At 70.1% G+C, this 53,968-nt stretch carries 51 protein-coding genes; 22 read left to right on the forward strand and 29 right to left on the reverse strand.

From position 1 onward, the window contains the following. The 5 genes from AAHM41_RS10770 to AAHM41_RS10790 form a co-directional block, all read right to left on the reverse strand. Positions 1-1,786 (reverse strand): adenylate/guanylate cyclase domain-containing protein (locus AAHM41_RS10770; protein ID WP_342236535.1); only part of this gene is annotated, 1,786 nt, incomplete at its 3' end. A 263-nt stretch (positions 1,787-2,049) separates the two neighbouring features. Further along, entirely contained in the window at positions 2,050-5,733 is a 3,684-nt protein-coding gene (locus AAHM41_RS10775; protein WP_342236536.1) for a TonB-dependent receptor domain-containing protein, read from the reverse strand. 251 nt (positions 5,734-5,984) lie between these two features. Next, positions 5,985-7,025, reverse strand: a complete 1,041-nt coding sequence (locus tag AAHM41_RS10780) for a C-terminal binding protein (RefSeq protein WP_342236537.1) — start codon at positions 7,023-7,025, stop codon at positions 5,985-5,987. Positions 7,026-7,039: 14 nt separating this feature from the next. After that, positions 7,040-7,381, reverse strand: coding sequence for a hypothetical protein (locus AAHM41_RS10785; protein ID WP_342236538.1), 342 nt, complete (start codon positions 7,379-7,381; stop codon positions 7,040-7,042). Between the two features lie 87 nt (positions 7,382-7,468). Then, on the reverse strand, positions 7,469-8,647 hold the full coding sequence (locus AAHM41_RS10790) for a UbiH/UbiF family hydroxylase (RefSeq protein WP_342236539.1): 1,179 nt from the start codon (positions 8,645-8,647) through the stop codon (positions 7,469-7,471). A gap of 120 nt (positions 8,648-8,767) precedes the next feature. On the opposite strand from AAHM41_RS10790, the gene ettA reads away from it, so the two are divergent. Together ettA and AAHM41_RS10805 are read left to right on the forward strand one after the other, a co-directional pair. After that, entirely contained in the window at positions 8,768-10,441 is a 1,674-nt protein-coding gene (gene ettA, locus AAHM41_RS10795) for an energy-dependent translational throttle protein EttA (RefSeq protein ID WP_342236540.1), read from the forward strand. A 439-nt stretch (positions 10,442-10,880) separates the two neighbouring features. Then, positions 10,881-12,872: a calcium-binding protein gene (locus AAHM41_RS10805; RefSeq protein WP_446719441.1), complete on the forward strand. Its 1,992-nt coding sequence runs from the start codon at positions 10,881-10,883 to the stop codon at positions 12,870-12,872. 362 nt (positions 12,873-13,234) lie between these two features. Here AAHM41_RS10805 and AAHM41_RS10810 read toward each other — a convergent pair whose 3' ends face one another. Continuing rightward, positions 13,235-16,411, reverse strand: a complete 3,177-nt coding sequence (locus AAHM41_RS10810; protein ID WP_342236541.1) for a beta strand repeat-containing protein — start codon at positions 16,409-16,411, stop codon at positions 13,235-13,237. A 586-nt stretch (positions 16,412-16,997) separates the two neighbouring features. Between AAHM41_RS10810 and AAHM41_RS10815 the strand changes: the two genes are divergently transcribed. Further along, positions 16,998-17,693 (forward strand): DNA-3-methyladenine glycosylase I, encoded by a 696-nt coding sequence (locus AAHM41_RS10815; protein ID WP_342236542.1) that lies wholly within the window; start codon positions 16,998-17,000, stop codon positions 17,691-17,693. Between the two features lie 18 nt (positions 17,694-17,711). On the opposite strand, the gene AAHM41_RS10820 is transcribed toward AAHM41_RS10815, so the two are convergent. From AAHM41_RS10820 to efp, 7 genes are all read right to left on the reverse strand, one after another. Continuing rightward, a complete protein-coding gene (locus AAHM41_RS10820) occupies positions 17,712-18,221 on the reverse strand; it encodes a cytochrome P460 family protein (RefSeq protein WP_342236543.1) in 510 nt (169 codons plus the stop codon). 96 nt (positions 18,222-18,317) lie between these two features. Next, on the reverse strand, positions 18,318-18,947 hold the full coding sequence (locus tag AAHM41_RS10825) for an acyloxyacyl hydrolase (protein WP_342236544.1): 630 nt from the start codon (positions 18,945-18,947) through the stop codon (positions 18,318-18,320). Between the two features lie 90 nt (positions 18,948-19,037). Further along, a complete protein-coding gene (locus AAHM41_RS10830; RefSeq protein ID WP_342236545.1) occupies positions 19,038-20,543 on the reverse strand; it encodes a peptidoglycan -binding protein in 1,506 nt (501 codons plus the stop codon). A gap of 12 nt (positions 20,544-20,555) precedes the next feature. Further along, entirely contained in the window at positions 20,556-21,770 is a 1,215-nt protein-coding gene (locus tag AAHM41_RS10835; protein ID WP_342236546.1) for a flagellar motor protein MotA, read from the reverse strand. A gap of 11 nt (positions 21,771-21,781) precedes the next feature. Continuing rightward, complete coding sequence (locus AAHM41_RS10840; RefSeq protein WP_342236547.1) at positions 21,782-22,477, reverse strand: OmpA family protein; 696 nt, start codon at positions 22,475-22,477, stop codon at positions 21,782-21,784. 130 nt (positions 22,478-22,607) lie between these two features. After that, the gene (locus AAHM41_RS10845; protein WP_342236548.1) at positions 22,608-23,435 is read right to left on the reverse strand and encodes an inositol monophosphatase family protein; all 828 of its coding nucleotides are present in this window, start codon (positions 23,433-23,435) and stop codon (positions 22,608-22,610) included. Between the two features lie 9 nt (positions 23,436-23,444). Next, entirely contained in the window at positions 23,445-24,011 is a 567-nt protein-coding gene (gene efp, locus AAHM41_RS10850) for an elongation factor P (protein WP_342236549.1), read from the reverse strand. A gap of 193 nt (positions 24,012-24,204) precedes the next feature. Here efp and epmA point away from each other — a divergent pair, with 193 nt between their 5' ends. Together epmA and AAHM41_RS10860 are read left to right on the forward strand one after the other, a co-directional pair. Continuing rightward, positions 24,205-25,302 (forward strand): EF-P lysine aminoacylase EpmA, encoded by a 1,098-nt coding sequence (gene epmA, locus AAHM41_RS10855; RefSeq protein ID WP_342236550.1) that lies wholly within the window; start codon positions 24,205-24,207, stop codon positions 25,300-25,302. A 51-nt stretch (positions 25,303-25,353) separates the two neighbouring features. Further along, complete coding sequence (locus tag AAHM41_RS10860) at positions 25,354-26,298, forward strand: alpha/beta hydrolase (protein WP_342236551.1); 945 nt, start codon at positions 25,354-25,356, stop codon at positions 26,296-26,298. 163 nt (positions 26,299-26,461) lie between these two features. Here AAHM41_RS10860 and AAHM41_RS10865 read toward each other — a convergent pair whose 3' ends face one another. From AAHM41_RS10865 to AAHM41_RS10875, 3 genes are all read right to left on the reverse strand, one after another. After that, the gene (locus AAHM41_RS10865) at positions 26,462-26,908 is read right to left on the reverse strand and encodes an NfeD family protein (protein ID WP_342236552.1); all 447 of its coding nucleotides are present in this window, start codon (positions 26,906-26,908) and stop codon (positions 26,462-26,464) included. Continuing rightward, positions 26,905-27,912, reverse strand: a complete 1,008-nt coding sequence (locus tag AAHM41_RS10870) for an SPFH domain-containing protein (RefSeq protein WP_342236553.1) — start codon at positions 27,910-27,912, stop codon at positions 26,905-26,907. The genes AAHM41_RS10865 and AAHM41_RS10870 overlap by 4 nt, the downstream gene beginning before the upstream one ends. A 145-nt stretch (positions 27,913-28,057) precedes the next feature. After that, positions 28,058-28,846, reverse strand: a complete 789-nt coding sequence (locus AAHM41_RS10875; RefSeq protein WP_342236554.1) for an NAD kinase — start codon at positions 28,844-28,846, stop codon at positions 28,058-28,060. A 143-nt stretch (positions 28,847-28,989) separates the two neighbouring features. On the opposite strand from AAHM41_RS10875, the gene AAHM41_RS10880 reads away from it, so the two are divergent. Further along, the gene (locus AAHM41_RS10880) at positions 28,990-29,118 is read left to right on the forward strand and encodes a hypothetical protein (protein WP_342236555.1); all 129 of its coding nucleotides are present in this window, start codon (positions 28,990-28,992) and stop codon (positions 29,116-29,118) included. 9 nt (positions 29,119-29,127) lie between these two features. On the opposite strand, the gene moaA is transcribed toward AAHM41_RS10880, so the two are convergent. Next, positions 29,128-30,177: a GTP 3',8-cyclase MoaA gene (gene moaA / locus AAHM41_RS10885; RefSeq protein WP_342236556.1), complete on the reverse strand. Its 1,050-nt coding sequence runs from the start codon at positions 30,175-30,177 to the stop codon at positions 29,128-29,130. A gap of 96 nt (positions 30,178-30,273) precedes the next feature. Here moaA and AAHM41_RS10890 point away from each other — a divergent pair, with 96 nt between their 5' ends. The 3 genes from AAHM41_RS10890 to AAHM41_RS10900 are packed head-to-tail and all read left to right on the forward strand — an operon-like array spanning position 30,274 to position 31,864. Continuing rightward, positions 30,274-30,990, forward strand: coding sequence for a DUF3592 domain-containing protein (locus tag AAHM41_RS10890; protein ID WP_342236557.1), 717 nt, complete (start codon positions 30,274-30,276; stop codon positions 30,988-30,990). Next, entirely contained in the window at positions 30,987-31,607 is a 621-nt protein-coding gene (mobA, locus tag AAHM41_RS10895) for a molybdenum cofactor guanylyltransferase MobA (protein WP_342236558.1), read from the forward strand. Before AAHM41_RS10890 ends, mobA begins: the two co-directional genes overlap by 4 nt. Next, complete coding sequence (locus tag AAHM41_RS10900; protein WP_342236559.1) at positions 31,604-31,864, forward strand: CDGSH iron-sulfur domain-containing protein; 261 nt, start codon at positions 31,604-31,606, stop codon at positions 31,862-31,864. Before mobA ends, AAHM41_RS10900 begins: the two co-directional genes overlap by 4 nt. Positions 31,865-31,867: 3 nt before the next feature. Here AAHM41_RS10900 and AAHM41_RS10905 read toward each other — a convergent pair whose 3' ends face one another. The 9 genes from AAHM41_RS10905 to AAHM41_RS10945 form a co-directional block, all read right to left on the reverse strand. Continuing rightward, the gene (locus AAHM41_RS10905; protein ID WP_342236560.1) at positions 31,868-32,791 is read right to left on the reverse strand and encodes an energy transducer TonB; all 924 of its coding nucleotides are present in this window, start codon (positions 32,789-32,791) and stop codon (positions 31,868-31,870) included. Further along, positions 32,788-33,279 (reverse strand): protein TolR, encoded by a 492-nt coding sequence (gene tolR / locus AAHM41_RS10910; RefSeq protein WP_342236561.1) that lies wholly within the window; start codon positions 33,277-33,279, stop codon positions 32,788-32,790. Before tolR ends, AAHM41_RS10905 begins: the two co-directional genes overlap by 4 nt. After that, positions 33,279-33,944: a MotA/TolQ/ExbB proton channel family protein gene (locus AAHM41_RS10915; RefSeq protein WP_342236562.1), complete on the reverse strand. Its 666-nt coding sequence runs from the start codon at positions 33,942-33,944 to the stop codon at positions 33,279-33,281. Before AAHM41_RS10915 ends, tolR begins: the two co-directional genes overlap by 1 nt. Positions 33,945-33,955: 11 nt before the next feature. After that, positions 33,956-34,402 (reverse strand): Tat pathway signal sequence domain protein, encoded by a 447-nt coding sequence (locus tag AAHM41_RS10920; RefSeq protein WP_342236563.1) that lies wholly within the window; start codon positions 34,400-34,402, stop codon positions 33,956-33,958. Between the two features lie 7 nt (positions 34,403-34,409). Continuing rightward, a complete protein-coding gene (locus tag AAHM41_RS10925) occupies positions 34,410-35,189 on the reverse strand; it encodes a heme ABC transporter ATP-binding protein (RefSeq protein ID WP_342236564.1) in 780 nt (259 codons plus the stop codon). Beyond that, positions 35,186-36,271 carry a FecCD family ABC transporter permease gene (locus tag AAHM41_RS10930; protein WP_342236585.1) on the reverse strand — a complete coding sequence of 362 codons (1,086 nt, stop codon included), beginning with the start codon at positions 36,269-36,271 and terminating at the stop codon, positions 35,186-35,188. Before AAHM41_RS10930 ends, AAHM41_RS10925 begins: the two co-directional genes overlap by 4 nt. Before the next feature lie 5 nt (positions 36,272-36,276). Beyond that, positions 36,277-37,155 (reverse strand): heme/hemin ABC transporter substrate-binding protein, encoded by an 879-nt coding sequence (locus AAHM41_RS10935; protein WP_342236565.1) that lies wholly within the window; start codon positions 37,153-37,155, stop codon positions 36,277-36,279. Beyond that, the gene (locus AAHM41_RS10940; protein ID WP_342236566.1) at positions 37,155-38,216 is read right to left on the reverse strand and encodes a hemin-degrading factor; all 1,062 of its coding nucleotides are present in this window, start codon (positions 38,214-38,216) and stop codon (positions 37,155-37,157) included. Before AAHM41_RS10940 ends, AAHM41_RS10935 begins: the two co-directional genes overlap by 1 nt. A gap of 191 nt (positions 38,217-38,407) precedes the next feature. Further along, positions 38,408-38,578 carry a hemin uptake protein HemP gene (locus AAHM41_RS10945; protein ID WP_342236567.1) on the reverse strand — a complete coding sequence of 57 codons (171 nt, stop codon included), beginning with the start codon at positions 38,576-38,578 and terminating at the stop codon, positions 38,408-38,410. A 246-nt stretch (positions 38,579-38,824) separates the two neighbouring features. On the opposite strand from AAHM41_RS10945, the gene AAHM41_RS10950 reads away from it, so the two are divergent. Then, positions 38,825-39,142, forward strand: a complete 318-nt coding sequence (locus tag AAHM41_RS10950) for a hypothetical protein (RefSeq protein ID WP_342236568.1) — start codon at positions 38,825-38,827, stop codon at positions 39,140-39,142. Between the two features lie 23 nt (positions 39,143-39,165). Here AAHM41_RS10950 and AAHM41_RS10955 read toward each other — a convergent pair whose 3' ends face one another. Beyond that, positions 39,166-39,681 (reverse strand): adenine phosphoribosyltransferase, encoded by a 516-nt coding sequence (locus AAHM41_RS10955; RefSeq protein WP_342236569.1) that lies wholly within the window; start codon positions 39,679-39,681, stop codon positions 39,166-39,168. A gap of 93 nt (positions 39,682-39,774) precedes the next feature. Between AAHM41_RS10955 and AAHM41_RS10960 the strand changes: the two genes are divergently transcribed. The 6 genes from AAHM41_RS10960 to AAHM41_RS10985 all read left to right on the forward strand — a co-directional run bounded on the left by AAHM41_RS10960 (position 39,775) and on the right by AAHM41_RS10985 (position 44,500). Beyond that, positions 39,775-40,929, forward strand: coding sequence for an ABC transporter permease (locus AAHM41_RS10960; protein WP_342236570.1), 1,155 nt, complete (start codon positions 39,775-39,777; stop codon positions 40,927-40,929). Between the two features lie 2 nt (positions 40,930-40,931). Next, positions 40,932-41,765, forward strand: a complete 834-nt coding sequence (locus AAHM41_RS10965; RefSeq protein ID WP_342236571.1) for an ABC transporter ATP-binding protein — start codon at positions 40,932-40,934, stop codon at positions 41,763-41,765. Between the two features lies 1 nt (position 41,766). Then, entirely contained in the window at positions 41,767-42,744 is a 978-nt protein-coding gene (locus tag AAHM41_RS10970) for an MlaD family protein (RefSeq protein WP_342236572.1), read from the forward strand. Positions 42,745-42,746: 2 nt separating this feature from the next. Next, positions 42,747-43,418, forward strand: a complete 672-nt coding sequence (locus AAHM41_RS10975; protein WP_342236573.1) for an ABC-type transport auxiliary lipoprotein family protein — start codon at positions 42,747-42,749, stop codon at positions 43,416-43,418. A 113-nt stretch (positions 43,419-43,531) separates the two neighbouring features. Continuing rightward, entirely contained in the window at positions 43,532-43,669 is a 138-nt protein-coding gene (locus AAHM41_RS10980; RefSeq protein WP_342236574.1) for a hypothetical protein, read from the forward strand. Between the two features lie 69 nt (positions 43,670-43,738). Continuing rightward, complete coding sequence (locus tag AAHM41_RS10985) at positions 43,739-44,500, forward strand: DeoR/GlpR family DNA-binding transcription regulator (protein WP_342236575.1); 762 nt, start codon at positions 43,739-43,741, stop codon at positions 44,498-44,500. A gap of 30 nt (positions 44,501-44,530) precedes the next feature. On the opposite strand, the gene AAHM41_RS10990 is transcribed toward AAHM41_RS10985, so the two are convergent. Next, a complete protein-coding gene (locus tag AAHM41_RS10990) occupies positions 44,531-45,142 on the reverse strand; it encodes a hypothetical protein (RefSeq protein WP_342236576.1) in 612 nt (203 codons plus the stop codon). Between the two features lie 199 nt (positions 45,143-45,341). On the opposite strand from AAHM41_RS10990, the gene AAHM41_RS10995 reads away from it, so the two are divergent. Next, the gene (locus tag AAHM41_RS10995; RefSeq protein ID WP_342236577.1) at positions 45,342-46,880 is read left to right on the forward strand and encodes a capsule assembly Wzi family protein; all 1,539 of its coding nucleotides are present in this window, start codon (positions 45,342-45,344) and stop codon (positions 46,878-46,880) included. A 19-nt stretch (positions 46,881-46,899) separates the two neighbouring features. On the opposite strand, the gene AAHM41_RS11000 is transcribed toward AAHM41_RS10995, so the two are convergent. Next, the gene (locus AAHM41_RS11000; RefSeq protein WP_342236578.1) at positions 46,900-48,360 is read right to left on the reverse strand and encodes a mannose-1-phosphate guanylyltransferase/mannose-6-phosphate isomerase; all 1,461 of its coding nucleotides are present in this window, start codon (positions 48,358-48,360) and stop codon (positions 46,900-46,902) included. 209 nt (positions 48,361-48,569) lie between these two features. Between AAHM41_RS11000 and AAHM41_RS11005 the strand changes: the two genes are divergently transcribed. The 5 genes from AAHM41_RS11005 (at position 48,570) to AAHM41_RS11025 (ending at position 53,859) form a co-directional block, all read left to right on the forward strand. Then, positions 48,570-49,520 (forward strand): substrate-binding domain-containing protein, encoded by a 951-nt coding sequence (locus AAHM41_RS11005; RefSeq protein ID WP_342236579.1) that lies wholly within the window; start codon positions 48,570-48,572, stop codon positions 49,518-49,520. A gap of 100 nt (positions 49,521-49,620) precedes the next feature. Then, positions 49,621-51,147, forward strand: coding sequence for a sugar ABC transporter ATP-binding protein (locus AAHM41_RS11010; RefSeq protein ID WP_342236580.1), 1,527 nt, complete (start codon positions 49,621-49,623; stop codon positions 51,145-51,147). An 11-nt stretch (positions 51,148-51,158) separates the two neighbouring features. Then, on the forward strand, positions 51,159-52,178 hold the full coding sequence (locus AAHM41_RS11015; RefSeq protein ID WP_342236581.1) for an ABC transporter permease: 1,020 nt from the start codon (positions 51,159-51,161) through the stop codon (positions 52,176-52,178). 98 nt (positions 52,179-52,276) lie between these two features. Further along, positions 52,277-52,639, forward strand: coding sequence for a YciI family protein (locus AAHM41_RS11020; protein WP_342236582.1), 363 nt, complete (start codon positions 52,277-52,279; stop codon positions 52,637-52,639). Continuing rightward, positions 52,636-53,859 (forward strand): RNA polymerase sigma factor, encoded by a 1,224-nt coding sequence (locus tag AAHM41_RS11025; protein WP_342236583.1) that lies wholly within the window; start codon positions 52,636-52,638, stop codon positions 53,857-53,859. Before AAHM41_RS11020 ends, AAHM41_RS11025 begins: the two co-directional genes overlap by 4 nt. Positions 53,860-53,968 lie beyond the last annotated feature (109 nt).

The following is a 53,968-nucleotide window of genomic DNA, read 5'->3' on the forward strand; positions in this document are numbered from 1 at the left end:
AGACGCCGTCCTCGACGCCGCGATGGGCCAGCAGGGTGAAGACCGCCACCGGCTCGGTCCGGCCCTTGACCACCAGCCGGTCGAGCTCGATCAGCGCCGCCAGTCCCTCCAGCATCCGGGCGGTGTCCGGCCCGATCACCGTGCCGACCCCGTAGCGCTTGCAGGCGCCTTCCAGCCGCGAGGCGAGGTTGACGCTGTCGCCCAGCGCCGAATAGTCGAAGCGGCGATCCGAGCCCATGTTGCCGACCACGCAGGTGCCGGTGTTGATGCCGATGCCGATCGCGATCGGGCCGGCCACGCCTTCCCGTTGCAGCGTCTCGTTCAGCGCTGCGATCTCCGTCTGCATCCGGCGGGCGGCCTCGACTGCATGGGCAGCGTGGTCAGGGTCGTCCAGCGGCGCGTTCCAAAACGCCATGACGCAGTCGCCGATGAACTTGTCGATGGTGCCGCCGGTCGCCAGCACGGCCTCGGACAAGGGCGTCAGGATCCGGTTCAAGAGCCGCGTCAGGCCCTGCGGGTCCTGCTGCATCCGCTCCGAGAGGGTGGTGAAGCCGCGGACGTCGCAGAACAGCACGGTCAGCACCCGGGTCTCGCCACCCAGCTGCAGCTGGGCCGGGTCCTGCGCCAGGCGCGACACCATGGACGGCGCCAGATAGTGCTCGAAGGCGCGGGTGATGCGGCGGCGCTGCGCCTGCTCGCGGGCGAAGCCGTAGCTGCCCTGGACGATGATGGCGGCGGTCGTCCCCAGCATCGGAAGCACCGGCGGCAGCCACATGCGGCCGAAGCGCAGCAGGGCGTAGCTGCCGGCGGCGGTGGCGATCGCCAGCAGCGCCAGGGCGGCCAGGGACGGCACCGGCCCCAGCCGGCGGGTGCCGAACAGCGCGACCAGCAGCAGCACGGCCAGGGTGACCGGCGGCAGCCAGGGCGGCGCCGGCGTGATCCACAGCCCGTGCATGAGGTTGTCGAGGATGGTGGCCTGCACCTCGGCCCCGGCGGTCAGGCGCCCGGTCTTCACCGTGTAGGGGGTGGCGAAGGCGTCGGCGCCGCCGCTGGTGACGGTCGGCACCGCCTGCAGGCTGAAGCCGATGATGGCCGCCTTTCCGGATAGCAGGCCCGGCGGCAGCATCGTCGTCGGCTCCAGCGCCTGGTAGTAGGACACGGTCGGATAGCTGCGCGGCGGCCCGAAATACTGCAGCAGCGCGCCGGGTGGCGGCGCGGCCTCATGCCCGGCCAGGCGCGCCAGGACTCCAGCGAAGGGGTCGGGCACGTTCGGCAGGCGGCGCAGCACGCCGTCGGAGTCGAGATCGACCGAGGCGACGCCGGAGCGGGCGCCACCGGCCTTCAGCTGCGCCAGCGGCTCGGTCCGGATTCGCTGCTCGAACCTCTGGTCGGCGATGGCGGTGATATCGGCCGCCAGCACCGTGTCGCTGGCCAGGGCCGCGGCCAGGGCGGCGTCTTCCGCCGGCTGCGACGGCTCGGCGAAGACGATGTCGAAGCCGATCGGCCTGGCGCCGGCGCGGCGCAGCGCCTCGGCCAGCCCGGCATGGACGCTGCGCGGCCAGGGCCATTGCCGGCCGATCTCGGCGAAGGACGGTTCGTCGATCGCCACCACCACGGCGCTGTGCCCGGCTGGCCGCGGCGGGTCATAGGTCGAGAACAGGTCGAAGGCCCGGTTCTCCACCACCTGCCAGCTGGTCGATGCACCCAGAGGCACGAGGCCGGCGAACAGCAGCGCCGCCAGCAGCAGTGGCAGCCACAGGCTCCCGTGGACCCGGCCCGGCGCCATCTAGGACAGGCGTCCGAGGACGGTTGATCCACCCATCCTCGGGCGGAACCGATTGCTTCTCCCGCTTGCGGGAGAGGTCGGAGACGCGAAGCGGCTCCAAGTGAGGGGATTTCGTCGAGGCCGGGACCAGCCCTCACCCGGCCGTCCTTCGGACGTCCGGCCTCTCCCGCGTCCGGCGGGAGAGGCAACGCAAACCCGGCCGTATCGGTCGCAAGTCATCCGATGTCCCCGAACCTCCCGGCCATAGTCGTATCCGTCACTTGCTAGAACCGGATCGACGCGGTGGCGGCAATCAGCCGGCCCGGCGCCTCGACCCCGAAGGCGGTGTCGTACTCCTCGTCGAACAGGTTGCGGATCACGAAGCCCAGCGCGATGCGCTTCTCCACCGGCTCCCAGCTGATCGCGATGTTGGTGCTGCCGAAGCCGTCGATCTCGGGCAGCCCCGGCCCGCTGGCCTGCGGCCCGGCCCAGACCCGCTCGATCTGCGCCCTGATCTGCAGCGGGTGCACCCAGACCGCGCCGATCCGCGTCGTCCAGTCCGGCACGAAGGGGATCCGCTTGCCATCGTCGATGCCCTCGGTGATCTCCGACCGGATCAGCGAGGCCGAGCCGTAGACGCCGATGCCGCCATCGAACCAGATGTTGCCGGCGGCGGTGACCCGGTCGGTGCGGCCGCGCTCGACCTCGACCGTGGCCAGCTGGGCCGAGGGATAGGCGAAGGACAGGTTCTCCAGCTCCTGATGCTGGCCCTCCAGGCTGGTGAAGATATGCGGCGTCCACTCCGCCTCCCAGCGGGCGGTATAGCTGGTGGCGACGCCTCCGGCGTCGAGCGGCAGCGTGTCGGCCAGAATGCCGACGGTGTCGACCGGGGCCAGGGTCAGGTTACCCGGCGTCTTGGCGCCGCGCTGGACGGCGGCGCGCAGCCAGTGCCCCTCGGCCGGCGACCAGGCGACGCCCAGCCGCGGCTCCAGCACCACCTCGGGCACCGGCCCGCCCTCGTCGGCGCGGACGATGCCGGTGCCGAAATCGATCCGCAGGTCGGGGGAGGGGGTCCAGCGGCCAAAGGCGAAGATCCTGCCCAGCGTCTGCTCGATCTCGGTCCGGGTCGCGTCATGCTCCCGGTCGGTCTGCAGCTCCCGGCCGAACAGCTTGATCGTGGTCCAGGCGGTCTGGTCGAAGGACAGGGTCGACCGCGTCGACAGCACCTCGAAGCCGTACTGCACCGTGATGTCGCCGGTTCCCCACATATGGGCCAGGCCACCCATGGTGGTGTCGCTGCGCTGCTTGATGATGTCGTCGGCGCGGATGTCGTAGCTGATGAACTCCGGGAAATCCGGATCCGGGATGTCGCTCAGCAGCGTGCGGTTGACGTCCCGGCGCTCGACATGGCTGCGCTGGACCATGGCGGTCAGGCGGCTGCGCTCGCCCAGACGATAGCCGAAGGCCAGGCCGCCGGACACGGCCCGGGTCCGCTCGCTGGCGAAGGGGGTGGGCGCGAACAGCGTCCCGGCGATCTCGTTGCCGGCCTCGCCGCCGTCGATCCAGGCGGCGAAGCTGCCGCCCAGCCCCAGCCGCCCGGCGAGGCGGGCGGAGCCGGTCCAGCTGTCGCTGTCGTCGCCATGGTCGTCGCCGTCATTGTCGACCCGGGCGAAGCTGGCCCGGAAGGCCAGCGGGATCGGGGCGATGGTGTAGGCGTCGATATCCACCCCCTCGGTATGGCCGAGCGTGTCGCCGACGGTGACGATGCCGCCGGTCAGCTGCGCATCCAGGAACGGCCGGGGCAGCAGGTCGGTGCGGCGCTGCCGCGACGAGGCCAGGGTCGGGTCCAGCAGCAGGGCCTGGATCTCCGACGACAGCGCCGCCGCGTCCGGCACGGCGAGGTCGCTGCCGAACACGGTCGGTTGGGCGATCACCGAGCGGCCGAGATAGCTGGCGGCGCTGAACGGGTCGTCGGTGCGGTCGTTGTAGTAACGGCCCCAGTCGATCAGCCCGAGATTGGCATAGGCGGCCAGCAACGGCGGCCCCAGCCGGTTGCCGAGATTGGCGGTGCTCAGCGCCAGGCTGCCCTGGTTGGCGCGGGCCGCGATCTCGCGGGCATTGCGGATCGCCTCGTCGGCCTCGGCCTCGTCGATGGCGATGATGGTCCGCATGCTGGGGACCATCGGATCGTTCGGGTCCAGCCGGTCGGCGTTCTCCAGCGTCTGCTTCGCCTGCTCGGTCTCGCCGAGCGCATATTGCGACGCGGCCAGCCCCTGCAGGTTCTCCGAGGAGGCCGGGTTGGCGGCCGAGGCGGCCAGGAACTTCTCCAGCGCGCCGTCGATGTCGCCGGTCTCGAAGGCCAGGATGCCCTCGCCGACCAGGGTTATGCCGGACTCGGGGTCGATCGCCCGGGCCTGGCCCAGCAGCGCCCGGGCCCGGTCGACCATGCCGGCCTCGATATAGAGGATCGCCTGGTTGACCCGGACATTGGCGGCATCGGGGTCGAGCGCGGCCGCCTTCTCCAGAGCAGCGTCGGCTTCGACCAGCCCGCCGCGGATGTCGTGCAGCATGCCGAGGTCGTTCCAGGCGTCGGCATCGCCCGGCGCCTCGCCGGTGGCGCGGCGCAGCAGCGCCAGCGCCCCGTCCGGATCATTGGCGAAGGCGACCTTGTAGTTGGCGGCCATGCGCAGGGCCTCGGGGTCGTCCGGGTCGATCGCCAGGGCGCGGTCGACCGCTTGCTTCATGCCGTCCCGGTCGCCCAGCACCTGCGCCGCCGTGGCCTCGCTGACGGCGATGTCGAGGTCGCCGGGGAAGCGCCGGCCGCCGGCCTGCAGCGTGGCATAGGCGGCGGGCAGGTCGCCGCGGATCGCCTGCAGCCAGGCCAGCCCGTCGACCGCGATCGGATCGTCGCCGGCCGCCAGCTCGCGCTCCATCGCCGCCGGGTCGCCGGCCTGGCCGGAGGCGCTGCCGGCGAAGAAGCGGCCCAGCCGGGCCAGCAGGCGCTGCCGCCCGCTGCTGCCGGCCTCGGCGGCGGCGAAGGCCCGTGCCGCCTCCTCATCGCGACCGGCCCGGCCGGCCAGGATGCCGTCGAGCAGGTCCGCCCGCGCCGCCTGCGCCGGCGTCAGCCCGGCCGCGCGGGCCTTGGCCAGATCGGCGGCCGCGGCCGCGGGGCCGGCGATGTCGAGATCCGCCTCGGCCAGGGCCAACCAGTCCCCGGCCGAGCGCTGCGCCTCCGGCACGGCGATGACGCGGCGATGCGCCTCGCGCCGGCTGCGCGAGGTGGTGTCCGAGGCGGGAAAAGCGTCGAACACGCTGCCCGGCGCAAGCCAGAACAGCATCTGCTCGCGGTCCTTCGGCGTGGTGACGATGATCTTGGCCGGGGCGCTGCCGACCGCCGCCACCGCCGCCTCGCCGCGGCCGACGCTGACCCGGCCGAACTCGTTGCTCAGCTCGACCACGCCGGACAGCACGACCAGCGTGGTCTTGCCGTCCGGCCCGACCGCCAGCGACCAGTCGGTGCCGCGGATCGCCGCGGTCGCGGCCGGCGTGGTGATCTCGACGCCGCTGCCGCCGGTCACGGTCCGGGCCCACACCGCGCCGGAATCGAGGTCCATCCGCGCCGGCCCGCCGTCGCCGCCGACCTCGCGCACCAGCAGCTGGGAGTTGTTGTGGACGCGGATCTGGGTCTGGTCGGCGAACAGGATCGCCAGCCCGCCCAGCGGCCCGGTGCGCAGCGCGTCGCCGCCCAGCAGCACCTGCTGCACTTCCGCATCCTGCCACAGCTGCGCGGCGGTGAAGCGGATTTCCGACTCCCCGTTGGTCTGGACGATCGAGCCCGCGGCCGTGCCGTCGCGCGGCACCACCGCGGCCTGGGCCGCATCGAAGCTGAAGAGTGGAAGAGCGAGGCTCAGCGAGCCCAACAGGATCCGCCGGAGAACACGGCGGTGCGTCGAACAATCTGCGTCCATCAAATATCCTGAGACAACGGCGACGGTCGGCCCCCCAACCGGCAGACATCAAAACAATAATGCGAAAAATGCCCGCGATCTCCCCTCCAATTGGAGGGTCTGAGAGATATTAACCCGTCATGGCGAGCCCCGAAGGGGTGTGGCCATCCAGCGGCCCAATTCTTGGGAAAGGGAACCACTGGATGGCCACGGTGCTGCGCACCTCGCCATGGCGAAGAAAGGTCGGAGAGACGACCAAAGGCCGCCGGCTCTCATCGCCGCAATTTCTTGCGATCCAGGAACGCCTCGTTGACGCAGTTGCGCAAGGCGCCGCTGCGCAGATAGGCGACGGTGGTCTCGGCCGACAGGTGGCGGGCATCGGCCTGGCTCTCCGGGCTCGACCACGCGGCATGCGGGGTCAGGATCAGCCGGCCGCGCAGCCACTCCGGCTGCTCGTGATACGCCGCCAGCAGCGCCGGCAGCGGGTCGGGCGGCGGCTCCTCCGGCAGCACGTCCAGCGCGGCGCCGGCGATCCGCCCCGCCTGCAGCGCGCCGTGCAGCGCGTCGAGGTCGACGATGGCACCGCGGGCGGTGTTGATCAGCACCGCATGCGGCCGCATCACCGAGAAGGCGGCATCGCCGAACAGCCGGTGGGTCTCCGGCGTCAGCGGCGCGTGGATCGACACGATGTCCGAGGCCAGCAGCAGGTCCGACAGGGTCTCGACCCGGGTGACGTCCAGCGCGATCTCCATCCCGCGCGGGATGTAGGGGTCGTAGGCCAGGACCTCGAGCCCGAAGGCCTTGGCCCGCATCGCCGTGGCGGTGCCGATCCGGCCCAGCCCGACGATGCCGATCCGGGTGCCGCGGATCCGCCGGGTCAGGCGCCCGGCCTCCAGCGTGTAGTTGCCGGCCGGGTCGGCCTGCAGCGCCCGGTCATAGGCCGGGATGCCGCGCAGCAGCGCCAGCATCAGCCCGATGGCGTGATCGGCCACCTCGCTGGTGCCGTAATCCGGCGTGTTGGCCACCGGAATGCCGGCGGCGCCCGCGGCCGCCAGGTCGATATGGTCGAAGCCGACCCCGGCCCGCACGATGATGCGGCAGCGGGGCATCTTGTCGATCACCGACTGGTCGACCTTGAGCTCGTGCCAGGTCAGCAGGGCGTCGGCGCGGGCATAGACCTCGTCCGGGATCTTCTTCCGGTCGCGCTCGCGCCGGATCACGAACTCGACAGCGGCGCCGCCGACCTGCCGTTCGATCACGGCGTCGTCGGCATATTGCGCGTCGGGCGTCAGGATGGTGAAGCGGGGCGCCATCGCGGACCGGCCGGTCAGTGGTCGGCGCGATGCAGGATCGAACCCGCCAGGCCGGTGTCGTAGGCCAGGCCGTCGGCGGTGACGATGGCGGCACCGGGGAAGCCGGAGCGGATCAGCCCCTTGCGCTCGAGCGCCGCGAACACCGCGATGTTGTGCAGCCCGGTCATGTCCCGGCCCATCACCACCGCGTCGCCGACATGGTAATGGTCGCCATGCGGCGGCGGGAAGCTGGAGACCAGCACCGTGCCGTCCTCCTGCTGCGTGGCGAAGCGGGGGGTCTGGGCCATCTGCTGCAGCACCGTCAGGGTCTTCAGCTGCAGCGGGTTGAGGCCGAGGGGATTCGTCTTGGCGGGCATCGGGCGTCGTCGGTTGTGAGACAGGACGGGCCGTCGCGGGCCCGTCACCGAACGGTAGCAGTGCCCGCCGCCGGCCGCCACTGGACGTTAGACCCCGCTGGGGGCGATGCCTTCCCGCATCAGGAGCCGGCGCAGCGGCGCCACCCGCTTCACCGCCTGCAGCGCCAAAGCGCGCAGGGCGAGGGCAGGGGCCGCGTCGGTCAGCAGCGACCGGTTCAGCAGGTCGACCCCGGCGCTGCGGCTGGCGACGTCGCCGCGCCGCTTGGCCTCGTAGCGCGCCATGACCGCCGCGGCGCCCGGATCGGCGCCGGCGCGACTGGCCACGACCTCGGCGATCGCCGCGGCGTCGCGGAAGCCGAGATTGAGGCCCTGGGCGCCGATCGGCGGCAGCGCATGGGCCGCCTCGCCGACCAGCGCGACCCGCGGCACCGCCAGGCGCCGCGCGGCCAGGCCGGACAGCGGGAAGAGCTGGCGCGGACCGTCCAGCGTCACCGCGCCCAGGATCGGCCCGGCCCGTTGCCCGATGGCGCGGGCCAGCGCCGCGTCGTCCAGCGCCGCCAGCGCTGCGGCCTCGGCCGGGCGCGTCACCCAGACCAGGCTCGACCGCCGGTCGCCCAGCGGCACCAGGGTGAAGGGGCCGGCGGCGGTGTGGATCTCGGTCGAGATGTCGTCATGGCCGCGGTCGTGGCGCAGCGTGGTCACCAGCGCCGCCTGGTCGTAGCCCCAGCGCCGCACCCCGATCCCGGCGGCCGCGCGCACGGCGGAGTTGCGTCCGTCGGCCCCGACCACCAGCCGGCCGCGCAGCGTCTCGCCGCCGCCGGTCCGGACCGTCACGCCGCCGATGCCGATGCGGATCTCCGCCGCCGCGTCACTGACCCGGCGCAGGGCCGGCGTGGCGGCGACGGCCCCGGCGAGGGCGGCGACCAGCTCGCGGTTGGCGATGTTGTGGCCGAAGGCATCGAGCCCGATCTCGGCGGCGCGGAACACCACCTCCGGCCCGCTGATCCGGCGGCCGCCATCGTCGATCAGCCGGATCGCCCGCATCGGCGCCGCCACCGGCAGCAACGCCGGCCAGACCCCGGCCCGCTGCAGGATCGCGACCGACCCGGCCAGCAGGCCCGTGGTGCGGTGGTCCTCCGGCGCCGGCGGTGCGACCAGCACGGTGGCGACGCCGCCTTGCGCCAGCAGCAGCGCGGCCAGCAGCCCGGCCGGGCCGCCGCCGACCACGATCGCGTCGGCCTCGGATGTTCTGGTGTTGCGAGTCATGCGCACACCATAGCAGGCATCGCCGCCCTGCGGCCCGCGGCCGAAGCGGCCCTGGCCTTCGGCGCCTCCATGGGCTAGAACCGGGGCCTCCCCAGACCGGTATACGCGGAGCGGCTTCCGATGGCCTCCTACCAGTACGTCTTCGTGATGAAGGACATGACCAAGGCCTATCCGGGCGGCAAGGTCGTGCTGGAGAAGATCTGGCTGTCCTTCCTGCCGGGGGTGAAGATCGGCGTCCTCGGCCCGAACGGCTCGGGCAAGTCGACCCTGATGCGGATCATGGCCGGCATGGACAAGGAGTTCACCGGCGAGGCCTGGGTCGCGCAGGGCGCCACCGTCGGCTACCTGTCGCAGGAGCCGGAGCTGGATCCGGCCAAGACCGTCGCCGAGAACGTCATGGAGGGCCTGGCTCCGATCAAGGCGTTGGTCGACCGTTTCAACGCCGTCAGCGAGGCGATGGGCGAGCCCGACGCCGATTTCGACGCGCTGATCGCCGAGCAGTCCGAGCTGCAGGAGAAGATCGACGCCGCCGATGCCTGGGACCTCGATCGCACCGTCGAGATCGCCATGGACGCGCTGCGCTGCCCGCCTGGCGACAGCCCGGTGACCAACCTGTCCGGCGGCGAGCGGCGCCGCGTGGCGCTGGCCAAGCTGCTGCTGGCCAAGCCGGACCTCCTGCTGCTCGACGAGCCGACCAACCATCTCGACGCCGAATCCGTGGCCTGGCTCGAGCATCATCTCGAGGACTACAAGGGCACCGTGGTCATGGTCACCCATGACCGCTACTTCCTCGACAACGTCACCGGCTGGATCCTCGAGCTCGACCGCGGCCGCGGCATCCCCTACGAGGGCAACTACTCGGCCTATCTCGAGGCCAAGGAGAAGCGCCTGGCCCAGGAGGCCAAGGAGGAGTCGGGCCGGCAGAAGACCCTGGCCAGCGAGCTGGAGTGGATCCGGCAGGGCGCCCGCGGCCGCCAGGCCAAGCAGAAGGCGCGCATCCACGCCTATGAGGAACTGATGGCGCAGAGCCGCGAGCAGGCTCCGGGCCAGGCCCAGATCCTGATCCCGACGCCGGAGCGCCTCGGCGACAACGTGATCGACGCCCAGGGCCTGTCCAAGGGCTTCGGAGACCGGCTGCTGATCGACAACCTGAGCTTCCGCCTGCCGCGCGGCGGCATCGTCGGCGTGATCGGGCCGAACGGCGCCGGCAAGTCGACCCTGTTCAAGATGATCACCGGCCAGGAACAGCCGGACGGCGGCGTGCTCAAGGTCGGCGAAACGGTGAAGCTCGGCTATGTCGACCAGAGCCGCGACGACCTGTCGCCGAACAAGACGGTGTGGGAGGAGATCTCCGGCGGGCTCGACGAGATCGACCTCGGCAAGCGCAAGATGCCCAGCCGCGCCTATGTCGGCGCCTTCAACTTCAAGGGCGGCGACCAGCAGAAGAAGGTCGGCCAGCTCTCGGGCGGCGAGCGCAACCGCGTCCATCTGGCGAAGATGCTGAAGTCCGGCGCCAACGTCCTGCTGCTCGACGAGCCGACCAACGACCTCGACGTCGAGACCCTGCGGGCGCTGGAGGAATCGCTGCTGACCTTCCCGGGCTGCGCCATCGTGATCAGCCACGACCGCTTCTTCCTCGACCGCCTGGCCACCCACATGCTGGCCTTCGAGGGCGACAGCGAGGTGGTGTGGTTCGAGGGCAATTACGAGGACTACGAGAAGGACCGCCACCGCCGCCTGGGCACCGAGGCGGACCAGCCGCACCGTATCAAATACAAGCCGCTGACGCGCTGAGGCGGCCCGTCATCTGAACGATCGTCCTCGTCATGGCGGGGAGGCGAAGCCGTCCGGGGGCCGATGCGGGCCGCCCCGGATGGCTTCGCCGCGTTGGTGATGATCGTGTCCCAGGGGCAATGCCAACGGACGTCCGGGCTAAAGCCTTCGGTCGATCCCCGATGGCCAGATAAGCCCGATCCTCCCTCGGCTGTGGAGTATGCATCACATTTTAGATGATTTTTCTTTTTCTTTTTCTCTATCCCGACTGATCGCCCCCTGACCTTTGGGCGCCTTTTCACATCCTAAAAGGCAAATGGATTACTTCTCCTAATATAAGGCTCCATTGCCGAAAAGCGCAGATCATTAGGTTCGAGCACCTGTCTAAGACTTGGGGCAGACACATCGTTTTCTGCCTTTCTAGAAACGGTGTCGATCATCTTCATTTCGAGAGGGAACGATGGCGAGTTACCCAACAACAGATGACGACGTGATCATCGGGTCAGACGGCTCCGACAATATCGATGCCCTGGCCGGCGACGACAATGTCTCAGGCCTCGACGGGAATGACATCCTGGTCGGTGGTGACGGCGACGACTATCTGTTCGGCAATGGTGGCGATGACACCTTGTACGGCGGGAATAACCAGGACGACCTCGACGGAGGTGACGGGAACGATACGCTCTCTGGCGGCGATGAGACCGACGCGCTCCAGGGAGGCAAAGGTGACGACAGCCTCGACGGCGGCAACGGCGGAGACCTGTTGAATGGCGGCGACGACAATGACCTGCTTTATGGGGGATGGGGCGGGGACACGCTGATCGGTGGCGAAGGCGATGACCAGATCGCGGGTGGCGCCGAAGACGACTTTCTGAGCGGCGACAACGGAGATGACGTCCTCAATGGTGATGACGGCAGCGATCTTCTCGGCGGCCATGCCGGTCGCGACACCCTGTTCGGCGGGACCGGCAACGATCATCTCAGCGGCGGCGCCGATGCCGACCAGTTGAACGGCGGTGCAGGCAACGACCACCTCAAGGGGGAAGACGGCGATGATGTCGCCGATGGCGGCGACGACGATGACGAGATTAGCGGCGGCGACGGCAACGACACGCTCGAAGGTGGCGCCGGCATCGATTGCCTCGTCGGCGGCATTGGCGACGATCATGTCTCCGGCGGCTCCGGAAATGACGACCTGATCGGTGGCGACGGCGACGACTTGCTCGCCGGCGGCGCCGGGGCCGACGTGATCTGTGGCGGGGTCGGCATCGACACCGCGAGCTATGACGCCTCGAAGGACGGGGTCTGGGTCGATCTCAGGTCCGGTGCCGGCACAAGGGGCGATGCCCAGGGCGACAAGCTCACCTCGGTGGAGAACCTGGTCGGCTCGAAGGGCTGGGACATCCTGATCGGCGACGGCAACGCCAACGTCATAGATGGCGGCGCCGGCAACGATACGGTCAACGGCGCCGCGGGTGACGACAAGCTCACCGGCGGTGACGGCAATGACCAGATGAACGGCGGAGCCGGGGCCGACAAGGTCGACGGCGGCGCCGGCATCGACATCGCGGACTACAATGGCAGCGGATCCGGGGTCACGGTCAACCTGGCGACCAACGTCAACACCGGCGGCTATGCCGAGGGCGACATCCTGAGCGGCTTCGAGACCATCCATGGCAGCGCCTCCGGCGACAGCCTGACCGGCGATGGTGCGAACAACACGCTGCGCGGCTTTGACGGCGACGATGTGCTCGATGGCGGCGCCGGCTGGGATACCCTCGAGGGCGGCAATGGCGCCGATCAACTGTTCGGCGGCGCCGGCGGCGACATCCTGCGCGGCGGCGCCGGCCCCGACGACCTCACCGGCGGTGACGGCACCGACATCGCCAGCTATTTCGACAGTACGGTGGGCGTAACGATCAATCTTGAGACCGGGATCAACACCGGCGGCACGGCCCAGGGCGACACGATCGCCAACGACGTCGAGGTGATCAATGGCAGCACGCATCACGACGTCATGGTCGGCAATGCCCTGACCAACGAGCTCGTCGGATTTGGCGGGGATGATGCCCTCAGCGGCGGCGGCGGCAACGACGTTCTCCGGGGAAGCCAGGGCGCCGACACGCTGAATGGCGGCAGCGGCCGGGACTACTTCAGCTACACAGCCGTGTCCGACAGCACGGCCTCGGCCGCCGACACGATCCAGGACTTCCAGCAAGGCTTCGATCTGGTTTCCCTGAAGACGATTGATGCCGACGGCAACTGGGGGAACGGCGACACGGCCTTCATCTTCATCGGCACCAATCCCTTCACCGGCCCCGGCCAGGTCCGCTACCAGATCGACGGCAGCACGACGACGGTCTCTGCCGATGTGAACGGCGACGGCACCGCCGACATGGTCATCCATCTCGACGGCGCGATCACGCTGCAGGCCTCGGACTTCGTGCTGTAACCTTTGCCGGCTCGGGCACCTCGCGCGCCCGAGCCGCTATCCTCGTGGCGGCCAATCCGCGAGGCCGCGCCGGTCTTGCGGCGGCAGGCCGGCAGAAGACCCTGGCCAGCGAGCTGAAGTGGATCCGGGATCGGCCCACCACGCCAATCTGGCAGACCGGGTTGACATGCAAGACCGGTCCGCGGGGATACCCTCGCGGACCGGCCATTGCCGATGTCCTTGCCGTCAGAAGTGATAGGCGAAGCGGGCGCTGGCGGACTGGCTCAGGAACGAGCCGCCGATATCGGCCGTGTATTCGCCCTTCAGCTCGTAGCCTCCGGCCCGGAACAGCTGCACCCCGACATCGATGCGCCGGCCGCGCGCTAAAGCACGAAGTCGCCGGCGATGAGGGCCAGGGTGCCGGTGAGCTGGATGTGGAAGTCGGAAACGCCGTCGCCGTTGACGTCGCCGGCGATGGTGGTGACTCCCGGGCTGGTGTTGGCAGCGCGCAACTGGCCGGCGACGCCGGTGAAGAGGCCCGAGCCGATGAAGGTGAAGGCCTGGTCGCCGGCGACGCCGGTGTTGGCATCGATCGCCGACAGGTCCACCAGGTCGCCCTGGGCGCGGCTGAAGTCAGTGATCCGGTCGGCGGCGGCCCCGACGCCGCTATGGGAGATGTCGGTGAAGACGAAGCGGTCGGCGCCGGCCCCGCCGGTCAGCATGTCCCGGCCGGCCCAGCCGTTCAACGCGTTGGCTGCGGCATCGCCGGTGATCTGGTCGTCCACGGTCGAGCCGGTGGCGTTCTCAATGCTGACGTAGGCGTCGCCCTGGGCATCGCCGCCCGATCCGATGCCGGCCGCGAGGTTGACCGTCACGGCAACCGTGCCGAAGTCGTAGCTGATGGTGTCGATGCCATCGCCGCCGTCGAGCCGGTCCCCCCCCGTTCCGCCGCGAAGCTGGTCGTTGCCGCCCCAGCCGGCCAGGACGTTTGCGCCGGCATCGCCGGTCAGCACATCGTCGCCCTGGTTGCTTCCGGCGAGGTCCTCGATGCCGGCATAGGTGTCGCCCTGGGCGTCGCCGCCCGTCCCGGTGCCGGCGGCCAAGTCGACCGTCACCCCGGTCGCGCTGGTGTAGTAGCCGGCGGTGTCACGGCCGGCGCCGCCGTCGAGCAGATCTGCCCCGGCCCCGCCGCGGAGCGCATCGTCGCCATCACCGCCGTTGAGGGTGTCGGCGCCGCCGCCGCCGTCCAGCGTGTCGTCTCCGCCGTTGCCCGCGAGGGTATTGGCACTGGCATCACCCGTGAGCTGGTCGACGAAAATGGTGCCGGCGGCATTCTCGATGCTGACATAAGTGTCCCCGGCCGCTGCGCCGGACGCGTTCCCGGTGGCCAGGTTGACCCCGACGCCTGAGGCCTCGGCCTGATAAGACGCCCAGTCGGTCCCGATCCCGCCGTCGAGCCGGTCCGCGCCGGCCCCACCGACCAGGATATCGTCGGTGTCGCCGCCGAAGAGCGTGTCGTTGCCGGCGCCGCCATCGACAAAATCGTTGCCGAGGGCACCGTGGATCAGGTTCGCCCCGGCATCGCCGGTCAAGGTGTCGCTGAAGGCGGAACCAAACAGGTTCTCGATGGAGTCGAAGGTATCGCCCACGGCGTCGCCGCCGCTGGTCGCGCCGGTCGCGAGATTGACGCTCACGCCGGCGCCGCTGAGGCTGTAGGTGACCGCATCGGTCCCGTTGCCGCCGACCAGACGGTCCGTGCCCCCGGCCCCCTCGAGGGTGTCGTTGCCGTCGCCGCCGGTCAGCTGGTTCATCGCCGCGTTGCCGGTCAGGATGTCATCGAAGCTGGTGCCGACGACGTTCTCGATGTTGGTCAGCGTGTCGGTCTGGGCCTGACCGCCATTGAGATTGGTCGTCAGATTGACCCCGACGGGGCCGGTCTCCAGATGGTAGTCGGCCGTATCGATATCGTTGCCGCCGTCGAGGGTGTCGGCGCCGGCCCCTCCCAGCAAGGTATCGCTGCCGTCGCCCCCGGTCAGGATGTCATTTCCGGCATTGCCCGAGAGGATGTTGGCGCCGGCATCGCCCGTGAGCATGTCGTCGAAATTGGAGCCGGCGAGGTTCTCGATGCTGGAATAGGTGTCCCCGGCCGCCGCGCCGAACGTGGCCCCGGTGGCCAGATCGACAAGGGCGCCCTGGGTATCGGTCTCATACGACGCCCAGTCGGACCCGGCCCCGCCGAGGAGTCGGTCTGCGCCGGCCTGACCCCGCAGGATGTCGTCGCCGTCACCGCCGTCGAATGTATCGTTACCGGCCCCGCCGCTCAGCAGGTCATTTCCGCCGAAGCCCGCGAAGGTATTGGCGCCAGCATCGCCGGTGAGCTGGTCGTCGAAGTTCGAGCCGCCAAGGTTCTCGATGCTAATATACGTGTCCCCGGCCGCTGCTCCGGAGGCGGCCCCGGTGGCCAGATTGACCACGGCGGCCGTGGTGTCGAGAAGGTAGGACGCCCAGTCGACACCGGCCCCGCCGTTGAGGAAGTCTGCGCCAGCCTCACCATTCAGGACGTCGTTGCCATCGCCGCCGTCGAGCCCGTCGTCGCCGACGCCGCCGCTCAGAACATCCTCGCCGGCATAGCCCGCAAGGGCATTCGCGCCTGCATCACCCGTGATCTGGTCGTTGAAGTTGGAGCCGCCGATATTCTCGATGCTGATATACGTGTCCCCGGCCGCCGCGCCGGACGCGGCCCCGGTGGCGAGATTGACCACGACGGCCTGGGTTTCGCCCTGATAGGTCGCCCAGTCGATCCCGGCCCCGCCATTGAGCTGGTCTGCACCACCCCTGCCATCCAGAATATCGCTGCCGTCGCCCCCCTCCAGAACATTTGCGCCGGCGTCACCGACGATTGTGTCGTTGCCGGCGCCTGTACGCACGTTCTCGATGCTCGACAGCGGTTCGATTCCGCCTGGGAAATCTGCGAAGGTACCCTGGCCGGTGGTCAGATTCACGGTCACCGCGGCGCCGTAGTAGGTGTAGTCCGCCGTGTCGATGCCGGCACCGCCATTGAAGGTGTCCCAGCCCCAGTCGCCGCTCAGAATATCGTCGCCGTCGCCGCCGTTGAGGACGTCTTGGCCGTCCCCGGCGAGGAGGATGTCGTTGCCGGCACCGCCGTTGAGGGTATCGTTGCCGGCGCCGCCCTCCAACAGGTTCGCGCCGCCGTCACCGATGACCGTGTCGTTGCCGGCGCCCGTGCGCACGTTCTCGATGCTCGACAGCGCTTCATACTGGTCGGGCGGATACCCTGTGAAGGTGCCCCGGCCGGTTGCGAGATCCACGGTCGCTCCCAAGGCGTAGAAGGTATAGTCCGCCGTGTCGGTGCCGGCGCCGCCATTGAAGGTGTCCCAGTCCCAGCCGCCGCTCAGGATATCGTCGCCGTCGCCGCCGTTGAGGATGTCGTTACCTCCCCCGCCGTCCACGATGTCGTTGCCCGCGACACCGTTGATCATATCGGCGTCGCCGGTGCCTGCGAGGTTGTCGCCGCCTGCCGTACCGTTGATGATTGCCATCGCCCTTCCCCTTATTTATGTCTGCGGTGCCGCATCGGCGGCGCGGTGGTTACAATTGCGGGCTGTCTCGCCCCGGTGGTCCGGGCGGCCGGATGTTGCTTCGAGGAGACATGAAGACGCCGGGACCGCGTTAGGATCGGCAGGACCGCGCTCGGACACCTCTCTCCCGGCCGCGGCCGTGCACCGGCTGTGCGCTTGGCTGCAAGAGCTCGCAATGCAGATCGATGAAGTCGGCCAATTACATCGGATCGATTAGATGATGTGTATGGAGATATTCTTTCCTGGAAACAGGTATGTGATTCCTATCACAGAGTCTGATTGAGTCAATCGCCTGATTTATGTCAACTTTATAGGATTTAGTTTAAAATTCAGGTTTTTCCGACAAATGGTCGGCGATGTCCGGCAAAGGGATCGGCTGCAGTTCAAGCCACCGGCCATGAGCTTCCCGGGAGCCCGGCGCGATGGCCGCTTTCACCCCTTGCGGGCCGGGCGCCGGTGGTTAAGGTGCTGTCCGGATTTTTCCTCTGGATCGATGCGGAGGGAGAGGATCTCCTGTCCGCCTGCGCCGAACCGGAGGAATGCAGGCATGGGTGATTTCGCCGAGATCGTCGCGCTGGCGGCCGAGCGTCGCGGCGGCATGGACGTGCTCGAACGCGCCCTCGCCGAGACGAAATCGAGGACGCCTGCCGAGATCGCCGCCACGCCGGACGACCGCATCCTGGCGGAGATGACCCGGCGCATCTTCAACGCCGGCTTCGCCTCCAAGGTGATCACCGCGAAATGGGCCGGCTTCGAGGCCGCCTTCGACGGCTTCGATCCCCACCGCTGCGCCGCGCTGTCGGAGGAGCGGTTCGACGCGCTGCTGCAGGACAGCCGCATCGTCCGGCACGGCGCCAAGATTCAGTCGGTCATGGCCAATGCCCAATTCCTGCTGGACCTGGCGGCCGAGCATGGCAGCGCCGCGAAGTTCCTCGCCGATTGGCCGGATGCCGACTATGTCGGCCTGCTGGAGGTCCTGAAGAAGCGCGGCAACCGCCTGGGCGGCGACACCGGCATGCGCTTCCTGCGGGCGATCGGCAAGCCGGCCTTCATCCCGACCGGCGACGTCGTGGCCGCCCTGATCCGCGAAGGCGTCCTGGCCAAGGCGCCGGGCGGCAAGGGCGACTTCAAGGCGATGCAGCAGGCCTTCAACCGCTGGTCGGCGGATTCGGGCCGCGACCTGACCGAGATCAGCCGCATCCTCGCCATGAGCATCGGCGACGTCGGCCACGGCCGCCGATAGGACCGCGGGCCGCCCGGCTCATGGAGCGAAGCGGGTGAAGACGTAATCGTGGTCCTTCACCCGGGCCTCGTGGCAGGCGAAGCAGGTCTCGTGCTGGGCCTGGTCGACCGGCTTGCCGTCGATGAAGCGGCCGAAGCCCCAGCCGCCGGTGTCGGCGTAGCGCTTCGAATCCTTGACCATGACCTGCACCGTCGTCGCCGCGCCGGGGACATAGGCCGGCTCGAACTCGGTGGACTGGACATGCTTCCAGGCCAGCTTGACCAGGATGGTGCCGTCGGGGAAGGGCAGGGTGCCGTCCTGATAGGCCTTGATCGCCGTCGGGTTGCCGACCACGACGCGCAGCTCGTTCAGGGGATCGGTCTCATGCGCCGGCGCGATGAACGGCCATTGCCGGTAGCCCTCGGGGATGGTGACCCCGTAGATCGGCGAGGCGTTGTCGGGGCTGCCCTCCGGGGCGGCCAGCGCGACCGCGGCGACGACAGAGGACGCCAGGGCCGCCCCGAACAGGGCGAGACGGGCGGGTTTCATCAAAGGATCTCCCTGCTGGATGGCCGGCGAAGAATCGCCACGGCCATCCAAGCAGGGATCGCGCAGAACCGCCCGTTAGGAGTTGTGAGCGGCCGCTCAGTTCAGCGGGATCGAGAGGTTCAGCGTCAGGGTCTCGACGCCCGGGTTCACATCGCCGATGCCGGCATTGGAGATGTGATGGAAGGCGGCGCCGATCCGCATCCGGTTGTCGAACTCCCAGGCCGCTTCGATGCCGGTGCGGAATTCGACGGTCGAGCCCATGTCCCGGCCATCGCCGTTGAAATAGGCGCCGACCGCGGCGTTCGGCGAAAGGATGAAGTGCTCGCCGAAGCGGACGTCGAGCATGCCGCCGCCATAGAAGTAGGTGGCCGACTCGGTGTTGGCTTCGATGCCGATGAAGGGCCGGATGCGTAGGAACTCCTGGTTGAAGCGCAGCTCCACCCGGCCGATGCCGGCGCCGCCCTTGTCGCGGTCCTCGTGGCCCGGTTCGCCCTTGTCGTTCAGGATGTTGTAGTAGCCCGCCCCGAGCGTCAGCGACAGCGGCAGGTCGGTGGCGCCGTTACCGACGCGGATGTCGCCGATGTCCGAACTCTCGCCGAGGATGCCGGCGGCGAGGATCGCGGCCGAGCCGATGCCGATCCAGATGGGCACGTTGGCGGCCTGCGCCGTCTGCACGGATCCGAGCATGACGGCAGCCACCGCGACGCCGGTCAGGAGCTTCTTCATTCTGCACCCTTCATTCCTGCCGGGGCCGCGGCCCCGGGGTCCGGGATGATTACGGGCGTGCGAAACCCGACGCAACGCTTTTCCGCCGGCTCACCGACCTGCGGCCGTGGTGTCCGGGCCGCTGTCGCCGCGCTGGTCGAGGCGCAGCTCGATGCGGCGGTTGCGGCGATAGGCGTCGGGCGTGTTGCCCGGGTCGAGCGGCTGCCACTCGCCGAATCCCGCGGCCGCCATGCGCTGTGGCGGGATGCCCTGGGTCGCCAGGAAGTTCAGCACCGACAGCGCCCGGGCGCTCGAGAGCTGCCAGTTGGTGGGGAACGGGCCGCCGGTGATCGGCTGCCGGTCGGTGTGGCCGTCGATGCGCAGCAGCCAGTCGACATCGGGCGGGAACTGGGCCGCGATTCGCTTCAGCGTCGTGGCGAAGGCGGCCAGCTGCTCCTCGCCGCCCGGCTGCAGCTCGGCCGAGCCGACCGGGAACAGCACCTCCGACTGGAACACGAAGCGGTCGCCGACGACGCGGACGTCCTGCCGGTCGCCGAGCACGTCGCGGAGCTTGCCGAAGAAGGCGGAGCGCGAACGGCTGAGCTCGTCGACCCGTCGCACCAGCGCCTGGTTGAGCCGCGAGGTCAGATTGGCGATCTCGACATCCTTGTCGCTGACCGTCTTCTCCGAATCGCGCAGCGTGGTCTCGATCTCGAACAGCTGCTGGCGCAGCGCCGCCGCCTCGGCCGCCAGCCGCTCGCCGCGGCCGTGCTCGCTCTCGCTGGTCGATTTCTCGGTCGCCAGCGCCGCGGTGGCGCGGTCGAGCGTGCCGCTGAGCTCGGCGATGCGGGCATCGAGCTGCGCGACCTGGGCGGTCAGGGTCTGCACGTCCTTCTGCGAGGCGGCGACCTGGGACTCCAGCGCCTGGGCGCGCTCCTGCCCGGCCTTGACATCCTGCTGGGCCCGGTCCCGCTCGGACTGGGTGCGGCCCAGCTCCGTGCGGGTGCGATCCAGCTCGGTGCCGAGATCCGAGGCCTCCTTGCGGCTCGCCTCCAGCGCGGCCGAGAGCTGGCCTGCGGTCAGGTCGCGGTCCTGGGTGCCGGTGCGCAGCGTCGCCAGGTCGGATTGCAGCTGGGCCAGCTCGCGCCGCTGCCGCTCGATCGTCGCCTGGTTGTCCTGGATCACCCGCGCCGCCTCCTGCAGCTGGGCGTCGCGGTCGGTGGTGCTGCCGGTCAGGGTCTCGACCTGGGCGAGGGCGGTGCGCAACTGCCGGTCGATGGCGTCGCGGTCCTGCTGCACGGCGGCGAGGCGGTTGCCGAGATCGGTGCGCTCGCGGGCGCTGCCGTCGAGGTCGGCGGACAGGCGGTCGATCCGGGTCTTGAGGTCGCGCCCGCTGTCCTGCTCCAGCGCCAGCCGGTCGGTCAGCTCGGAGACCTGGCGGTTCAGCCGGCCCACGGTCTCGTCGCGGCCGCTGACCACGGTCGACAGGTAGAATTGCGAGGCCAGGAACACCATCAGCAGGAAGATGACGACCATCAGCAGGGACGATAGCGCGTCGACCCAGCCAGGCCAGACATCGACCTGGCGCCGCTCGTTGAAGGAGAACCGGCCGCGCATCGCCATCGTCCGTCAGCGCCCCTCGGTGCCTTCGGCCAGGGCGGCGATGGTGCGGGCCAGGAGCTTGATCTCGCCCCGGATCTCGCCGGACAGCTGAATCCGGCCGGTCGACATCTCCTCGATCATCCGGCGCACCGTGGTGTCCAGGCTGCGGATGTGCTGGCGGGTCGGCTCGTCGATGCCGAAGCGGTCGGATTCGAGCGCGGTGGCGAGGCGGCCCAGCACCGCGGCGGTCGCCGCCTGGCCCTCGGCCAGCCGGGCCATCAGCGCCTGCTGGTTCTGCAGATGGTCGTCGATCGTCGTCAGCTGGGTGGCGACGGCGCCGAGCGTGCCACCCTGGCCGCGGCGCTCGTCCTCCGCCTGCACGGTCAGGCGGCGCAGCGCGTCGAGATTCTCCGCGGTCTGCGCCACCACCGATTCGATATAGGCCGGGAACACCGGCTCACCGGCCTCGATCTCGTAGCCGTCCTGCTGCGGGCCGGCGGAGAGGCGGGTGTTGGCCGACAGCCAGTCCTCGAGCTCGTTGTAGAAGCGGTTCTGCGCCTGGCTCGCCTGCAGCTCGAGGAAGCCCAGGGCCAGCGAGCCGGCGAGGCCGAACAGCGAGGCGCTGAAGGCCGTGCCCATGCCCGTCAGCGGCGCCTCCAGCCCGTGCTTCAGCGTGGCGAAGGCGGCGCTGGGATCGGCGGCCTCCATGTCCAGCCCGGCGATCACGCCGCTGGCCGAACGCACCGTCTCCAAGAGGCCCCAAAAGGTGCCGAGCAGGCCGAGGAAGATCAGCAGGCCGATCAGGTAGCGCGAGATCTCGCGGCTTTCGCTGAGCCGGGCGCCGATGGCGTCGAGCAGGGAGCGCAAGGCCATCGGCGACAGGTTGAGCTCGCCCTGCTGCTCGGCGATCACCCGGGCGATCGGGGCCAGCAGGCGCGGCTGCACCGGCGCGATGCGGCCGCCCGAGGCCCGCTGCGCCAGATGCGCCTCGATCCAGCGGATGTCGGGCTCGAGGTTCAAGACCGCCCGGAAGCAGAAGACGATGCCGAACAGGGTGGCGGCCAGGATCACGCCGTTCAGCGCGGGATTGGCCATGAAGGCCGAGGACACGCCCGGCCCCAGCACGGCGGCGACGATGGCGACGATGATGACGAAGGCCGTCATCCGGACCAGGTACCGCCGCGGGCTGGACATCGCCGGGCGTATCGAGGTCGGGCGGGCTGCCAGGGCGGTGATCGACATCAGGGGGCTCTCTACTGGATCCGGAGGTCGACGCGATCCGCGGGCTGGTCCGGCGGCGAGGTGTTGCCGAGCGCACGCAGGGCGATGCGCTTGCTGTCGATGCCACGGTCGATCAGGAAGGAGCGGATGTTGAGCGCCCGGCTGAGCGAGAGGCGGCGGGCATTGGCCGGGTCCGGCTTGGCCCCGGCATAGGCCCGGATCTCGATCTGGCTCGTGCCGTCGGCGGCCAGCTTCTCGACCAGGCCGGACAGCAGGTCGCCGGCCTCGGTGCCGATCTCCTCGGTGCCGGGACTGAAGCGGATGCGGAAACCGTCGCCGACGATCAGGCCGACCATGTCGCCCGGGGCCATCCCCGGCACGGCCTTGGCCTTGACGTTCGGGTCGGCGAAGCCGGCGCCCCTGACCACCACGTCGGCGTCATAGGCCGGCGCCGGTTCGTCGACCAGGCCGGGCAGGGACGGGATGGCCGGTTGGTCCGGCTCCAGGAACGGGATCGGGCCAGTCACCGGCCCGGCCGAGGTCGGCACCGGCAGCGGCGCCGAGGGCGCGGTCTCGCCGCGGGTCAGGATGCGGGTGTCGAGCGGCAGGTCGCCCGCTGCCGGATCCTCGGCCATGGCCGCCGCCGCGCCCAGGATCAGGGCAGCGGGTAGAACCAGGACCGCCAGGCGGGCCCACCCCCGCTGGCTGGTCTGCTGACGATGGACCAAGCCGAACCTCACAACGCTACGGACCATGGATCATACACCCGCATGCAACGGGGCGGACCATAGCCTAGCGGAGGAGGGCGAAACAATCGCCAAGCGGCGAAGGTTGGACCGCCCTTAGCACAAAGGCAGACTAGGACGCGGCCGCGGCCTTCGGCGCCCGCGGGGCGCGGGCCTTGGCCATCGCCATGGCCAGGGTCTTGTGGATCAGCGCGTTACCGGCCACCACCGTGTCCGCGGTCAGGGCCGGGCCCTTGCCGTCGATATCGGTGACGAAGCCGCCCGCCTCCTGCACCATGACGATGCCGGCGGCGATGTCCCACGGGTTCAGCCCGGCCTCCCAGAAGCCGTCGAAGCGGCCGGCGGCGACATAGGCGAGATCGAGCGACGCCGCGCCCATGCGGCGGATGCCGGCGACATGCGGCATGATCATCGCCAGCTCGCGCTGATAGGCGACGCTGTCGCCGCGGCCCATGAACGGCATGCCGGTGCCGATCAGCGCATCCGGCAGGTTCTTGCGGCTGGAGACGCGCATGCGCCGGTCGTTGAGGAAGGCGCCGGCGCCCTTCTCGGCCCAGTACAGCTCGTCGGACACCGGGTTGTAGATCACTCCGGCCACCGGCACGCCTTCCTGCTCCAGCGCGATCGAGATCGCGAAATGCGGGATGCCGTGCAGGAAGTTGGTGGTGCCGTCGAGCGGGTCGACGACCCAGCGCCGGTCCTTGTCCTCGCCCTCGATCACGCCGCCTTCTTCCATCAGCCAGCCGAAGCGCGGGCGGGCGCGGGTCAGCTCCTCGCGCAGGGTCGCCTCGGCCTTGAGGTCCGCGGCCGACACGAAGTCGGCGGGGCCCTTGCGGCTGACCTGCAGGTTTTCAACCTCGCCGAAATCGCGGACGAGGCCGCGCCCGGCCTTCTGGGCCGCGCGGATCATGACGGTGATGAGGGGGGAACGTCCGGCCATAAGAGGAGATCAGTCCTTCGCGCGCTCGAGATAGGTGCCGTCGGCCGTGTTGATGACGATCCGGGTGCCCGAGGCGATGTGCGGCGGCACCATCACGCGGACGCCGTTCTCCAGCACCGCCGGCTTGTAGGAGGAGGAGGCGGTCTGCCCCTTCACCACCGGATCGGCCTCGGCGATCGTCATGGTGACGGTCTGCGGCAGCTCGAGCGACAGCGGCGCGCCCTCATACATCGTCACGGTGCAGACCATGCCTTCCTGCAGGAAGCGCGCCGGCTCGCCGACCACGTCGACCGGCACCTGGGTCTGCTCGAAGCTCTCATTGTCCATGAAGGTGAAGTGGTCGCCTTCCTGGTACAGGAACTGCATCTCGTGCTCGTCCAGCCGGGCCCGCTCGACCGTCTCCTGGGTGCGGAACCGCTGCTGCGTCTTGGTGCCGGTGCGGGCGTCGCGCATCTCGACCTGGATGACGGCGTTGCCCTTGCCCGGCTGAATGATCTCGATCTTGGTCACCAGCATTAGCTTGCCCTCGTATTCGAGGACGTTGCCGGGCCGGATCGTGATGGCATTGACCTTCATGGCGGATCTTCTGCAGATAAATGCGTTTCGCGCCCCACTGGCGCGCCGGGGCGGCACGACAGGGCGGCGCGATGGGCGCGGACCCTAGCAGCAAGTCCCGCCAAGGGCAACGTCGAGTCGGCGCCGCCATGGCAACGCTGCACCGCGCGCCGCGACCTGCTATCGAAGCAGCATGACAGGATCGGATCGGACCATGACGACGGAACCGGGCATTCGGGGCTTGCGCAGCCGCTGGTGGCAGAGCGGCGTCTATGCCCGCAAGCGGCCCTTCCTGGAGGCGCGGGCGCGGATCACCGCCGCCGTGCGGCAGGTCTTCGCCGAGCGCGGCTTCCTCGAGGTCGACACCCCGGCGCTGCAGGTCTCGCCCGGGCTGGAGCCGCATCTGGTCGCCTTCTCGACCGAGCTGCGCGGGCCGCATCCGGACGACGCCCAGCGCCTGTACCTGCACACCAGCCCCGAATTCGCGATGAAGAAGCTGCTCGCGGCCGGGCTGGAGCGGATCTTCCAGCTGAGCCACGTGTTCCGCAACGCCGAGCGCTCCGCCACGCACCACCCGGAATTCTCGATGATCGAGTGGTACCGGGCGGGGGAAGGCTACCGGGTGCTGATCGACGATTGCCGAGCCCTGTTCCGGGCGGCGGCGCGGGCGGCGGGACGCGACCGGCTGAGCTGGCGCGGGCAGGAGTGCGACCCCTTTGCCGAATGGCGGGTGCTGACGGTGCAGCAGGCGTTCCAGGAGTTCACCGGCATCGACCTGCTGGCGACGGCGCCGGACCCGCTGAACCCGGATCTGACCCTGCTGAACGCGGCGACCACCGCGATCGGCATCCCGGCGCGCGACGGCGACCGCTGGGACGACCTGTTCTTCCGCGTGTTCCTGGAGCGGATCGAGCCCCGGCTCGGCCTCGGCAGCCCCTGCGTGCTGACCGACTATCCGCTGTCGATGGCGGCGCTGTCGCGGCCGAATCCGGACGACCCGCGCACCGCCGAGCGATTCGAGCTCTATGTCGCCGGGCTGGAGCTGGCGAACGCCTTCGGCGAGCTGACCGATGCGTCGGCGCAGCAGGCGCGGTTCGAGGCCGATATGGACCTGAAGCAGCAGCTCTACGGCGTGCGCTACCCGATCGACGAGGACTTCCTGGCCGCGCTCGACCCCGACCGCGGCGGCGGCCTTCCCGATTGCAGCGGGATCGCGCTAGGGTTCGATCGCCTGGTGATGCTCGCGACCGGGGCTGACCACATCGACGACGTGCTCTGGGCGCCCGTCATCGGAACGATGGTCGCGCGCTGAGCGTTTCGGCCGGGCTATACGAGGGGCCGTTCCGTCGATCCGGAGTTCTTGATGATCCTGCATCCCGACTGCGAGGCGTATCTGGAGGCGGTGGAGCGGTGGCGGGAGAAGACGAGCATCCAGTCCTGGGCCGATATCGGGGCGGACCGGGCCCGGGCCGTGTTCAGCGAGCTGAAGCTGTCGCGGATGCCGAAGCTGCCGGAGATGGACCTCGTCGAAGACTATGAGATCGAGGGCCGCGCCGGCCCCCGCCGGCTGCGCATCCTGCGGCCGCGGGGGGCGGGGACGCGCCCGCTGCCGGTGGCGCTCTATTTCCACGGCGGCGGCTACGTCCTCGGCGGCATCGAGGAGAGCGAGGACGAGGCCCGGCGCATCGCGGCCAACACCCCGGCGCTGGTGATCTCGGCCAGCTATCGCCTCGGCCCCGACCATCCGTTCCCGGCGGCGATCGACGACGCCTATGACGCGCTGCTCTGGGCCGCGCACCATGCCGCGAGCTTCGGCGGCGACCCGCGCCGGCTGATGGTCGGCGGCACCAGCTCCGGCGCCGGCCTCGCCGCCGCGATCAGCCGGCTGGCGGCGACCGAGAACGGGCCGCGCATCGCCCTGACCTATCTGCTGTGCCCCTGGCTCGACATGACGATGAGCCAGCATTCGGTGTTGGACTACGGCGAGGGCTATGGCCAGGATCGGGTCGACCTCGAATGGTTCCGGCAATGCTATCTCGGGCCGGACGAGGCGCCGGACCACCCGCTGGCCTCGCCGATCCTGCACCCGATTCCGCCGCGGCTGCCGAAGACCTTCGTGCTGGCGGCGGAATGCGACCCGCTGCGCGACGAGGCGCGTGTCTATGCCCGGATGCTGAAGGAGGCCAAGGTCCCGGTCACCTATGTCATGGCGCCCGGCATGATCCACGCCTTCAACGCCCTGATCCACCTGATCCCCGGCGGCCTGCCGCAGATCGCCGCGATCGACGAGGCGCTCAGGGGCGTGTGAGGGCGGCATCTACGATTAGGTCTGCCCTTTCCTGTCATTGCCGGGCTTGACCCGGCAATCCAGAAGATGTCGACAGTCTCTGGATGCCTGGGTCAAGCCCGGGCATGACAAAATCGTTTTTGGTCAGAGCGGTTACATGCCGGCCTTAAAGCGATAGCTCAGGTCACCCGAAATCCTGCTCGACCCTGAACCGGGTCCCGACCACGGCGGCGATGCGGATGCGGGTGCCGGCGGGCAGGTCCGGGCCTTCCACGCCCCAGGTCGCGTCCGCGATCCGGATGCGGCCGACGCCGTTGACGATCGGCTCGGTCAGCGTCACCACCCGGCCGACATACTGCTCGCCGCGGCGGTTCAGCGTCGGCTGGTCGCTGGCCTCGGTGTGCGGCTTCAGCCAGACGCGCCAGGCCACGACGCTGACCACCGACAGCACGGCGAAGATCAGCACCTGGGTTTCCCAGCCGATCGCAGGGACCAGCCAGGACAGCAGGCCGACGATGCCGGCGGCGATGGCGAGCCACAGGAAGAAGGTGGCGGGCGCCATCACCTCGAGGATCAGCAGCACCACGCCGGCGATCCACCACCACCAGAATTCCGGACCTTGGACGATCATGCCTTCGGCCCCCACGGCCCGCCCTCGGGCGCCGGCGCGGCAGGATCGGCAGGCGGCCGCCGGGACGCCGGCGGCGGGTTTCCGTCACGGCCGAAAGCTTCCCGTGCGATCTCGGCGATGCCGCCGATGGCGCCGATCACATTGGCGGCCTCGAGCGGCATGAACAGCACCTTCTGGTTCGGCGCGCTGGCGATCGCCTTCAGCGAATCGACATATTTGGTGGCGACGAAGTAGTTGATCGCCTGGACGCTGCCGGCGGCGATCGCTTCGCTGACCGCGGTGGTCGCCTTGGCCTCGGCCTCGGCCGAGCGCTCGCGCGCCTCGGCGTCGCGGAACGCCGCCTCGCGCCGGCCCTCGGCCTCCAGGATCGCCGCCTGCTTCAGGCCCTCGGCGCGCAGGATCTGCGCCTGCCGCGTGCCCTCGGCCTCGAGGATGGTGGCGCGGCGGTCGCGCTCGGCCTTCATCTGCCGGCCCATGCTCTCGACCAGGTCGCGCGGCGGGGTGATGTCGCGGATCTCGATGCGGGTGACCTTGACGCCCCAGGGCTCGGTGGCGTCGTCGACCACCTTCATCAGCTTGACGTTGATCTGGTCGCGGTTGGACAGCAGCTCGTCCAGGTCCATCGAGCCCATGACCGTGCGGATGTTGGTCATGGTCAGGTTGATGATCGCGGTTTCGAGGCTGCCGACCTCATAGGCGGCCTTGGCCGCGTCCAGCACCTGGTAGAAGATCACGCCGTCGACCGTCACCATGGCGTTGTCGCGGGTGATGATCTCCTGCTGCGGCACCTCCAGCACCGTCTCCATCATCGACAGCTTGGCGCCGATCTGGTCGACGAAGGGGACGATCAGGTTCAGGCCGGGACGCAGGGTGCGGGTGTAGCGGCCGAACCGCTCCACTGTCCATTCGCGGCCCTGGGGCACTGACTTGACGCCCATGAAGATGACGACGATCGCCAGAACCAGGATGGCCAGGACGATGATCGCGAAGGGCGAGATCGGCATGATAAAATTCCGCTCCTCTTGGCGCGGCCGCAGTGTGCCATAGCGGCCACAGGGCCGGCCGGATTATTTCACCGGAACTTTGTGGCGGAATCGCAGCGGGCGGGGCGGAGCGGGGCAGGCGACCATGGATCGCCGGCCGGGCGGATCAGGGCTCGAACTGCTCCTTGAGGATCCGTTCCTCCAGCGTCTTGCCGGGATCGAACAGCAGGTGCAGCGACACCGAGCGGTCCTCGGCGATCTCGACCCGCGCCACGTCGCGCACTTCGGTCGAATCGGCGACGGCGCTGACCGGGCGCTTCGCCAGCTCCAGCATGTCGAGCACGATCTTCGCGCGATGCGGCAGCAGGGCGCCGCGCCAGCGCCGCGGCCGGAAGGCGCTGATCGGCGTCAGCGCCAGGATGCCGGCGCCGAGCGGGATGATCGGCCCATGCGCCGACAGGTTGTAGGCAGTGCTGCCGGCCGGGGTCGACACGATCGCCCCGTCGCAGATCAGCTCCGGCATGCGCACGATGCCGTCGACCGTGATTCGCAGCTTCGCCGTCTGCCGCGTCTGGCGCAGCACCGAGACTTCGTTGATGCCCAGCGCCTCGCGCACCGCGCCGTCGACCGTGGTCGCCCGCATCCGCAGCGGGTGCAGGATCACGGTGCGTGCCGCCGCCACCCGGCTGACCAGGTCCTCCTCCTGGAAATCATTCAGCAGGAAGCCGACCGAGCCGCAGTTCATGCCGTAGATCGGCCGGCGCCGGTCGACGCAGCGGTGCAGCGTCTCCAGCAGGAAGCCGTCGCCGCCCAGCGCGACGATGACGTCCGCCGAGTCCGGGGGATGCTGACCCCAGCGGGCGACGAGCCGGGCCTGGGCCGCCAGGGCCTCGGCGGAGTCGGCGGCGAGGATCGCCATGCGCGGCGGAGCCGGATCGGGGGAAACGAGGGTCATGGCCGGTGACTGTAGTCGAAGTGGAGCCGCGGTCCACCCCGGCCGTGAGGCAGTGTGAATGGGCCGTTCACGGTCGTTTCACGGAGGATGGGGGAGAGTAGCCGGGTCATCAACGGGGAATGCCGCAGTGGGAGGGCAGGTGGATGATGATTCCGGCTTTGGTGGGAGTGTTCGCGACGATCGCCGTGCTGCTGTCGCGGTGCGGCCTGAGCTTCGCTGTGGTGACCGCCGGCACGGCGCTGTCGGGGACCATCCTGATGCTGACGCTGTGACCGGCGGGACTATCCCCCGGTCACGCTCATGTGCCGCGCCACGGCGGGCTGCGTGTGGCGGCGGTCGATGAAGAAGTCGTGTCCCTTCGGCTTGCGCAGGATGGCCTCGCGAATCGCGGCCTCCAGCGCCGCATCGGTCGGGTCGGCGCGCAGCGGCGCCCGCAGATCGGCGGCGTCGTCCTGGCCGAGGCACATATAGAGGGTGCCGGTGCAGGTCAGCCGGACCCGGTTGCAGCTCTCGCAGAAATTATGGGTGAGCGGGGTGATGAAGCCGAGCCGCCCGCCCGTCTCCTCCACCCGGACATAGCGCGCCGGCCCGCCGGTGCGATAGTCGGTCTCGGTCAGGGTCCAGCGCCGGGCGAGATCCGCCCGCACCTGCGACAGCGGCAGATACTGGTCCAGCCGGTCCTCGCCGCCGATATCGCCCATCGGCATCACTTCGATCAGCGTCAGGTCGTGGCCGTTCTCGCCGCACCAGCGGATCAGCGAATCGAATTCGTCGTCGTTGACGCCCTTCAGCGCCACCGCGTTGATCTTGACCTTGATGCCGGCCGCCTTGGCCGCGGCGATGCCCTCCATCACCTTGTCGAACTTGCCCCAGCGGGTGATGGCGAGGAACTTGGCCGGATCCAGCGTGTCGAGGCTGACATTGATCCGGCGGATGCCGCAGGCGGCCAGGTCCTCGGCATGGCGCGCGAGCTGGCTGCCATTGGTGGTCAGCGTCAACTCCTCCAGCGCGCCGGTGCCGAGATGCCGCGACAGGCTGCGGATCAGCGTCATCACGTCGCGCCGGACCAGGGGCTCGCCGCCGGTCAGGCGCAGCTTGCCGACGCCGAAGCGGATGAAGCTGCTGCACAGCCGGTCCAGCTCCTCCAGCGTCAGCAGGTCCGCCTTCGGCAGGAAGGTCATCTCCTCCGCCATGCAGTAGACACAGCGGAAGTCGCAGCGATCGGTCACCGACACGCGGAGATAGCGGATGGCGCGGCCGAACGGGTCCACCAGCGGGGCGCTGGAGGAGGGTGACGGATCAATCTCGGGCGTCGGCGTCTGGAGCGTCATATACAGCAATATAGGACGCCCCCCCGGCGAACGCGATAGGCCGTTCTCCACCGAACGCGTATGATTTTCCGCAATGTGAGAAGACAGCGGGGACCGATGATCCGCAGATTGGTGGGTGTGGCGCTGCTGCTGATGGGCGCGTTCCTGGCGTTCGGCGCCGGCAAGGCCGCCTGGGACCGCGAGCAGTGGCGCGAGGACGCGGTGGAGGTCCAGGGCCTGGTTGTGCCGCCCGGGGCCGGGGACCGGTCGTCGCCGGCGCTGGCCGGGGCGCGGACGGTGGTGCGCCTGGGCACGCTGCGCGCCGTCTACGCCGCCGTCGACACCGGCCTGGCGACGGCGCCGCAACCCGGCGAGCGGGTGGCGGTGCTGATCGACCCCGACCAGCAGGACCGGGCCGTGCTGGACCACCCGCTGGCGATCTGGGACGACCAGCTGATCGCCGGCGGCATCGGCTTGATCCTGGCCCTCGTCGGCCTGGTCTGGATGCGCTCCCGGTCGCGCCGGCCGGCCGTGGCGGGCACTGCCGCGACGGCGATCACGGCGGCGCTGCGCCAGGTGGCGGCGCGGCGGACGGAAGCCAGGCCTGCGCCGCAGCAACCGCCGCAGCAACAGGCCGCCGCGTCGTTCCGGGTCGCGCGCCCGGTCGCCGCAGGGGCGGTGGTCCAGCGCATGCGCGACAGCCCGGTCACCGTGCAGCGGGCCGGCGAGCCGGCCGTGAGCCGCATCGTCGAGCGGCCGAGCGGCGCCGTCCCGATCCTGATCTTCGTCGTCGTGATGCTGGCGCTGGCGGTCTATCTGGTCGCCGGGGCATGAGCCCATACGGCGTGATCCTGGCCGGCGGCCTGGCCCGGCGCATGGGCGGCGGCGACAAGGCGCTGCGGCCGCTGGCCGGCGTCACGCTGCTCGACCGGGTGATCGCCCGGGCGGCGCCGCAGGTGGCGGCGCTGTGCCTCAACGCCAATGGCGACTCGTCCCGCTTCGCCCGCTGGGGCCTGCCGGTGGTGCCGGACGATTTGCCCGGCGCGCCGGGGCCGCTGGCCGGCATCCTGGCGGCGCTGGACTGGGTCGCGGCAACCCGGCCGGAGATCGATCTGGTGGCGAGCTTTCCCTGCGATGCGCCCTTCATCCCCCGCGACCTGGTGGCGCGGCTGGCGGCGGCACGGCGCGACGAAAGGGCGGAGATCGCCGTCGCCGCCTCGGGCGGCCGGACCCATCCGGTGGTGGCGCTGTGGCCGGTGGCGCTGCGCGGCGACCTGCGGCGGGCCCTGGTCGAGGAGGAGATCCGCAAGGTCGAGCGCTGGATGGCGCGTCATCCGACCGCGGTGGTCGAGTTCGCCAGCGACCTGGTCGATCCCTTCCTCAACGGCAACACGCCGGAGGACCTGGCGGAGGCGGAGCGGCTGCTGGCGCGGCATCCCGAGCTGGCATGACGGCCGAGCCGGTCTGCGCCGGCGACGCGCCGATCCCGGTCGAGCTGGCCGAAGGCCAGGCGGTGCGCTGGTGCGCCTGCGGCCGCAGCGCCGCCCAGCCCTTCTGCGACGGATCGCACCGGGACTGCGGCCTCGGCCCGGTCGCCTTCGTGGCGCCCCGGGCCAAGACCTATTTCTTCTGCACCTGCAAGCGCAGCGGCCGGCAGCCCCTCTGCGACGGCCGCCACAACTTCATGGCGCCGGCGGGAGACCGGTGACGCTCACCGAGGGCGGAGATCGAAGGGAAAGGCGTAGTTGGCGATGCGCGCTGGGGGGGCCGGAACGGGCGATGCGGCCCGGACCTTACGCAGGAGCTCCCTGTCCACGGAGTCGGATCCGGAGGACCGGGTCAACTCTACTGCGCTCAGAGTCCCATCGCTTTCGATGGTCACCGTGACCGTGGCCAACGTCTGCTCCCGCACCAGCGAGTTGACCGACCTGATGCGTGGTCGCAGGTAGGCGGAGAGCTGGCTCCTATAGTCGGCTTTCGCCTGAGCGCTGGGCGCGGATGCGGCGGTGGGTGGGGGCGAAGCCTGCGGCGGCAGCGACGCGGTCTCGGTGGGCGCTGCCGCGGGCTGCTCGGTCCGGCGCGGCTGCTCGCGCCGCGGCCGCCGCTCGGCGCGGGGCTTCGGCTTTGTCGGCGGCGGCGGCACCACCTCGGGCTCCGCCGCCTGCACCGCCTCCGGCTCCACCGCCTGGATGGTATCCGGCACGGCGGCGACCACGGCCTCGGTCTCGCCGGTCGTGGTCACCAGCTCCGGCGGCGGGGCCTCCGGCGCCGGCTCCGGCGGCTCGACCTCGGCCGCCTCCGTCACCGGCGTCTCGGCCGGCGGGGGCGGCTCCTCGACGACGGTCTCCACCGGCTCGGGCTGGGCGGTCTCGACCGGCTGGGTCTGCGCGGTCTCGGTGGGCACCGCCTCAGCCGGGTCGATCTGCTCCGGCTGCGCGGTCTCGACCGGTTCCGCCGTGTCCAGAGCCTCGGCCGGGCCGCCGAAGCCGGCCATCTCGATCGCCATCGGCGTCTCGGCCGGCGTCGGCTCGGCCGACCCGGTCAGGCTGGGCAGCAGCACCGCGACCACGCCGGCGTGAATCAGCGCGGACGCGACATAGGCGACGCCGCGTCCGGTCACGCGCAGGCGGGTCATGGCGCGGTCGGCGCGGCGCCGGCACCGGCTGCGGCAGGAACGCCGGCGGCAGCGGCCGGCTGGGGCGCCGCCCCCTGGGCGATCAGCGACACCTTGGTGAAGCCGGCCTGGCCGACCACGCCCATCGCCTCCATCACCTTGCCATAGGGCACGTCGCGGTCGCCGCGGACATAGACCACCGCTTCCGGATTGGCCTGGTGCGCCGCCTGCAGCGCCGCGGGAGCGGTCTCCGGCGTCAGCACCTGGCCGTTCTCGATCGACCAGGTGCCGTCCTTGTCGACGGTCAGGATCACCGGCTTCTGCGGCTGGCCGATCTTGGCGGCGCTGGTCTTCGGCAGGTCGACCGGCACGCCGACCATCATCAGCGGCGCCGCGACCATGAAGATGATCAGCAGCACCAACATGACATCGACCAGCGGCGTGACGTTGATCTCGGCCAGCGGCGCGTAGTCGTCGCCGTCGCCGGAATCGAGCAGGGCGCCGGCCATTACTCGGCGGCCTCGCGCCGGGCGGCGGCACGCCGCGTGCCGGACAGGTGCTCGGCCATCTGGCCGATCGCGGTGATGAAGGTCTGGTTGATCCGGCGCAGATCGGTCGAGAACTTGTTGTAGGCCATCACCGCCGGGATCGCGGCGACCAGGCCGATCGCGGTCGCGAACAGCGCCTCGGCGATGCCTGGGGCCACCACCGCCAGGCTGGTGTCCTGCGAGCTGGCGATCGAGGTGAAGCTGTTCATGATGCCCCAGACCGTGCCGAACAGCCCGACGAAGGGCGCGGCCGAGCCGATGGTGGCCAGGAAGGGCAGGCCCAGCTCGCGCCGGCGGATCACCTCGCCGGCGGCGCGGCGCATGGCGCGCTCGATCCGGTCGCGGCATTCGGCCCGGCTCTCCTCGGGGTCGAGCGCCCGCCACTGGGCCAGGCCGGCCTCGACGATCGGCTTGGCCGGGTCGGCCGGGATCACGTCGACCTCGTGCTCGGTGTCGACCCGGCGGCGCAGCGCGGCCGCGGCGTGGCGCAGCCGGCCGATGGTGAACAGCTTGTCGATGACGATGCCCCAGCAGCCGATGGAGGCCAGCACCAGTAGCGCCAGCACTCCCTGGACGATGATGTCCGCCTGCTGCACCAGGGTGATGATCGAGAGATCGTGCGACATCGGTGGCCTCCTCAGCGCATCAGGGCGACGGGCAGGCGCGACCTGGTCTCGACCCGGTCGATGCAGTCCGCCACCGCGCCGGCCTCGGTGCGGCAGTCGAGCACGTCGTTGACCAGGACCGAGCCGATCGCGTCGCAGGCCAGGCCGGAGACCTCGAAGGCCTTGACGCTGGTCTTGCGGGCGCGGAGCGGCGCGGCGTCGACCGCCAGGCGCTTGCGGATGGCGCCATCGGTGCCGAAGAAGACGAGGTCCAGCTTGAACGACTGGTAGGCGTCGTCGCTGGTGCCGAACACCATGTTCACGGCGCAGTTCTGGCCGCGTGGCTCGAGCGTGTTGAGCTCCAGGCTGACGCCGTTCGGGGTCGCGGCAGGGGCTGCGGCTTCGGCCAGGGCCGGCGCCGCGGAGAGGGCCAGGAGCAGGGCGGAGAGCGCGGACACTGATTGGCGTCGGCTGGTCATTATGTCCTCAGAGCGGAACAAGGAAGGGCCTGTCGGATGTCGGGTGTGGGATGATCTCGACCGGGCAGCCGAACACGGCCTCCACGGTCGGAGCGGTGAGCACCTCGGCCGGCGGGCCGGCGGCGAAGACCCGGCCGCGGCGCAGCAGCACGACCTCGTCGGCGAAGCGGGCGGCCTGGTTCAGGTCGTGCAGGATCGCCAGCACGCCGGTGCCGGCATCGGCCAGGCCGCGGGCGACGCGCAGCACCGCGGATTGATGCGCCAGGTCGAGGCTGGCGGTGGGCTCGTCCAGCAGCAGATAGGTCGGCGCGGCGGCAACGGTCCCGTGGATCTGGGCCAGCGCCCGCGCGAACTGGACGCGCTGCTGCTCGCCGCCGGACAGGGTCGGGTAGGAGCGGTCGGCCAGGGCCGCCATGTCGGCCGCGTTCAAAGCCGCCTCGACGGCACGGCGGTCGGCGGCGGCATCGGCGACGCCGCGATGCGGGCCCCGCCCCAGCGTCACCACCTCGCGGACCGTCAGCGGGAAATCCAGCGTCACCTGCTGCGGCAGCACCGCCCGGCGCCGGGCCAGGGCGACCAGGTCCCAGGCCACGATCGGCGTGCCGTCCAGGGTGACCCGGCCGGCCGCCGGCGCGATCTCGCCGCACAGGCAGCGCAGCAGCGTCGACTTGCCGGCGCCGTTCGGGCCGATCACCGCGGTGAGGCGGCCGGGGGCGACGGCGAGGTCGACACCGTCGAGCAGCAGGGTCCGGCCGATGCGGAAGGCGAGGGAGTCGGCCTGGATCATGGCTCGGACCTCCGCCGGCGCAGCAGCAGCGCCAGGAACACCGGGGCGCCGAGGCCGGTGGTGACGATGCCGATCGGCAGCTCGGCCGGCGCCACGGCGACCCGCGCGACGAGGTCGGCGCCGAGCAGCAGCGCGGCGCCCAGCAGGGCCGAGGCCGGCAGCAGGCCACGATGGTCGGCGCCGATGACCAGCCGCAGCATGTGCGGCACCAAGAGGCCGACGAAGCCGATCATGCCGCTGACCGCGACCGCGGCGCCGACGGACAGCGCGACCGTGCCGACCAGCAGGCGGGTCAGTTTCTCGACCGGGAAGCCGAGATGCAGCGCCACCGCCTCGCCCAGCAGCATGCCGTTCAGCGCCCGCGCCGCCAGGGCGACGGCCGCCAGCAGAACCAGGGCGAAGGGCAGCACGGCCAGCACCGAGGTCCAGGTCGCGCCGCTCAGGCTGCCCATGGTCCAGAAGGTGATGGTGCGCATCGCGTTCTCGTCGGCCTTGAACACGACATAGCCGGTGCCGGTGGCGACCAGCGCGTTCACCGCGATGCCGGCCAGCAGCATCATGGTCACCGAGACCCGCCCCTCGCGCTTCGACAGGCGGTAGACGGCAACGGTGGTGACGAGGCCGCCGAGGAAGGCCGCGAGCGGCAGGGCGTAGATGCGGAGCAAGGGGACGCCGGCCAGCGCCGCCGGCAGGCCGAGCGAGATCACCGACACGCCGGCGAAGGCGGCGCCGCCGCTGACCCCGATCAGGCCCGGATCGGCCAGCGGATTGCGGAACAGCCCCTGCATCATCGCCCCGGAGACGGCGAGGACGGCGCCGACCATGGCCCCGAGCAACGTCCGCGGCAGCCGGATGGCGTCGATGATGGCGGCGTCGCGCACGGTCACCGTGTCGAGGCTGCCGAGCCCGAGCTGGTGGCCGAGGATCGCCAGCACATGGCCGACCGGGATGTCCGCCGGCCCGATGCTGATGCTGGCCAGGACCGCCAAGGCCAGCAGCAGCGCCAGCCCGGCCAGGGTCAGCGACAGGCGCCGGGCCTGCCGCTGCTCGGCCGCGGCCGGAAGGACGCCGCTGGCGGCCATGACAGTCACGAGCCCGCGCTCCAGGCCCGGTCGGGCAGGGACGGCGGGGTCCAGCCCGGATGGATCGCGACGGCCAGGTCGCGCACCGCCTGCGGTGTGCGGGGCCCGAAGCCGAGCAGGTAGAGCGAATCCATCTGGATGATCCGGCCCGACTTCGCGGCCGGGGTTTGGGCGAAGACCGGCAGCGCCGCGATCCTCTCCATGCCGCCATTGGGTTCGACAGCGTGGCTGGCGATCACCACCAGATCCGGCGCCGCGGCGGCCACCGCCTCGGGCGACAGCGGCTTGTAGCGCTCGATCTCGCCGACCGCGTTGGCGCCGCCGGCCAGGCGGATCATGCCGTCCGCCGCGGTGCCGCTGCCGCCGCCGAGCGGCGCGCCGTTGGTGATCGACAGCACGAACAGCACGCGCGGCTTGGCCGGCGCAGTGGCGACGGCGGCCGCCACCGTCGCGAAATCGGTCCGGACCGCCTGGCTCAGCCCCTGGTCGGGCAGGCCGAGCGCCTTCTCCACGCCTTCGATCTTGGCGATGACGCCCTCGGCGGTGAAGCTCTCGGGCAGGATCTCGAGCGGCGTGCCGGCGGAGCGGATCTGCTCCAGCACCGCCGGCGGGCCGGCCGACACCGTGGTCAGCACCAGGTCCGGGCTCAGCGACAGGATGCCCTCGGCCGAGAGCTGGCGCAGATAGCCGACATCCGGCCGCTCCCGGGCCGCGGGCGGGTACAGGCTGGTGGTGTCGACCCCGGCGATCCGGTCCTCGGCATGCAGGGCGTAGACGATCTCGGTCAGGTCGCCGCCGGCGATGACGATCCGCTTCGGCTCCGCCCGGGCGGGCAGGGCGATGGCGACCAGCGCCGCGGCGGCGAGCGCGAGGAGCGGGCGCATCAGGCGCTGACCAGGGCGCTGATCCGGGCCACCAGCTCGCGCCAGTCGGCGCGCTCCGGCTGGCCCGGCTTGCGGGCGCCGAACAGCATCGCCATCAGCGTGTTGTCGACGTCGAACAGCTCCAGCGAGGTGACGACGCCGTCCTTGGTCGGCTTGCGCACCACCCAGGCGCTGTCGATCCGGTCCTCGCGCAGATGCAGGTTGAAGCCCGGATCCAGCACGTTCAGCCAAGGCCCCATATCCTGCAGCCGGTGCACCGGGCCGGTGTGGATCTGAAGGCAGCCGGGATTGCCGACGAAGACCATGATCGCGGCGCCGGTCTCGGCCGCGTCGGTCAGCACCCGGCGCAGCGCGTCGCGGCCGACCGGCTCGGCCCGCTGCGGCCCGGCCAGGCGCATCGCCTGCAGCCGGTCGAGCCGGTGCGCTTTGAGCAGGCCGAAGAACTGGTGCGTGTCCTCCATCGCGTCCCAGCCGGCGCGGAAGCCGGCGACGTCGATCTCGGCATCGTCCAGCACCGCCGGCCGGACCATCTCCTGCGGCGGCAGGGCCGGGGCCTGGTCGGCATGGCGGAAGCGCTCGAGCAGGGCCGCGAAGGCGGCGCGATCGCTGCCCTCGGTAAGGAAGATCTTGTGGATCGCGGTGCCGGCGGCGTCGAAGAACTGCAGGCTCGGTTTCGGATGGCTGGTCCCACCGACCGCGAAGCCATGCGCCCAGCGGGTGTAGAACAGCCGCAGGTCGATGTCGGGGCCGAGCGCCAGCCCGACATGGCTGCCGGCCGAGACGTTCTGGTAGGTGCCGGTCTTCTCGTGCACCACGCTCTCGTTGCGGGTCAGCGCCATGACCGGCCCGAGCGCCTCGACCGCCTGCAGGATCGTGCTCCAGTCGCTGCCGATACGAGTGGTGCCGGCACCCACCTGGGAGGCGACGAGCTCGCCCTCGCTGACGCCCAGCGCCGCGGCGGCATCGCGGGCGCGAAGCTGCGGCTGCTCGGCGCGCAGCGCCGCCCAGCGCGCGGCGAGGGCGGTCGGCGGGGCCGAAAGGTCAGGTTCGAGGCTCTGCATCATGCTCTCCGATCACCGGGGACGAGGTGCGCCGGCGGCCGGCGGGGTGCGACAGGACATGCGAAAACGCGGCCGAAACATGGGCCGCCTGGGCTGCTGAAGCATGACGAGAACCTGTTCGAACGACGGGTCCTCGCGCAGACCTGGCGGCGGGCGGTGCCCGGCTTGCTGGGGGCGCGAGCGAGAGAGGGCTACTTGGTCAGGATCAGCTTGCTGTTGCGGGTGATCCGCAGGCGGTAGACGTCGTCGCCGTGCTGGATGGTCAGCTCGCGGCGGGCGCCGAACAGGTCGCGCGTGTCGAGGCTGGCAGTGGCGGGCCGCTGCGGCGGCTCGACGGCATGCGCTGTGGGTTGATCCAGCATGGTCCCCATCCACGGTGAGATTGATCGGACAATCGATGTTGAGAGTCATTCTCATATCCATGCATGCCGGTCAAGCAAATGCGTGTCATTCCTAATTGCATTTATCGAAAACGCCTCGCATCAATGCGGAAGCAGGGCCGGAAACCTTGCGAAACGCGATGCTTGGTGCCGGCGGCTCCCATGCGCATATAATGTGGCATCAGCGGAAGCCGGTGAGGGCGGGTGCGGATGGAGACAGGGCTGGCGATGACCGAGGTTCAGGAGATCGAGCGCAGGCCGGCGGAGCGGCCGGTGCAGCCTTCAGCTGGTCTTCCCGTCTGCGAGGACCGCGTGGTCGAGCGCTTCCTCGACCGTCCCGCCGCGCCGCGCAGCGATACCGACTTCCTGCGCCGGCTCAACCGCAGCCTGTTCGACGAGCCCGAATACCGGCCGAGCGTGCCGAGCCTGCGCAGCCTGGTCGCGGTGGCGGTGGTGGCGCTGCTGGCCGTTGGGGCCGCCGCGCTGATCGGCACCGCCTGGCACGATCTGGGCGGCGACCGGGCCACGGAGCAGGAGGCGCGCTGATCCGCGGATCCGGTCCGATGGCCTCAGCTGTCGTATTGCAGCAGCGAGATGATCGGCGCGTCGACCTTCTCGCGGCCGCCGAGAAAGGACAGCTCGATCAGGCAGGCGGCGCCGCGGACATCGGCGCCGACCCGGCGCAGCAGCTGGATCGCTGCGGCCATGGTGCCGCCGGTCGCCAGCAGGTCGTCCAGCACCACCACCCTCATCCCCGGCTTGATCGCGTCCGCCTGGATCTCGATCGCGTCCGACCCGTATTCGAGCTGGTAGAGATGGCCGATCGTCTCGCCCGGCAGCTTGCCGCGCTTGCGGCACATCACGAAGCCGCAGCCTAGTACATAGGATAGTGGCGCCGCCGCCAGGAACCCGCGAGATTCGATGCCGACCAGCATGTCCGGTTGCCACTCGTGGATCTTGGCCGCCAAGCTGTCGACGGCATGCCGCCACGCTTGCGGATGGGCCAGAAGCGGCGAGATGTCGTAGAACAGGATGCCTGGCTTGGGAAAATCCGGGATACCGCGTATGTGCGACTTGAGATCCATGAGACGTCCTTGGTTGCGGGCCGGAGCGACCCTGCATCGTAGTGCCTGCGGCCCGAAAGGCAATTCGCAGGTGCGGCAGCCGGGGGCTGCGCGGTGACGACAGCGGCGGCGGCCGCGGACGCCGAGGCCCGGATCGACAGCCGCGTCGAGCGCGGCGTCACCCGCCTGCGCCTGGAGGGGCCGTGGGTGACGCGGGCGGCGGCGCCCCTGGACCGCGAGCTGTCGGAGCTGGTGCAGAGTTCGGTGAAAGGCGAGGTGGTGCTGGACCTGTCCGGCGTCACCCGGCTCGACACGGTCGGCGCCTGGCTGGTGCACCGCACCCAGGAGGATCTCGCGGCAGCCGGCGCCACGGTCCGGGTCGAGGGCGTCTCGGACGACCAGAAGGGCCTGCTCGAGGCCGTGTCGCGGGTCGAGCGCGACGAGCCGATCAAGCGTCCCGACCGCAACATCCTGTACGAACTGGCGTTCCGCACCGGCAAGGCGACCTACCATTTCCGCGACGAGTCCCTGGCGCTCCTCAGCTTCCTCGGCATGCTGGTGGTGAAGAGCATCAACACGCTGCTGCATCCGAGCCGGATCCGCATCACCGCGCTGGCGCACAACATCGAGGCCACCGGCCTCAACGCCATGCCGATCGTCGGCCTGCTGTCCTTCCTGATCGGGGTCGTACTGGCCTATCAGGGGGCGGACCAGCTCAGCCGCTTCGGCGCCCAGATCTTCGTGGTCAACCTGCTCGGCGTCTCGGTGCTGCGCGAGCTCGGCGGCCTGATCACCGCGATCATCGTCGCCGGCCGCTCCGGCTCGGCCTTCACCGCCCAGATCGGCACCATGCAGGTCAACCAGGAGGTCGACGCGATGGAGACGCTGGGCCTCGATCCGATCGAGGTGCTGGTGATCCCGCGGGTCTTCGCCCTGGCCATCACCCTGCCGCTGCTGACCTTCTACGCCAGCATGATGGCGATCTTCGGCGGCGCGTTGATGTCGTATTTCGTGCTCGACATCAGCGGGCCGCAGTTCCTGCAGCAGTTCAAGGCGGCGATCAGCGTCGGCACCTTCTGGGTCGGCATGGTCAAGGCCCCGGTCTTCGCCTTCGCCATCGCCATGGTCGGCTGCTATGAGGGGCTCAAGGTCTCCGGCAGCGCCGAGAGCGTCGGCCGGCTGACCACCCAATCCGTTGTCGTCTCGATCTTCCTGGTGATCGTGCTCGACGCCCTGTTCTCCATCCTGTTCGCCACCCTGGGAGTCTGATCATGAGCGAGGACTCCCGGGCGCCGGGCCGGGCGCCGGACGACGACGCGGTGATCCGCGTGCGCGGGCTGAAAACCCAGTTCGGCGCCCAGGTGATCCATGAGGGGCTGGATCTCGACGTCCGGCGCGGCGAGGTGCTGGGCGTGGTCGGCGGCTCCGGCACCGGCAAGTCGGTGCTGCTGAAGGAGATCATCGGCCTGATCCGGCCCGCCGCCGGGTCGCTCGAGGTGCTTGGCGTCGACATGGACCAGGCCGACGAAGCGGAGCGCAGGGCGGTGCAGCGGCGTTGGGGGGTGATGTTCCAGGACGGCGCCCTGTTCAGCTCGATGACCGTGGCCGAGAACATCCAGGTGCCGATGAAGGAGTACACCCGCCTGTCGCACCATATGATGGACGAGCTGGCGCGGGTGAAGATCGCCATGGCCGGCCTGGCCTGCAGCGCCGGCATCAAGCACCCCTCCGAGCTGTCCGGCGGCATGCGCAAGCGCGCGGCGCTGGCCCGGGCGCTGGCGCTGGACCCCGAAATCCTGTTCCTCGACGAGCCGACGGCAGGCCTCGACCCGATCGGCGCCGCCGCCTTCGACGAGTTGATCTCGGAATTGCAGCGCAGCCTCAGGCTGACGGTGTTCATGGTCACCCACGATCTCGACAGCCTGGTCACGATCTGCGACCGCATCGCCGTGCTGATCGACAAGAAAGTCGTGGTCGACACCTACGAGAACCTGCTCAAGGTCGACCATCCCTGGATCCAGGAATACTTCCACGGGCCGCGCGGCCGCGCGGCGGCGGCCGAGCATGCCGCCCTGGAGCATGCGCATACGGGAGCAGAGGGCTGAGATGGAGACGCGTGCGAGCTATGTCGCCGTCGGCAGCTTCGTCCTGATCCTGATGGTCGGGCTGGTGGTGTTCGCCGTCTGGCTCGGCGGGTCCGGGCTGCGCGAGAATGCCGAGCGCTACCTGATCTACTTCTCCGGCAACGTCACCGGCCTGCAGGAGGGAAGCCAGGTGCGCTATCGCGGCATCCCGGTCGGCACCGTCGAGGACGTCCAGATCGACCCGTCCAATGTCGAGCGGGTGCAGGTCCGGATCGCGGTCCGGCCGAAAACGCCGATCGTCAAGGGCAGCGTGGCGTCGCTCGAGATCCAGGGCCTGACCGGCGGCGCCTTCGTCCTGCTCAGCGGTGGCGTCCAGGGCGCGCCGCCGCTGGAGAAGGAGGAGGGCAAGGAATACGCCGTCATCCCGTCCCGCCAGTCCGGCCTGCAGGCGATCGTCGACACCGTGCCGCAGCTGCTCGACCGGCTGTCGGACATCAGCCGCGAGGTCCAGCGGATCTTCTCCGAGGACAACGTCCGCAACATCTCCGAGGTCCTGGGCAATGTGAACACCCTGACCGCGGCGCTGGCGCAGCGTTCGGCCCAGCTGGCGAGCACGATCGAGCGGATCGACACGCTGACCCAGAATGTCGACGGGCTGGTCACCGACGCCCGGGCGGACCTCAACAAGCTCACCACCGGTGCGACCGGCTTCCTGTCGACCACCGACACCCAGGTCAACGCCGCGGTGGCCGATGCCCGGGCGATGATCGCCTCGCTGCGCCAGAGCGCCGATGGCGTGGCCCGGCTGCTGAAGCAATCCGGCCCGGGGGTGGAGAGCTTCTCCACCGACGGGCTCTACGAGATCACCCAGCTGATCACCCAGCTCCGGCAATTGACCGACAACCTGAACCGGACCCTGTCCCGGCTCGACCGCAGCCCGGCGCAGTTCCTGTTCGGCGGTACGTCCGGCGGCGTACCGCCGGAAGGCACCTCGAGGTGAAGATGAGTTTCTCCCCCCTGTCCCGGCGCCACTTCCTGCGGCAGGCCGCCCTCTCCTCGGTCGCGGCCGGCCTCGCCGGCTGCGGCGGGATCAGCGCCCTGGCCCCGCCGGCGCCGCAGGTCTATGAGCTGACGCCGAAGAGCACCTTCGACCCGGGCTTGCCGAAGGCCAGCTGGCAGCTCCTGGTCGACATGCCGACCGCCAATGCCGGCATCGACACCGACCGGATCGCGATCAGCGAGAGCCCGACCGCGCTCGACTATTTCGCCAAGGTGGCCTGGGTCGACCGGGCCCCGGCGATGGTCGTCGGCCTGCTGGTCGAGAGCTTCGAGAACACCGGCAAGATCGTCTCGGTCGGCCGGCAGATCTCCGGCCTGCGCGCGAACTACGTGCTGCAGCCCGAGATCCGCGAGTTCCGGGCCGAGCGCTGGGACGGCCAGCCCTACCGGGTGCGGGTGCGGATCGGCGCCAAGCTGGTGCGCTTCCCGCAGCGGACGATCATCGGCGGCGAGAGCTTCGAGCGGGTGATGGAGGTACAAGGGCCGGAATTCACCGATGTGATCCGGGCCTGGGACGACGCCCTGGGCGGCGTGCTGAAGCAGGTGGTCGAATGGACCCTGCGCACCGGCGAGCGCGATGACCGGGCCGCTGGCCGGCCACGACGGCAGACCTGAGCAAGGACCGGAGCAGGGTGAAAAGCGCGCCGGCCCTCTCGGGGGGGCGGCGCCGCACGTCAGCGGATCGGCTGTGTCGTCAGCGGGTGACGGTCTGCCAGAAGAAGAAGGCGATGACGCCGATGATGATGACCCACTCTGCACCCATGATCCGGTCCATCCCCGTGTTTCTTGCCGCCCTTCATAGCACGGCATGGCGCGATCGCAAGGCGCTCGCGGCCGCGTCGTGTCCGGCCGATGTTCGCAAGTGAAAATATTGGCATCGTTTCCGCTTCCCCATTAGCATTCTTTTTCGTCCAGCCACGGGAAGAAGAGCGGCCATGAACGCCACGGCGCGACAGAGCCAGATCGTCGATCTGGTCCGCCAGGAGGGCTATGTCACGGTCGAGACCCTGGCCGACCGCTTCCAGGTGACGCCGCAGACCATCCGCCGCGACATCTCGCTGCTGCAGGACCGGGCCCTGCTGCGGCGCTTCCACGGCGGCGTGACGGCGCCGGGCAGCGTCGAGAACTTCGCCTATTCGACCCGACAGGTGCTGTGCCTGGAGGAAAAGCGCCGGATCGCCCGGCTGGTGGCGCGGCAGGTGCCGGACAACGCCTCGCTGTTCCTCAACATCGGCACGACGACGGAGGAGGTGGCCCGGGCGCTGCTGGGCCATCGCGGCCTGCGGGTGATCACCAACAACATCAACGTCGCGAACATCCTGTATTCGAATGCGAGCTGCGAGGTGATCGTCGCCGGCGGCGTGGTCCGGGCCCGGGACGGCGGCATCGTCGGCGAGGCGACGCTCGACTTCGTCCGCCAGTTCAAGGTCGATGTCGGGATCATCGGCATCAGCGGCATCGACGGCGACGGCACGCTGCTCGACTACGACTACCGCGAGGTACGGGTGGCGCGGGCGATCATCGACAATTCGCGCCAGGTGTTCCTGGTGACCGACCACACCAAGTTCGGCCGCAACGCCATGGTGCGGCTGGCCTCGATCGGCGAGATCCATGCCCTGTTCACCGACCGGGCCCCGCCGGCGCCCTTCAGCGAGGCGATAGCCGCCACGACCTGCCGAGTCCACGTCGCCGACTAGCGCCGATTCGGAGCGGTGCCGGCCGCTTCCTCAGATCACCTTGTCCTGCTGCAGCCGGGAGACCAGATCCCTCGCCGCCCGGGCGGCGAGATCGGCGAAATTGCTGTTCGAGCCGCCGCGCGCGACAGCCTCGCCCTTCCAGATGGCGGCACCGCCGCCCGCCTCCTGCAGCGTGGCGTCATAGCGGGCCGTCGGCTCCTCGATCCAGCGGCCGCTCGTCGTCAGCCCGGCGAAGGGGCCGGGATAATAGCCGAACCCGTAGCCGTAATACGGGAAGAACGGGTCTCCGACATAGGTCGGCGGCAGGTAGCGGGCGACCGTGGCGCGCTGGTCGACGGCGATGCGCAGCACGGCGCGCACGCCGGCCGTCCGGATCGCTGCGGCTTCGGCGGCTGGGCCGCCGGGGCGGGTGGGCGGCGCCAGGTCGATCATCCGCCGGGCCTGCACGCCGCGGGCGGCCAGCTCGGCGACGGCCGCGCTCTCCAGCGCTTCGCGTTCCCCCAGCCGCGGCGTTTCCGCGACCACCACGATCGAGCGGATCGGCGCGCCGCCGCGATAGGCGGGGTCGACATAGCCGGCCACCTGCGTCTGCGCGCAGGCGCCGAGGAGCAGGACGGCCAGGGCAAGGACAAGGGCGCGCATAACGCCTCCTGAGAATCGATCTCAAAGAGATGGCGCCGCGGATCGCAGCCGCCAAGGACCTTCGTTACCATTGTGACAAATTTGTCGCTCACCCGAGGGGACCGTGGCGGAGAAGCACCTGTTAAGCCACGCGGCGGCTGGGCTTGCGGGGGCGTCTTGTGTATGAGGGCGAGGTATTCGGGGCCGTCCGGGGGGAATAATGGCCGTTGCGAGGAAGATTGCCATAGCCGTTGCCGCTGCCGTGATTTCGGCCAGCACCGTGGCGGCGACGACGGGAACGGCCACGGCCAGCCCTTGGGCTGAGCCAGGTGATTCAACGCTGCGCAACGACATCCACATCCTGGAGAACTTCCGCCTCATCGACGGCGTGCTGAGCGCCTGGCCGCTGCCGTGGGCGCAGATCACCTATCGCCTGGCCAAGGCCGATCGGGATTCGCTGCCGCCCTATGCCCAGGCGGCGCTCGACCGGGTCCGCGCCCGGGCCGCGGCCGAGACCCGGCAGGGCCAACTGCATGCGGAGCTGCGGGCCGACCTGACCAACCAGCCCGCTTTGGTGCGCGGCTTCGACTACACGGCGCGGCAGCGGGGCGAGATCTCCACGTCCTTCGAATATATGGGCGATTCGACCGCGCTGCGGCTGTCGCTGGGCGCCTATTCCCGCTTCGCCAAGGGCGACAGCCCCTGGTACTACGCCGGCGAGGATGAGTTCCAGCCGTCGCTGGACGGCACCTATATCGCTCAGCGGGTCGACAACTGGATCCTCTATGCCGGCTGGCTCGACGAGTGGTGGGGGCCGGGCGAGACCACCAGCATGATCCTCTCGACCAACGCCCGGCCATTCCCGAAGGTCGGCTTCATGCGGTCCAACCCGCATGCCTTCGAGACGCCGTGGCTGAGCTGGATCGGCCCTTGGCAGTTCACCGGCTTCCTCGGCGTCCTGCCGGACAGCCGGCAGGTGTCCAATCCCCTGATGTTCGGGCTGCGGCTCTCGATCAGCCCGATCCCGGGGCTGGAGCTCGGCGGTTCGCGCATCATGATGTTCTGCGGCAGCGGCCGGCCCTGCGGCCTCAGCACCTTCTTCGACGGCTTTTTCGGCAACACCAACGTGGATCCCTCGCAGCAGGCCCTGGACCCGGCCAACCAGATCGCCGGTTTCGACGCCCGCTACAGCAACCAGATCTTCGGTCAGCCCTTTGAGATCTATGGCGAGCTGACCGGTGAAGACGCGGCCTATTCCGACATCGGCCTGCCGCTGCCGTCGCGGAACGCCGGCGTGCTGGGCGCCTCGCTGTGGAACGGCTGGGGCGACGACGGGGCCATGTGGAAGCTCAATGTCGAATACTCGAATTCGACCGCGAACTTCCTGAACGACAAGATCTACGGCTATTTCTACGAGAGCGGCGCCTATCCGGACGGCTACCGCTTCTATGACCGCGCAATAGGCGACAGCCTCGACGCCGACGCCGAGCTGTTCGGTGTCACCGGCACCTTCATTGACACCGACAACTGGACCTACAAGGTCTCCTACTCCCACGCCTTCCTGAATCCGAAGAACGCCACCACCAACAGGGTCACCAAGACCAAGGAAGACATCAACATCGTCGATCTCGGCGTCTCGATCCCGATGCGGCGCAACACGGTCGGCATCAATCTGCGGCTGCAGGACGATTCACCGAACAGCCCCGGGGAGCAGAAGCCGATGGCGGCATTGGGCGTGTCGACGACGATCCGCTTCTGATCGTCGCCGACGCCGCGCCTCAGGGCTCCTCGAGCCGGACGACATCGTCCTCGCCGAGATAGGGTCCGGTGCGGACTTCGATCAGCTCGAGATCGATCTTGCCGGGGTTCTCGAGCTTGTGGTCGGTGCCGATCGGCAGGTAGACGGCCTCGTTCTCGCGCAGGATGCGGGACTGGCCCTCCATGGTGACGCGGGCGGTGCCGGAGAGCACGACCCAGTGTTCGGAGCGGTGGTAGTGGCGCTGCAGGGCGATGGCCTGGCCGGGATGGATCAGGACGCGCTTGACCTGGAAGCGGTCGCCGGCATGCAGCGACTTGACGGTGCCCCAGGGCCGGTAGATCTCGCGGTGGATCACGGCCTCGGGCCGCTTGGCGGCCTTGAGCCGGTCGGTGATGGCCTTGACGTCCTGGACCTGGTCCTTGGCTGCGACCAGCACGGCGTCGTCGGTGGCGATGACGATGGCGTCGTCGAGGCCGATCACGGCGGTGAGGATGCCGTCGGAGCGGACCAGGCAGTTGCGCGAGGACAGGGTGAGGGCATCGCCCTGGGTCAGGTTGCCGTCGGCGTCGCGGTCGCCGACCTCCCACAAGGACGACCAGGAGCCGACATCGGTCCAGCCGATCGAGGCCGGGACGATGCCGGCGTGGTCGGTCTTCTCCATCACCGCATGGTCGATCGAGATCGACGGGGCCTGGACGAAGGCGGCGGCATCGAGGCGGAGGAAGGTGAGATCGCGCGAGGCGGCCTTGAGCGCGGCGTCGGCGGCGGCGAGGACCTGGGGCGCGTGGCGGGCGCATTCGGCCAGGTACTGGCCGGCGGTGAACAGGAAGATGCCGGCGTTCCAGAGATGGCGGCCTTCGGCCAGGAAGCGCTCGGCGGTCTCGCGCGGCGGCTTCTCGACGAAGCGGGCGACGGTGCGGGCGCCGGGGGCCTCGGCGATGGCGTCGCCGGGCAGGATGTAGCCGTAGCCGGTCTCGGGCGCGGTCGGCTGCATGCCGAAGGTCATCAGATGGCCGGCGCGGGCAGCGGGGGCGGCGGTGGCGATGGCGGCGCGGAAGCCCTTGGGATCGGCGATGTGGTGGTCGGCGGGCAGCACCAGCATCAGGGTGTCGGGGTCGCGGTCGGCCAGGAAGCGGGCGGCGACGGCGACGGCGGGCGCCGTGTTGCGGGCCGAGGGCTCGAGGATGATGGCATCGGGGAAGACGCCGATCTGGCGCATCTGCTCGGCGACGATGAAGCGGTGGTCGTCGGCGCAGATGAACACCGGCGGGGCGAAGCCGTCGGCCTCGCCGACCCGGGCCACCGTCTCCTGGATCATGGTGCTGTCCGACACCAGCGGCAGGAACTGCTTGGGATAGCCGGCCCGCGACAACGGCCACAGCCGCGTCCCGGACCCGCCGGACAACACCACCGGCACCACCAGTTGGCTGCCGGCCTCCGCCGTCGCCGCCGGCCGCTCGACCATCTTTGTCTTCGCCATCGTCCACTCGTCCCGTGCGGCCTCGATCGGAACGCTTATCCGCCATCCGCCCCCGGTCTGTCCAACGCCGCCGCACCCCGAGCGGTCCGTTGACAGTGGCCGAACAATCATCCGACAATTTAAGCTGAACAAAGAGTCGGGATCGCGGCGCGGCACCGCCCCCGACAGCCTGAACAAAGAGTCGGGCAAATCGCCGTGGAGGAGAGCTCATGACTGGTACGTTGCAGCGCGCCCTGCTGGGCGCTGTTCTGGCGGTCGCGATCGCCCTGCCGGCGGCGGCGCAGGACAAGAAGACCATCCTGACATCGGTGCCCAGCCTGGGCTTCCCGTTCTTCGTCCACATGATGAACGAGCTGAAGGCCGAGGCGCAGAAGCTGGGCGTCGCCTCGGTCGAATCCGATGGCCAGAACAGCGCGCCGAAGCAGACCGCCGATGTCGAGGCGGCGCTGGTGCAGAAGGTCGACGGCATCGTGATCAGCCCGATCGACGTCAACGCCATGGCGCCGGTGCTGACCGAGGCGGTGGAGGCCGGCGTGCCGGTGGTGACCATCGATCGCCGCGTCACCGGGGTCGACGGCATCCTGGCCCATGTCGGCGCCGACAACGTGCTGGGCGGCGAGGCCCAGGCGAAGTGGCTGATGGACAACTATCCGAACGGCGCCACCATCGTGAACCTGCAGGGCCAGCCGGGCGCCAGCCCGGCGATCGACCGCAACAAGGGCGTGCACAATGTCCTCGACGCCCACAAGGACAGGTACAAATTCGTGGCGGAGCAAACCGCCAACTTCGCCCGCGACCAGGGGCTGAGCATCACCGAATCGATCCTGGCCGGCCTGTCGACGCCGCCCGACGTGATCGTCGCCGCCAATGACGACATGGCGCTCGGCGCGCTCGAGGCCGTGCGTGGCCGCAACCTGCAGGACAAGATCAAGATCATCGGCTTCGATGCGCTGCCGGAGGCGCTGGGCAGCATCCGCGACGGCGGCCTGGCCGGCACCATCGAGCAGTTCCCGGGCGGCCAGAGCCGCAAGGCGGTCGAGGTGCTGGTCGACTATCTGAAGACCGAGAAGAAGCCGGATCCGTCGCTGATCCTGCTGACCCCGATCGCCATCACCAAGGCCAATCTCGACAAGGCCGAGCGCATCGGCGAGGTGAAGTAGCTCGTAGGTTGGGTTCGCGGTACCGCGAACCCAACAGAACGGCTCGAACGTGTTGGGTTCGCCACGGCTAACCCAACCCACGCCGCATCGCAGGAACACCATGACCGAACCGCTGCTGCGCATGACCGCGATCACCAAGCGCTTCCCGGGCGTCGTCGCCCTGGACGGCGTCGGGCTGGAGGTCGCGGCCGGTGAGGTGCATGGCCTGCTCGGCGAGAACGGCGCCGGCAAGTCGACGCTGCTGAAGATCCTGTCCGGGGCGCAGGCGCCGGACGGCGGCAGCATCGTCTTCGCCGGCGAGACGGTCAGCTTCGCCGCGCCCTACGAGGCGCAGCGGCGCGGCATCGTCACGATCTACCAGGAGTTCAACCTGATCCCGAGCCTGACGGTCGGGGAAAACATCCTGATCGGGCGCGAGCCGGGGCGGGCCGGGCTGGTCGACTGGTCGGCGATGCACCGGGCGGCGAAGGCGGCGCTGGACCGGATCGGCCTGGCCATCGATCCGCGCCGGCTGGTGCGCGACCTCAGCGTCGCCGAGCAGCAGATGGTCGAGATCGCCCGCGCCTTGTCGATGGAATCGCGGCTGATCGTGATGGACGAGCCGACATCCGCCCTGAGTTCCACTGAGGTCGATCGGCTGATGGCGATCATCCGTGCCCTGCGCGGCCAGGGCATCGCCGTGATCTACGTCACCCACCGGCTGGACGAGGTGATGACGGTCTGCGACCGGGTCACGGTGCTGCGCGACGGCAGGCTGGTCGGCAGCGCGCAGGTGGCCGAGATCACGGTCGATGCCATCATCCGCATGATGATCGGGCGCGACCTCGGCGTCCTGGCCCGGATCGAGGGCGGCGCGGCCCAGGGTGGCCCGCCGGCGCTGCGGGCCGAGGGCATCGCCACCGAGCGCAGTGCGCTGAACCCCCACGCCACCGTGCTGCACGACGTCTCGCTGGCGGTGCAGCGCGGCGAGATCCTGGGCATCGCCGGGCTGGTCGGGGCAGGGCGGACCGAGCTGGCCCGCGCCGTGTTCGGCGCCGATTCCCGCACCGGTGGCCGCGTCCTGGTGGAGGACAAGCTGGTCGAGATCCGGTCGCCGGCCGACGCCATCCGCCATGGCATCGGCCTGGTGCCTGAGGACCGCAAGCAGCAGGCGCTGTTCCTGTCGCTGGCGATCCGCAGCAACCTGGCCATCGCCGCGCTCGGCAAGCTGGCGGGGCTGTTCGGCTATGTGCCGGACAGCCGGGAGCGGGGGCTGGTCGAGGAATACCGCCGGGCGCTCGGCATCCGCATGGCAGGGCCGGAGCAGCAGATCGCCAACCTGTCCGGCGGCAACCAGCAGAAGGTGGTGCTGGCGCGCTGGCTGGCGCTGCGGCCGAAGGTGCTGATCGTCGACGAGCCGACCCGCGGCATCGACGTCGCCGCCAAGGCCGAGGTGCACCAGCTGCTCGGCCGGCTGGCGCGGGAGGGCATCGCGGTGATCGCCATCTCCTCCGAGCTGCCGGAGGTGCTGGCGATCAGCGACCGCATCGTCACCATGTGCGAAGGCCGGATCACCGGCGAGCTCGGCCGCGCGGAGGCCGACGAGGAAACGCTGATGCGGCTGATGACGCGCCGCAGGGCGGCATAGGAAAGACCAAGATGGCGCAGGGCACGACACTTCCGGATCGGGGCGGCTTCGACCTGTTCGGGCTTCTGGCGCGGTTCGCGCCGCTGATCTTCCTGGTGGTGCTGATGGCCGGCTTCGCCATCGCCGAGCCGCGCTTCATCTCCACCGTCAACCTGCTGAACGTGCTGCGCCAGGTCTCGATCTACGGGCTGCTGGCGATCGGCATGACCTTCGTCATCCTGACCGCCGGCATCGACCTGTCGATCGGCGCCGTGCTGGCCTTCTGCGGCCTCGCCGCCGCGATCGTCGCCAAGGGCAGCGCCACCGGCAATTTCGCGCTCGGCAGCGAGGAGGCGCAGGGCTGGGGCTGGGGCGCCGCCGCCCTGGTCTCGATCCTGCTCGGCATGGCCGCGGGCGCGGTGCAGGGTGTGGCCATCACCCGGCTGAAGGTGCCACCCTTCGTGGTGACGCTGGGCGGCATGTCCGCCTTCCGCGGCGCCGCGCTGCTCTTGTCCGGCGGCGGGCCGATCAGCGGCTTCGACGCGGATTTCCGCTACTGGGGCCAGGGCAAGATCCTGGAGATCCCGGTGCCGGTGCTGGTCTTCCTGGGCTTCGCCGTGCTGGCCCATCTGGTGCTGCGCTACAGCCGCTTCGGCCGCCAGGTCTATGCCGTCGGCGGTAACCCGGAGGCGGCGCGGCTGTCCGGGCTGAAGGTGCGGCGGGTGCTGCTCAGCGTCTACGTCATCATGGGCTTCTTCGTCGGGCTCGGCGCCTTCGTGCTGTCGGCCCGGCTGAACTCGGCCGAGGCGGTGGCGGGGCAGGGCTACGAGCTGACCGTGATCGCCTCGGTGGTGATCGGCGGCACCAGCCTGTTCGGCGGCATCGGCACCATCTTCGGCACGGTGATCGGCACCGTGCTGATCGGCGTGCTGCTGAACGGCCTCGTGCTGCTGAACGTCTCCTCCTACATCCAGCAGATCATCATCGGCGTGATCATCGTGCTGGCCGTGGCCTTCGACACCTTCGCCAAGTCGCGCCGCCGGCGGGTCTAGCCGCCGCGGATTTTTTCGCGGACGATGTCGAAAGGCCTTCTGCCGGCCCGTCATGGGGGTGAGCGAGACGCGCTCGACCCCATGCGATGGAGACGATCATGCAGTACGCCCTGCTGTTCCAGCAGACCCCCGAGGAATTTGCCGCCCGCCGCGACCCGGAAAAGCACGCCGCCTTCTGGGCCGCCTTCATGCCCTATATGACGGCGTTGAAGGAGGCCGGAATCGTGGTCGCCGGCGCCGGGCTGGAGCCGCCGGCCACTGCCACCTCGATCCGCATCGGCGGCAGCGGGCGGCAGGTGCAGGACGGCCCCTTCGCCGACACCAAGGAGCAGCTCGCCGGCTTCTTCATCATCGAGGTGCCGAACCTGGACGTGGCACTCGACTGGGCCTCGCGCTATCCGGGCGGTCCGGGCGGCGGGGTCGAGGTGCGGCCGGTGGCACCGCCGAAGCCGCAGCAGTGAGCACGGACACGCGCCGCGCGGTCGAACGGGCGGCGCGTGACTCTTACGGCCGGCTGGTGACCTTCCTGGCCGCCCGCTCGCGGGACATCGCGGCGGCGGAGGATGCGCTGGCCGACGCCTTTCGGATCGCCCTGGAGACCTGGCCGCGCGACGGCTTGCCGGACCGGCCGGAAGCCTGGCTGCTGACCGCGGCGCGGCGCCGGCTGATCGACGGCGCCCGCCATCTCCAGGTGCGGGCCGAGGCCGTGCCCGATCTCCGCATCGCGGCGGAGGAGGCCGAGGCTCTGGCCGAATCCGACCGCTTCCCGGACGAGCGGCTCAAGCTGCTGTTCGTCTGCGCCCATCCGGCGATCGACCCGGCGATCCACACGCCCCTGATGCTGCAGACCGTGCTGGGGCTCGACGCGGCGCGCATCGCCTCGGCCTTCCTGGTCAGCCCGGCCGCCATGGGCCAGCGCCTGTCGCGCGCCAAGGCCAAGATCCGCGACGCCGGCATCGGCTTCGAGCTGCCGGAGGCGAAGGAGCTGCCGCCGCGCCTCGACGCGGTGCTGGAGGCAATCTACGCCGCCTATGGCAGCGGCTGGGACGACGTCGCCGGCGCCGATCCGCGCCGCCGGGGCCTGGCGGCGGAGGCGATCGATCTCGGCCGGATGCTGCGGCCGCTGCTGCCGGCCGAGCCTGAGGTCGAGGGGCTGCTGGCCCTGATGCTGCATTGCGAGGCCCGGCGGGAGGCGCGCCGCAGCCCGGCCGGAGATTACGTCCCGCTGTCGGAGCAGGACACGGCGCGGTGGTCGGCCCCGATGATGGCGGAGGCGGAGCGCATTCTGTCGGCCGCCGCCCAGGATCGGCGCTTCGGGCGGTTCCAGCTCGAGGCCGCGATCCAGTCCGTCCACGCCCAGCGGGCCCGGACCGGCCGGACCGACTGGGAGGCGATCGCCCTGCTGTATGAGGGGCTGGTGCGCCTGGCCCCCACCATCGGCGGGCGGGTCGGCCAGGCCGCCGCCATCGCCGAGGCGCGCGGCGCCGCGGCGGGGCAGGCGCTGCTCGACACGATCCCGGCCGAGGCGGTGGCGAGCTACCAGCCGTACTGGGCCCTGGCCGCCCATCTGCTGCGCCGGCTCGGCCAGCCGGCTGACGCGGCCTATGAGCGGGCGATCGGCCTGTGCGAAGACCCGGCGATGCGGGCATTCCTGCTGCGGCGGTGGCGGGATCGATCGTAGGGCGTGCTCCGCGCGATCGCTTCGGCGCGTGATCCGATCCAACATCACCCCGCTGTAAACACATTGTTCAGTTGTATTAATTTGTGATTTCGTTCATGCTATGTTCCAT

The organism is Inquilinus sp. OTU3971 (genome assembly GCF_038440215.1).

Excerpts from the sequence above, each read along its gene's own strand:
- AAHM41_RS10945 (WP_342236567.1), bottom strand. The coding sequence starts at position 38,578 with ATGCTGGATCAACCCACAGCGCATGCCGTCGAGCCGCCGCAGCGGCCC.
- AAHM41_RS10965 (WP_342236571.1), top strand. The coding sequence starts at position 40,932 with ATGAGCGAGGACTCCCGGGCGCCGGGCCGGGCGCCGGACGACGACGCG.
- AAHM41_RS10985 (WP_342236575.1), top strand. The coding sequence starts at position 43,739 with ATGAACGCCACGGCGCGACAGAGCCAGATCGTCGATCTGGTCCGCCAG.
- AAHM41_RS10950 (WP_342236568.1), top strand. The coding sequence starts at position 38,825 with ATGACCGAGGTTCAGGAGATCGAGCGCAGGCCGGCGGAGCGGCCGGTG.
- AAHM41_RS10780 (WP_342236537.1), bottom strand. The coding sequence starts at position 7,025 with ATGGCGCCCCGCTTCACCATCCTGACGCCCGACGCGCAATATGCCGAC.
- AAHM41_RS10980 (WP_342236574.1), top strand. The coding sequence starts at position 43,532 with ATGACGCCGATGATGATGACCCACTCTGCACCCATGATCCGGTCCATC.
- AAHM41_RS10870 (WP_342236553.1), bottom strand. The coding sequence starts at position 27,912 with ATGCCGATCTCGCCCTTCGCGATCATCGTCCTGGCCATCCTGGTTCTG.
- AAHM41_RS10810 (WP_342236541.1), bottom strand. The coding sequence starts at position 16,411 with ATGGCAATCATCAACGGTACGGCAGGCGGCGACAACCTCGCAGGCACC.
- AAHM41_RS10865 (WP_342236552.1), bottom strand. The coding sequence starts at position 26,908 with ATGATCGTCCAAGGTCCGGAATTCTGGTGGTGGTGGATCGCCGGCGTG.
- AAHM41_RS10875 (WP_342236554.1), bottom strand. The coding sequence starts at position 28,846 with ATGACCCTCGTTTCCCCCGATCCGGCTCCGCCGCGCATGGCGATCCTC.
- moaA (WP_342236556.1), bottom strand. The coding sequence starts at position 30,177 with ATGACGCTCCAGACGCCGACGCCCGAGATTGATCCGTCACCCTCCTCC.
- AAHM41_RS11005 (WP_342236579.1), top strand. The coding sequence starts at position 48,570 with ATGACTGGTACGTTGCAGCGCGCCCTGCTGGGCGCTGTTCTGGCGGTC.
- AAHM41_RS10925 (WP_342236564.1), bottom strand. The coding sequence starts at position 35,189 with ATGATCCAGGCCGACTCCCTCGCCTTCCGCATCGGCCGGACCCTGCTG.
- AAHM41_RS10845 (WP_342236548.1), bottom strand. The coding sequence starts at position 23,435 with ATGGCCGGACGTTCCCCCCTCATCACCGTCATGATCCGCGCGGCCCAG.
- AAHM41_RS10880 (WP_342236555.1), top strand. The coding sequence starts at position 28,990 with ATGATGATTCCGGCTTTGGTGGGAGTGTTCGCGACGATCGCCGTGCTG.
- efp (WP_342236549.1), bottom strand. The coding sequence starts at position 24,011 with ATGAAGGTCAATGCCATCACGATCCGGCCCGGCAACGTCCTCGAATAC.
- AAHM41_RS10830 (WP_342236545.1), bottom strand. The coding sequence starts at position 20,543 with ATGCGCGGCCGGTTCTCCTTCAACGAGCGGCGCCAGGTCGATGTCTGG.
- AAHM41_RS10835 (WP_342236546.1), bottom strand. The coding sequence starts at position 21,770 with ATGTCGATCACCGCCCTGGCAGCCCGCCCGACCTCGATACGCCCGGCG.
- ettA (WP_342236540.1), top strand. The coding sequence starts at position 8,768 with ATGGCCTCCTACCAGTACGTCTTCGTGATGAAGGACATGACCAAGGCC.
- AAHM41_RS10815 (WP_342236542.1), top strand. The coding sequence starts at position 16,998 with ATGGGTGATTTCGCCGAGATCGTCGCGCTGGCGGCCGAGCGTCGCGGC.
- AAHM41_RS10940 (WP_342236566.1), bottom strand. The coding sequence starts at position 38,216 with ATGCAGAGCCTCGAACCTGACCTTTCGGCCCCGCCGACCGCCCTCGCC.
- epmA (WP_342236550.1), top strand. The coding sequence starts at position 24,205 with ATGACGACGGAACCGGGCATTCGGGGCTTGCGCAGCCGCTGGTGGCAG.
- AAHM41_RS10775 (WP_342236536.1), bottom strand. The coding sequence starts at position 5,733 with ATGGACGCAGATTGTTCGACGCACCGCCGTGTTCTCCGGCGGATCCTG.
- AAHM41_RS10825 (WP_342236544.1), bottom strand. The coding sequence starts at position 18,947 with ATGAAGAAGCTCCTGACCGGCGTCGCGGTGGCTGCCGTCATGCTCGGA.
- AAHM41_RS10785 (WP_342236538.1), bottom strand. The coding sequence starts at position 7,381 with ATGCCCGCCAAGACGAATCCCCTCGGCCTCAACCCGCTGCAGCTGAAG.
- AAHM41_RS10955 (WP_342236569.1), bottom strand. The coding sequence starts at position 39,681 with ATGGATCTCAAGTCGCACATACGCGGTATCCCGGATTTTCCCAAGCCA.
- AAHM41_RS10920 (WP_342236563.1), bottom strand. The coding sequence starts at position 34,402 with ATGACCAGCCGACGCCAATCAGTGTCCGCGCTCTCCGCCCTGCTCCTG.
- AAHM41_RS10990 (WP_342236576.1), bottom strand. The coding sequence starts at position 45,142 with ATGCGCGCCCTTGTCCTTGCCCTGGCCGTCCTGCTCCTCGGCGCCTGC.
- AAHM41_RS10905 (WP_342236560.1), bottom strand. The coding sequence starts at position 32,791 with ATGACCCGCCTGCGCGTGACCGGACGCGGCGTCGCCTATGTCGCGTCC.
- mobA (WP_342236558.1), top strand. The coding sequence starts at position 30,987 with ATGAGCCCATACGGCGTGATCCTGGCCGGCGGCCTGGCCCGGCGCATG.
- AAHM41_RS10900 (WP_342236559.1), top strand. The coding sequence starts at position 31,604 with ATGACGGCCGAGCCGGTCTGCGCCGGCGACGCGCCGATCCCGGTCGAG.
- AAHM41_RS10820 (WP_342236543.1), bottom strand. The coding sequence starts at position 18,221 with ATGAAACCCGCCCGTCTCGCCCTGTTCGGGGCGGCCCTGGCGTCCTCT.
- AAHM41_RS10995 (WP_342236577.1), top strand. The coding sequence starts at position 45,342 with ATGGCCGTTGCGAGGAAGATTGCCATAGCCGTTGCCGCTGCCGTGATT.
- AAHM41_RS10915 (WP_342236562.1), bottom strand. The coding sequence starts at position 33,944 with ATGTCGCACGATCTCTCGATCATCACCCTGGTGCAGCAGGCGGACATC.
- AAHM41_RS10805 (WP_446719441.1), top strand. The coding sequence starts at position 10,881 with ATGGCGAGTTACCCAACAACAGATGACGACGTGATCATCGGGTCAGAC.
- AAHM41_RS11015 (WP_342236581.1), top strand. The coding sequence starts at position 51,159 with ATGGCGCAGGGCACGACACTTCCGGATCGGGGCGGCTTCGACCTGTTC.
- AAHM41_RS10930 (WP_342236585.1), bottom strand. The coding sequence starts at position 36,271 with ATGGCCGCCAGCGGCGTCCTTCCGGCCGCGGCCGAGCAGCGGCAGGCC.
- AAHM41_RS11020 (WP_342236582.1), top strand. The coding sequence starts at position 52,277 with ATGCAGTACGCCCTGCTGTTCCAGCAGACCCCCGAGGAATTTGCCGCC.
- AAHM41_RS10890 (WP_342236557.1), top strand. The coding sequence starts at position 30,274 with ATGATCCGCAGATTGGTGGGTGTGGCGCTGCTGCTGATGGGCGCGTTC.
- AAHM41_RS10790 (WP_342236539.1), bottom strand. The coding sequence starts at position 8,647 with ATGACTCGCAACACCAGAACATCCGAGGCCGACGCGATCGTGGTCGGC.
- AAHM41_RS11010 (WP_342236580.1), top strand. The coding sequence starts at position 49,621 with ATGACCGAACCGCTGCTGCGCATGACCGCGATCACCAAGCGCTTCCCG.
- AAHM41_RS10860 (WP_342236551.1), top strand. The coding sequence starts at position 25,354 with ATGATCCTGCATCCCGACTGCGAGGCGTATCTGGAGGCGGTGGAGCGG.
- AAHM41_RS10970 (WP_342236572.1), top strand. The coding sequence starts at position 41,767 with ATGGAGACGCGTGCGAGCTATGTCGCCGTCGGCAGCTTCGTCCTGATC.
- tolR (WP_342236561.1), bottom strand. The coding sequence starts at position 33,279 with ATGGCCGGCGCCCTGCTCGATTCCGGCGACGGCGACGACTACGCGCCG.
- AAHM41_RS10935 (WP_342236565.1), bottom strand. The coding sequence starts at position 37,155 with ATGCGCCCGCTCCTCGCGCTCGCCGCCGCGGCGCTGGTCGCCATCGCC.
- AAHM41_RS10975 (WP_342236573.1), top strand. The coding sequence starts at position 42,747 with ATGAGTTTCTCCCCCCTGTCCCGGCGCCACTTCCTGCGGCAGGCCGCC.
- AAHM41_RS11000 (WP_342236578.1), bottom strand. The coding sequence starts at position 48,360 with ATGGCGAAGACAAAGATGGTCGAGCGGCCGGCGGCGACGGCGGAGGCC.